Consider the following 57,279-nt stretch of genomic DNA (forward strand, 5'->3'; position numbering starts at 1 on the left):
TGTGCGCTCCCACCGACGGCGCCGTCATGTCGGCCAAAAAGGACTGTCTCGCCAACATCGGCGGCTGGATCGCCCTGCGCGATCCCGATCTCGCCGAACAGGCACGAGGTCTCGTCCTGCTTTTCGAAGGCCTCCACACCTACGGCGGAATGGCAGGCCGCGACATGGAAGCCATCGCCCAAGGCATCACCGAATCCGTCGACGAGAACCACATCCGCGCCCGCATCGCCCAGATCGAATACCTCGGCCACCGGCTCCACACCGCGGGAGTCCCGATCGTCCGGCCCATCGGCGGCCACTGCGTCTGCGTCGACGCCACCGCCGTCCTCGCCCACCTTCCCCGCACCGAACTCCCCGGCCAGACCCTCGCCGCCGCCGTCTACCTCGAAGGCGGTGTCCGCGGCGTCGAACGCGGCACCGTCTCAGCCGGACGGGACCCGGTCACCGGCGAAAACCGCTACCCACCCCTGGAATTCCTCCGGCTCGCCATCCCCCGCCGCGTCTACACCCAAAGCCACATCGACCACGTCGCCGACAGCATCATCCGCGTCCACAAGAACCGCCACGACATCACCCATGGCCTCACCTTCACCCACGAACCACCCCACCTCCGCTTCTTCCAAGCCCGCTTCACCCCCGCCACCGGCACCGGCATCTACGTCAGGTGAACCGGCGCCGTACGCGAGCCGCGTGGAAGGCTGGCGTGGTGAGGGAGCCGCTGTACCGTCGCGTGAACACCCGGGCCAGGTCCGTCCACCACGACCACGGCGGAGACCACCGGCACCAGCGCACCACGAAAACCGAACGGGTCTCCGACGTGACGCGCGGGTCCATGGGACGTCACCAGCCGCTGAGGCGGGCGCCACGGCCCCGGGTTTCGTAGCGGTCACCTGCGGCGTCCACCTCGGCGAAGACCGCGGCACGGAGGCGACCGGACGCCCCACGCCAGGAAGAACTGCTGAAAGCCAAGGACAGCACCGGTACACTCTGGCTCCCACCAGCGACACCGGTATGAGGTTCGCTTGCCGCTTTCACCCGCTTCCCCTGTCGCGCCCGCTGGCCGACGACCAGGACGCCTGGCTCGGGCTGATCGATCCAGCGCCGGCCACGCGGGTGGCATCCTCAGGAGGGCACCCGCGCCACAGAAGCTCGATGGTGCCTTCAGATCGGCGATCGTCACAGCGCCCCAGGAAAGGACAGCCCCATGAAGGTCCTGGTAGCAGGCGGAACCGGCTTCATCGGACATCACATCGTGCGTGAACTACTGGCACGCGGACACGACGTCACGGTGCTGGTCCGCACGCCACCCACGAACCTTCCCGCCGCCGCGACAGTCCTGCTCGGCGACCTCACCGATCTGCCCGAAGACCGGCTCGACAAGATCGTCGCAGGCCACCCGGGCATCATCGTCGCATCGGCCGCCGCCGTCGCCGCACCACGTGGCGTCGACATCGCCGCGTTCTTCCATGACACCAACGTCGCACCCGTGGTCAGGTTGCTCGCCGCCGGCTGCCGGGCGCAGTGCGACCGCGCTGTCATCCTCGGCAGTTTCTACGCCACCCTGCAGCGCGAACAGCCGTCACTCCGGCTGGCCGAACTCAGCCCCTACATCGCCAGCAGAATCGAACAAGCCGAACACGCACGCGCCGCGGTCGACACAGAGACCGCCGTGGCCGTTCTCGAACTCCCCTACGTCGCGGGCACGACCCCCGGCAGGCAATCCCCTCTCGAGCCCATGCTGCACAGCATGTCCGTCGGAAAAGCAGACATGCTCGTCTACCCCGGCACCACCGCCGTCGTTACCGTCTCCCAAGTCGCGCAAGCAGCCGTGGCGGCGCTGGACCGTCGCGCCAGGGGCAACTATCCGATCGTCACAGCGAACCTTCCTTGGGCCGACCTCTTCACCCGGCTCGCGACCGCATCCGGCCGCCCGCCGAAACGCATCTGGAAGCTTCACCCACGCGCCATCGAACTTCTGATCCGCAGGGAAGGCATCCGCCAACGCCGCCACGGATACACCATCGGTTTCCACCCGGCACAATGGAGCAACCTGCACGCCACCGCCATGATCCTCGACCCGGACATCGCCAGAGCCGAACTCGGCGTCGAGCCCGACGACCTCACCAAAGCCCTCCAAAACGCCGCCCCGACAGCACGGACGAGCACCGAAACCCGTTGATGCGCACCCGCGACGCTGAGACAGGGCATGAACACCCAGCTCTCGTCTGGCCGTTGTCGGTCGTCATCGTCATCCCCAAGCCGCGGTCGAACCTCGGCTGCGGACGGACGGCGGCCTGTCGGAACGCGAGCCCGTAGCTGCATTCACCTGCTCGCGGTTGCTCGACGGACCTGGCCATACGTTTCACGACATACCTGGGAAAGCCGTCGGACGGTGCCAGTTCACGAAGAACCTGCCCGCCGGCAGGCTGCCGAGACTGAATCCTCACCAGCCTTGCCCGCCGCAGGTCGACGACCAGCGACTCGCGGCTTCCATGCTCACCCCCTGGACCGGCTTCCCGAAGGTCATCCACGTGATTTCGCCGCAGCCGTGGAGACTACGGCGACACACACGAGTCGCGCGGCGGCGACCAGGCATCAGACAGGTAAGACGGTCATCTGTGCCGGATCGCGTCGATCAACAGGTGCACGAGTTGCTCCACGCTGACCTGCCACCTGTCCTTCGCCAGATGACCGCTGAGTTCCAATCCCGCGATGCCGTGGGCACTCGACATCAGCAGCGCGCGCCGTACCGAGGCGCGTCGGATTCGCCGACCAGATCCGCCACCAGGGCCAGGAACACGCCCTCGGGACGGCCCGCCGCCTCCCGACAGGGCCGATGATCGAGCGCTTCGGCTCGATCATCGGCCCCGTCGTGGTACAGGCGGTCACCGCACCGCCGCCGCGTCCTGCCCCTCCTCCACCGGCGTCTTGGCCGGCTGCCGGAGAGTGACCAGTGCCAGCAGGGCACCGACCACCGCGATCCCCGCGGCGCCGAGGAACGCTGCCGAGAACCCGCCGGTCAGGGCGATCGGGTCACCGATCGCGCCCGCGCCGAACGAGATGCCGACCGCGGTCATCGCGGCGAGACCGAGCGCCGAGCCGACCTGGTACGAGGTGTTGACGATGCCGGCCGCGAGACCGCCTTCCTCGGGTCGCGCGCTGGAGATCGCGGTACCGAGCGACGGGATGAAGGCGAGCGCCTGTCCGAGTGCGGCGACCAGCGACGCGGGCAGCACGTCGACGACGAAGTTGCCCGTCGGGCTGACGAACGACAGCCACACCAGTCCCGCTGCCAGCGCGACAAGACCGCCGAAGATCATCGTCTTGAACCCGAACCGCGCGATCAGCCGCGGTGCGACCGCCACCATCAGCACCACGATCAGCACGGTCATCGGCAGCAGCGCCGCACCGCTGGCGAAGGCACCGTAACCGAGGACCTGCTGCAGGTACAGGTTGAGGAAGTACCACATCGGGATCCACGCCGCGCCGAGCAGGAACTGGGCGAGATTCGCCCCGCCGAGGTTCGGCGTCCGGAAGATCCCCAGCCGCACCAGCGGCACCTTCCGGGCCCGCTGAATGCCCACGAACACGGCCAGCAGTGCCACCGCGCCGACGAGCGGGATCCACGTCGAGGCCGAGCCCCACCCGGTCTCGGGCGCCCGGACCACCGCGAACACGGCCAGCGCCAGGCCCGCCGTCACCGCCACCGCGCCGGCGACGTCCACCGAACCGCGCCGCGCCGGAGCCGACGGCATCAGCCGCGCGGTGGCGACGATCGCGAGCAGCGAGATCGGCACGTACAGCCAGAAGATCCACGGCCAGGACAGCCATTCGGTGATCACACCGCCCAGGAACACCCCGGCCGTGCCGCCGGCGGGAGCCGCGGCCCCGTAGAGCGCCAGCGCCTTGGGCAGCTCCTGCGGACGGTTACCGAACAGCATCATCAGCAGCGTCAAGGCCGACGGCGCGATCAAAGCCGCTCCCCCGCCCTGCAAAACGCGGCCGGCCAGCTCCACCCACGCCGTGCCCGCGACCGCGGCGACGACCGACCCGACCAGGGTGATCACCCAGCCGGCGGTGAACATCCGGCGCGCGCCGAACAGGTCGGACAGCCGGCCGCCGAGCAGCAGCAAGCCACCCAGCGCGACCACGTAGGCGTTGAAGACCCAAGACAGATTTCCCGAAGTGAAGCCGAGATCGCTCTGCATCTTCGGCAGCGCGACCCCGATGATCGACGTGTCCATGATGACCATGAACTGCGCCAGGGCGATCAGCCCCAGACCCCACCACCGGCGGGGGTCCGCACTTGTCTCCGTCATGACGACCTCTCACTTTCCCAGTTACCCCTAGGGGGTATTGCCTGCAGTGAACATAGACCGCCCGGAAGTCGGCGCACAACTACCCTAGGGGGGTATATAAGTGAAGGGGGTCACAGCAGTGCGGTACCCCCGAAAACGACAGGGCGGACGTGGTCGAAACCACGTCCGCCCTGTGCGGGGATTTCCGGCTATGCCTGGATACCGCTCCGGAACCGGCGGAGCCGCAGGCTGTTGCTGACGACGAACACCGACGAGAAGGCCATCGCCGCTCCCGCGATCATCGGGTTCAGCAGACCCAGTGCGGCCAGCGGCAGGGCTGCCACGTTGTAAGCGAACGCCCAGAACAGGTTTCCCTTGATGGTGCTCAAGGTCCGCCGCGACAGCCGGATCGCGTCGACCGCCGCCCGGAGGTCACCACGCACCAGCGTGAGGTCGCTCGCCTCGATCGCGACGTCGGTGCCAGTGCCCATCGCGAGGCCGAGATCCGCCCGCGCCAGGGCCGCCGCGTCGTTGACGCCGTCACCGATCATGGCGACCACCCGGCCTCCGGACTGCAGCTTGGTGATGACGTCCACCTTGTCCTTCGGCAGGACTTCGGCGATCACCTCGTCGATCCCCACCTCGGCGGCGACCGCGCGAGCCGCGTCCTCGTTGTCACCGGTCAGCAGGACCGGCCGCAGCCCGAGCGCCCGCAGCTCCCGGATTGCCTCGGCCGACGTCAGCTTCACCGTGTCGGCGACGACCAGGACCGCACGGGCTTTCCCGTCCCAGGCCACGGCGACCGCGGTCCGGCCCTGCTGCTCGGCCTCGCGTTTGGCCTCGGCCAGCTCGTCGTCGAGGTGGACACTCCACTGCTCCAGCAACGCGGTGCGGCCCACCAGCACGGCTTTGCCGTCCACGATCCCTTGCACACCAAGGCCTTCCTCGTTCCGGAAGTCCTCGACCTGCGGTAGCTCTCCCGCACGTTCTGCCGCGCCGGTCGCGATGGCCTTGGCGATCGGGTGTTCCGACGCGTGCTCCAGCGCTCCGGCGAGCAGCAAGGCTTCGATCTCGTCGGTGCCTTCGGCGACGTGGATGTCGATCAGGCTCATCCGGCCGGTGGTGACAGTGCCGGTCTTGTCCAGCACGACGGTGTCGACCTTGCGGGTGGACTCCAGCACTTCCGGGCCCTTGATCAGGATTCCGAGCTGGGCTCCGCGTCCGGTCCCGACCAGCAACGCGGTCGGCGTCGCCAGGCCGAGGGCGCACGGGCAGGCGATGATCAGGACCGCGACCGCGGCGGTGAACGCCGCCGCCGCACCGTTCCCGGCGCCCAGCCAGAATCCGAGCGTCGCCAGGGCGAGGGCGATGACGATCGGGACGAAGATCGCCGACACCCGATCGGCGAGGCGCTGCACCGCGGCCTTGCCGTTCTGCGCGTCCTCGACCAGCCTCGCCATCTGCGCGAGCTGCGTGTCCGACCCGACGCGGGTGGCACGGACGACCAGCCGCCCGCCGGCATTGACCGTGGCGCCGACGACCGTGTCACCGGGCCGGACCTCGACCGGCACGGACTCCCCGGTCAGCATGCTCGCGTCGACCGCGGAACTGCCCTCGGTGATGACGCCGTCGGTCGCGATCTTCTCCCCCGGCCGGACGACGAATTCGTCCCCCACCTGGAGATCGTCCACGCTGATCCGGACTTCACGGCCGTCCCGCAGGACGGCGACCTCCTTCGCGCCCAGTTCCAGCAGCGCACGGAGCGCCGCGCCGGAACGCCGCTTGGATCGGGCCTCGAAGTAGCGCCCGGCGAGGATGAACGTGGTGACGCCCGCCGCGACCTCGAGGTAGATGTTGCCGTCCCCGGCCATCCGCTGCACGGTGAACTCGAACCCGTGCCGCATCCCGGGAACCCCGGCGGTGCCGAAGAACAGGGCGTAAAGCGACCACAGGAACGCGGCGACGACGCCGAGGGAGATCAGCGTGTCCATCGTGGCCGCGCCGTGCCGGAGGTTGGTCCACGCCGCCTTGTGGAACGGCCACGCACCCCACACCATGACCGGGCCGGCCAGCGCCAGCGAAAGCCACTGCCAGTAGGTGAACTGCAACGCGGGCACCATGGCCAGCACGATCACGGGGACGGTGAGCACCACCGACGTGATCAGCCGCTGCCGCAAGGACTTCGTCGGGTCTTCCGGCTCCGGTGCCGCCTGGTCGCCGGACTCGGCCTTCTTGGGCGCCGGGACCGCCGCGGTGTACCCCGTCGCTTCGACGACCTTGACCAGCTCGTCCGGGGTGAGTCCCGCGGGGAAGCTGACCTTGGCTTTCTCGGTGGCGTAGTTGACCGTCGCGGAGACGCCGTCGACCTTGTTCAGCTTCCGCTCGATCCGAGCGGCGCAGGAGGCGCACGTCATGCCACCGATGGACAGCTCGACCTGCTGCAGAGCGTCAGGCTGGATGTCTTGGGTTGGAGAACTCATCCCGCGCCTCCTTCACTGTTGTGCGGGTGGGAAATGAATCGCTGGACTTCGCGGGTGTTCAGCCGTGTCCGCCGTGGCCGTCGTCCGTGACGGGCGTCGGGGTGGGAGCAGACGCGGCCGGCGCCGATGTGCCAACGGTGTCGAGGCTGAACTCGGCCGTGCGCACCTTGCCCTCGTGCTGGAAGTCCAGGAACAACCGGTACCGGCCGGCACTGGGAACCTCGACGGCGAACCCGATGCCGGGGCCCGCCTTGGTCTTCCCGTCGCCCGGCGTGCCGGTCGGATGGACGTGCAGGTAGCCGAGGTCCGCCGCGCGCAAGGCGACCAGGTGTCCGTAGGCGCCGAGGTAGGGCTGCAGGTCCGCGACCGGTCGACCGTTCCTGGTGACCGTCGCGGTCACCGCGGATTCGGCGCCCGGTTCGAGTACACCGTCCAGCCGGACCTCGTATCCGTCCACTGTGGCCGTACGGGAGATCGGGTACTCGACCGGCTCGTACTGACCGGAGACCTGGATGTCGGTGCCCAGCGTGGTGGCCACGCCACCCGTGGGCTTGACGTCGGCGAATACCCGATAGGTGCCGGCGGCCGTCAGGCGCAACGGCGTGCTCCACGTGCCGTCCGGGGCCATCTCGGGGTGCAGGTGCCGATAACCTGACCCGTCCCGCCGCACGACGATGAAATGCAGCCGCTTCTCGTGCTCCACCTCGAACGCCGTGATCGGCGCACCGTCACGGCCGACGATCCGGAACTGGAACGGCTGTGCGTCGTCGGCGATCACCTTGGTGCGCAAGGGCTCCAACCGGTAGCCGTTGTCCTCGGCGGCCAGGCCGGGCACCTTGGTGCTCGCCGCTTCGACGGAGCTTCCCTTGTCCGGCATGGCCATCTGCTCGTGGCCTGCCGCCGCGGCGGGCTCGCCGGACGGCCCGATCGCAGCACCGGCCGTCCAGGCCGCGCCGAAGACAAGGGCCAGTGTGAGCCCGTAGGCGGACATCTTCGTGGCTGTCCTCATGTCACTTCTCCCTGAAAAGCCGGTGCTGGATCGTTCGGAATTCGCTCAGCCGACGAGCTGGTAACCGGCCTCGGTGACCGCTTCGCGGACCTTGTCGGCGGGGACCGGCTCGTCACTGGTGACGGTGACCTTCCCGGTGGGCAGGTCGACGTCCACCTTCCGCACGCCCGCGATTCCGCCGACCTCTTCGGTCACGGAGCTCACGCAGTGGCCGCAGGTCATTCCCTCGACGGTGTACACGGTCTCAGCCATCGTTCTCTTCCTTCTCTCTGTGTCGTGGTGTTTTCAGGACCGGACCAGCCGGGCGATCGCGTCACTGGCTTCGCGGATCTTCTCGTCGGTCTCCGCGCCGCCGTCGGTGATCGCATTGCGCACGCAGTGCTGCAGGTGCTCGTCGAGCAACGACAGCGAGACAGCCTGCAAAGCCCGGGTCGCCGCCGAGATCTGCGTCAGCACGTCGATGCAGTACTTGTCCTCGTCGACCATGCGCTGCAGCCCGCGAATCTGTCCTTCGATCCGGCGTAGGCGACGCTGGTGCGCTTCCTTGTTGTCCGCGTACCCGTGCATCGTCTTCCTCCTGTGACTCCGGCCCACCGCGCGGCCGGCCACTTTCGGCCGGGGGAACGGTGTGCTCCCTGGCGTCATTTATACCCATAGGGGGTACCTGTGTCTACCCCATGGGGGTATCGGCGACGGTGGCGGCGGTCACACTGGGACAGTGCCCTGTCGGCGTTCGACTTGTTCGCCGGCACGGTGGTTTCAGAGGGACGCGGCGATCGCGGGCCCGAAGGCGGCCCCCAGTAGATAGGTGAGGTTGAACAAGCCCATCGCCGCCGCGCGGTGCGGTCCGGCGGCGGCTCCGGCGCGCACGGCGTAGACGCCCTGGCCCGCGGCCGCCGCGAGCGAAGCCAGTGCCTGCGCGATCAGCAGCACCGCCGGGGCGACGCTCACCCCGGCGAGCAGCACCGCGATGGCGGCGAGCGCCGGGAACAGCACCGCCACCGCGCGGAACGGGGTTTTCGCCGTCACCGCGACGACCACATAGGACATCAGCCCGCCGAACAACAGCGGCCACAAGATGGCGAGCCCGACCTCGCCACTGGTCCAGCCGGACTGCCCGGTCAACCGCGGCGGCAGCACGTACATCAACCCGAAGTTGACCACCGCCAGTGCGAACGCCAGCCCGGCCGCGGTCAGGAACATCGGCCTTCGCAGCAGCGCCGCGGGGACGAACCCGTCCGGCCGCGACCGCAGGTGCCCGGCCAGCAGGACCACCACGACGATGACCACGATGCCCGCCGGCAACCAGGAATGCGGCACGAAGACCAGCGCGGTGACCAGCACGGTCAGCAGGATCGCGCCGGCCGCGTCGAACCGTGCCGGTTCGGCCGGTGTCCCGGGCGCCGACCGCAGCGCCGCGGGCACCGCGAGCAGGCTGAGCGCGGGCAGCGCCAGCGCGAATTGCCAGCCGAGCGCGTGACCGATCAGGTCGCCGGCCAACGGCGAGGTCGAGCCGACCACCGCCAGCGACGACGTCACCAGGCCCATCGCCCGCGCCGAGCCGGCGAGACTCATGGCCATCGTGGTGAATCCGGCGGTGCCGAGCCCCTGCGACGCGCTGCCGGCGACCAGCACCGGCAGCCAGGGAACGGTCGCCACCGCGACCGCACCCGCCAGCACGAGTACGGCGCAGGTGAGCAACGCGGTCCGCACGCCGCGGTGACTCTGGAGCCCGGCGAGCAGCGGCGTGCCGACGGCGATACCCCAGCCGAACGCCGTCACGATCCAGGTCACCGCGGTGATTCCGGTGCCGAGCGCCGCCGCCGCGTCCGGCAGGACCAGTGACGGCCCGGCGATGCCGAACGACAGCGGACCGGCCAGCAAAGCCAGCCACGGCCCCGGAATCCGGGCGCGCACCGGTACGGTCACCGCGCGGCCACGGTGGGGTAGTCGGTGTATCCGCGGTGGTCGCCGCCGTAGAAGGTCGCGGGGTCGGCGGCGGTGAACGGGCCGCCGGCGGCGATCCGCTCGGGCAGGTCCGGATTCGCCAGCCACAGCTGGCCGAAGCTGATCGCGTCGGCGACACCTTCCCGTAGTGCCTCCGCGCCGTCCTCCGCGGTCGCCGGTTCCGGGCCCGACGGGTGCGGATTGAGGATGAGGGTGCCCGGCCAGTCGGCGCGGATGAGCTTGGTGACGTCGCGCGTGCCGAACTCGGAGATGTGCAGATAAGCCAGCCCTGCCGGGGCGAGTGCGCGGACGAGCGCGAGGTAGAGCTGTCCGGTGTCGCTCTCCCGCGTGCCGTTGAGGGTGGAGCCGGGAGACAGCCGGATGCCGGTGCGATCCGGGCCGATCGCGTCGCCGACCGCCCGCGCCACCTCCACCGCGAACCGGATCCGGTTCTCGATCGGGCCACCGTAGGCGTCGGTGCGCACGTTGGTGTTGTCGGCGAGGAACTGGTGGATCAGGTAACCACTGGCCCCGTGCAGTTCGACGCCGTCGAACCCGGCCTCCATCGCCAGCCGCGCGGCGGTGACGAAATCGTCCACTGCCCGCCCGATGTCCGCCAGGGTCATTTCGCGCGGCTCGGGGTGGTCGAGCAGGCCGTCCGGGGTGTACAGCTTCTCGCCCGACGGGATCGCCGACGGCGCCAGCGGCAGGCCGCCGTCCGGGTAGAGGCACGGGTGCCCGATCCGGCCGGAGTGCATCAGCTGGACGAAGATCCGGCCGCCACGCTCGTGCACCGCCTCGGTGACCGTGCGCCACGCGGCGGCGTGCTCCGGGGTGTGCAGCCCGGGGGTGTCGATGTAGCCCTGCCCGATGACGCAGGGTTGTGTTCCCTCGGTGATGATCAACCCGGCTCCGGCACGCTGTGCGTAGTACTCGGCGGTCAATCCGGTGACCAGGCCGCCACTCGCGCGGCTGCGCGTCATCGGCGCCATCACCAGGCGGTTCGGCAGGGGAAGGGTGCCCGCGGTGAGCGGGGTCAGCAACTCGTCCATACCGTGAAGCTAGGGCCGGGAGGGCTACCGCCGAATCGGTAAGGTTTCGGTACGGGGTACTGGTGTTCGGCCTAAGTACCTCACTCACGGTTACGGAGGACCGCTGTGTTGTACGGCAGGGCCGACGAGCAGACGGCGATCGAGACGCTGCTCGCGGCCGCGCGCGCCGGTCGCAGCGGCGCACTGGTGCTGCGCGGCGAGGCGGGTATCGGGAAGTCCGCGCTACTGGGGTGGGCGGCCGAAGCCGCCACCGGGACGCGTGTGCTGCGGGTGACCGGGATCGAAGCCGAAGCCGATCTCGCGTTCGGCGGGCTGGTCCAGTTGCTCTGGCCGATCCAGGACCGGCTCGCCGCGTTGCCCGGTCCGCAGGCCGAGGCGTTGCGCGCGGTCCTGGACGCGGGCGGCACCAGCGGGCAGGACCGGTTCGTCACCGGCCTGGCCGTGCTCACGCTGCTCGCGGACCTCGCCGAGGACGGCCCGGTGCTGTGCCTGATCGACGACGCGCAGTGGCTGGATCGCGCGACCGCCGACGCGGTGTTGTTCGCCGCCCGGCGGCTGGCCGCGGAACGCGTCGCGATCCTGTTCGCCGCACGGGACAACGGTTTCGCCGCACCGGATCTACCGGAACAACGCCTGGCCCGGCTCGGGGCGGTGGACGCCGGGCGGCTGCTCGCCGAGCGCGGGCTGGCACCGCCGTCTCCGGCGCAGGTGATCGAGGAGTCGGCGGGCAATCCGCTGGCACTGCTCGAATTCGCCGCCGCGCAACGCGAACACCACACCGCCGCCGGGCCGCTGCCGGTGGCCGACCGCGTGCTGGCGGGGTTCCGGGCGCAGATCAGCGCGCTACCGGAGCAGGCCAGGTTGATGATGCTGATCGCGGCGGCGGAGGGACGCGGGCACCTGCCGACGCTTCTCGGTGCCGCCGAGGCACTGGGCGTGGGGCTCGACGATCTGGAGCAGGCGGAGACCGCGCGGCTCGTCGACGTCACCGGATCGGCGGTCACCTTCCGGCATCCGCTGGTCGGCACGGCCGCCTACCAGGGGGCCGTGCTCGCCCGCCGGTTCGCGGTGCACCAGGCACTCGCCGAGGCCGCTTCGGACCCCGACTGCCGGGCACGGCACCTCGCCGCGGCCACCACCGCTCCCGACGAGCGGGTCGCCGCCGAGATCGTGCGCTCGGCCGAACGCGCGCGAGCGCGCACGGCGTTCCTCGCGGCCGCGGGTTTGTACCGGCAGGCCGCGCACCTCACTCCCGAATCCGTGGCCAGGGCGGGACGGCTGGCCGAAGCGGCGTCACTCGCGCTGGCCGCCGGGCACGGGGAGCAGGCCGCCGAACTGGTCCGGCAGGCGGAGCCGCTGACCGAGGACGTCAAGGCGCGCGCCATGCTGGCCCAGGTGCGGGCGGCCGCGGAGTTCGAACGGGGTGACGGGGCCGCGGCGGCGCGCCTGCTCGTCGAGCACGCCCGGTCCGCCGAACCGGCCAGAGCGGTGGCGATGGTGCGCGCCGGTGCCAGGTACGCCTGGTTCTCCGGCGACCGGGACACCGTGCACGACGCGAACGACGCGCTGAACGGCGGCGATCCGCTGGTACAGGGCATCGCCGGGCTGGTGGACGACGACTTCGCGACCGGCTTGCCCCTGCTGGCCGAGTTCGTCGCGCGAGCCCCCGCTTCCGATCCCGGCAGGACCTACTGCGCGATGATCCTCGGCGACGACACGACGACCAGGGAACTCGCGTCCGCCGAGGTGGCTCGCTGCCGTCGCGAAGGGCTGATCGGCGTGCTTCCCGACGTGTTGCAGGATCTCGCGGGTGCGCAGGTTTCGGCCGGGCTGCATCGGGACGCCGCCGCGTCGGTGGCCGAAGCGGCGCGGATCTCCCGCGACACCGGGTCGGCCCAGCGGTTGCCGCGACTGAACGCCGTGGTGGCGCGGGTGGCGGCGATCGAGGGCGACGAGCGGCGGTGCCGGGAACTGGCGGGGAAGTCACCGGACGCGGGCGGTGCGGCGAGCACCGTCGCACTCGCGCTGCTCGACCTCGGCCTCGGCCGCTACGAGTCCACTGTGGATCTGCTGGAGTCCGTGCGGCGTGGACCGCTCGGGTACACGACGGTGGCGATCGTGGCGGCCGCCGACCAGCTGGAGGCGGCCGTGCGCCTTGGCGACCCGAGCCGAGCCGAACCCGCCTTCCACCGGTTCGAGGCATGGGCGGAGGCAGGCGGGCAACCGTGGGCCAAAGCGGTTTTGGCGCGGTGCCGTGCCTTGCTCACCGGCGACGAGTCGCATTACCTGCACGCGCTGGACGCACACGCGGGCGGTGAACGGCCCTTCGAACGTGCGCGCACGGAACTGCTCTACGGCGAATGGCTGCGCCGAGCCAAACGCCGCACCGACGCCCGCGTTCCACTGCGGTCGGCGCTGGAGATCTTCTCGCGGTTGCACGCGAAGCCGTGGGCCGACCGCGCCAGTAGCGAACTCAAGGCCACCGGCGACACTGGCCCGACGGCCGAGCCCGCCGCGGAGAACGCACTCGATCGTCTTACACCGCAGGAACTCCAGGTGGTCCGGCTGGCCGCGGACGGCGAGACCAGCCGCGAGATCGCCGCGCAGTTGTTCCTCAGCCCCCGGACGGTCGAGCACCATCTGTACCGGGCGTACCCGAAACTCGGTGTGCGGTCGCGGCGCGAATTGTCCCGGCTGGACCTCGGCTAGCGTGGTTCGGCGTGCGCGAACGGACGACACGCGTGATTGGACGGACGACACCCGTGTCCAGACGGACGACACGCGGCGGAGCCCGGTCGCGAGCGTGTCGTCCGTCCAGACACGCGTGTCGTCCGTCGGATCACACGTGTCGTCCGTCCAGGCACGCGAAAACTCCTTCACGCGCAACGAACGGGTGTCAGGCGCCCAGGCTTCATCGTCCCTGATTTCTGTCGCGCTTTCCTTGTCAGGTAAGAGTTTCGACGAGATCGACGGCGGCGCCGACACCGTTCTCCGCCCGGATTTCCCGGCCGAGCCGATCGGCTCGTTCGCGCATTCCGGCGTCACCGGTGGCCTGTCGCAGCGCCCCGGCGAGCGAGCCGGCCGTCAGGTGCTGCTGGCGGATCGGCTCCGGCGCGACGCCGACGTCGTGCATAAGACTCGCCCAGAACGGCTGGTCGGCGACGAACGGACACACCACCTGCGGTACGCCCGCCGCCAGCGCGGCACCGGTCGTGCCGCCGCCACCGTGATGCACGACCGCGCTCGTCCGCGGGAACAGCCAGTCGTGCGGTGCGTGGTCGATCACGAACAGATCGCCCGTTCCGGTGTCCGCGGAGATACCGCCCCAGCCGGTGGCGAGCACCGCGCGGACACCGGCCTGGCGGACCGCTTCCTCGACCACCGCACGGGTGCGGCGCGCGTCCCGGCCTGCCATGCTGCCGAATCCGATGTAGACCGGAGCCGGACCGGCGTCGAGGAAAGCACGCAATTCCGCGGCGGGTTCCCACCCTGTCACGGCCGGGAGGTACCAGAAGCCCGTGGTGTGCACCGAATCCGGCCAGTCCGCGGCGGAGAGGGTGATCCGGGGGCTGAACGCCTGCAGGACCGGGCGGTCCCCGCCGTCCGGGCCGTGCAGGATGTCGTGGCTTCCCCGGCGACGCGGCAGCCCGAGTTCGGTCGTGCGCCACGTGGTGGTGATACCGGCGTACATCCGCAGCACGGCGCCCACCGCGAGATACGTGGCCCGGTTCAGCCTCTTCGGCAGGCGGGGCAAGGGCATCATCGGGCAGGGGAAGTCGCCGGTGGGGATCCAGCCGGGTTGCAGCGCGACGACGACCGCGGGCACGCCCAGCATCTCGGCCGCGTGATGGGCGGGTACCCCCGTCGTGTGCACGACGATGTCCGCGCGAGACGTTTTCGCGACCACACCGACGTTGTGCAGGACCTCCGCCATCAGCGGCTTGACTCGCCGAGCCGTCCGCACGGCGGTGATCTTGCCCCGCACACCGCGGTAGCCGCCCTCGATGGCCTCCTTCACCACCGGGTCGTTCATGAGCCGGTTCGGTCCCTCGCCCAGCGACGCGAACTCGACGTCGTACTCCCCCGCGGCTTCGGCGAACGAGTCCGGCGCGGCCAGCACCGCCTCATGTCCGCGAGCGCGCAGGGCGACCGCGAGCGCGAGCATCGGTTGCACGTCGCCTCGCGTGCCATGAGTGACCAGCAACGCCCTCACTTCGATCGCCCCTTCTCGTCGATGGCGGTGTAGGTGGACAGCCAACGGTCGTCGGCGAACAGGCCGTCGGTCAGCATCTCCAGCCCCGCCTTGGCTCCCCGGACCGCGGTCCTGGTCTCCGCCGGATCCCCGCCGAGCAGCCGCCCGACGTGATCACCCAGCACGAGGGGCGCCAGCAGCCAGGACACATACACGACAGCGCGCGCCCGAGAGTCGGTGGATGGCCGCACCCAGCCTTCCCGCTCACCGTCGGCCAGCCATGCCTCGGTGCGGTCCACGATCTCGGTGAACAGGGCGGACGCTCCGCTCGACCCGTCCAGGAACGCCCTGGCCAGATACCGCCGCACCGGCGTGGCGGCCCGCAGCACCTCGCCCAGCGCGTCGGCTTCCTCCTCGCCGCCGGCGCGGATCGAATCGAGTACATGGTCATCGCACGCCCGCCGCAACCCGTCCTTCGAACCGAAGTGGTGCAACACCAGCCCCGGAGACACCCCCGCATCCGCGGCCACCGCCCGCACGGACGTCCCGGCGATGCCGTCGGTGCCGAACCTGGCCAACGCGGCGTCACGGATCCGGGCACGCGCGGTCAGATCAGAAGCTGAACTCATGTTCAGAGTATTGAACAGTTGTTCAGTCTGGTCAAGCGGCTCCGGTTGCCGTTCAGGCCTGGTGAATCGCAATCGTCAGGCAGTCGTCAGGTTCGGAAGCCCCTCGAACCGGAAGAATATTCGCAGAACCGAAACATTCCAGGAGAGCGATGAGCGTAGAGACGCACAGGCCAGGGGACGCCGTCGAGGACGTGATCGTCTGGCTGTCGAACGAGTTCTCGGCGAAGTTGTCGCCCGTGGCCGTCGGCGCCATCGTTCGCGCCACCCATCGCGACCTCAAGGATCAGATCGTCCCCGAGGCGCTCGACGAGATGCTGCACCGTCTCGCGCGTGACCGCATCGCGCGCCTGGTGCGGGTTCTTTGATGCGCTACGCCCAGCACTGCCCGATCGCGCTGGCGGCCGAGGTGGTCGGAGAGCCGTGGACCCTGTTGATCATCCGTGAGCTGCTGCACGGAAGCACCTCGACCACCGACATCGCCGCCGGGGTGCCGGGCATCTCGACCGGGTTGCTGACCAAACGGCTCCGCAAACTCGAAACGGCCGGTCTGGTCTCCCTCCGGCAACGTGAAGCCGAGCTGACCGAAGCCGGTCGAGAGCTGGCGTCGGTCGTCGAACCGCTCGGCAAGTGGGGAGCACGGTGGCTGCCGCCGCCGCGGCACGGCGATCTCGACCCCGCACTGCTCCTGCGCGACATCGCCAGAGGCATCGACCGCACCACGCTGCCCGCGCGGCCCGTCGCGATCCATTTCCGGTTCGCCGAATCCCGGGGCCCGCGGTGGTGGTGGCTGGTGCTCTCCCAGGAGGTGGCCGCACCGACCTTCCATGATCCCAGGCTTCCCCAAGCGATGCGGATCGACTGCACGCTCGGCGCCCTCGCCGGGGTCTGGCTCGGGCACACGGACTGGCTGGACGCCTTGCGAGAGGGTTCCATCGTGATCAGCGGGCCACGCACAGCCGTGCGCCAGGCCATCGTCTGGATCGGCGCCAGTCCGTATTCCGCTACCGGTACCGGCGAACCGACACTGTCCTCATAGGACGGTTCACCCAAGAATCGAACAGCAGGACGAGCGCCGCCGCCGCCAGGAAGAAGCTCGCGAGCAGCCACAGGCCCAGCGCGGCCATGAGCACCGCCACCAGCGCGGCGGGAATTACCGCGAACAAACAGAACGGGTCGGGCCTGCCGAAGACCGGCCGGCGCTTCCCGCCGCTCACCGGATCATCCTGGCGACGCCGGAACGGTCCTCCAAGATCTCGAACGCACGCAGCTCGGCGACCCTGGACTTCTCCTCGGCCTCCTCCGCGAGCTGCCGGTGACGCAGCACTCCGAACGCGTCCTCCCCGCACCGGAGAGCCTCACCCCGCTCACGGTGGGCCTCGGCTCTACGGATGGCGGCGTAGGCCCGGTGGAGCTCGACCTCGTGTGCGGGTGTGCCCCGGGCGAATCCGCTTGCCAGTCCCCGATGTTCCGCCGCCGCGGCGAGCTCGTCGTAGGCCAGGTAATGGCAAGAGTCCATTTCGGCGAGTTCGCGTAGCCGGCCGGCCACAGCGGGATCGCCCTCGGCGAGTGCCTCGGCCGCGCGCTCCAGATGCACGCCCGCCGAACGCCGGACCCGCGCCGCCTCCTGACGGAGCCGTTCCGCTCGCTGAGCGTACGCCGGCTCGGCCGGTGCCCTGCTGCCCAGACCGACTCCGGAGCTCATTCTGGAACGCCGTCAGGCCGAAGGACGTCGTCCACGACGAAGCTCATCGCCCGGCTGTCGGCCTCCCGGGCGGCTGCCTCGTGCCTGCGCGCCGTCGCCTCGTCGCCCATGGTCCTGGCCGTGTACGCGGCCGCACGTTCGTGATGTGCTTCGGCACGCCGGATCGCCGCGAACGACCTGTCGATCAGCACCCTCCACTGTGGAGACTCGCGAAGGCGATCCTGTGCGGCGGCCCTGGCCTCCGCCGCGTTGGCGAGTTCGTGATAGGCGAAACCTTGGTGTGCGGCCACTTCGCCGAGCAGACGCTGCGATTTCGCCCGCTGGAACGAGCCAGGTTCGTCACTTGCCTCGATTTCGTCCGCCAGTGTCCGATGCCCTGCCGCGACGGACCACACACGATCCGCGTCTTCACGAAGCCGCCGCGTCCTGAACGCGCCCCGCGCATCGGCGACCGCCGGTGGAGCTACTTCTGTTGTCACGTCGTGTTCCTCCATCGGTTCGATGACCGTGTATCCGACACTGACACGACGAAGGGTTCGTGCACCTGACGACTGCCTTACGATCGAACCGCCGCCCGGCCACCGGGAACTGTTAAAGTCGGGCCCACCCCATCCGGAAATTCTTCGACGGAAGGAGACCGGCAGTGACCACCCGAGTCCTTCTCGTCGAAGACGACGCGATGATCAGCGAAGCGTTGAGCCTGGCGCTCGCCGACGAAGGCTTCGACATCGACTGCGCCGCGACCGGTGAAGACGGTCTCGAACTGCTCGAACGTGTCCAGGTCGACGTCGTCCTGCTCGATCTCATGCTGCCCGGCATCGACGGACTCACCGTCTGCCGGGCGATCCGTGACCGGGGCGCCCTGCCGATCATCGTGATCACCGCCCGCGCGGACACCCAAGACGTCATCGCCGGCCTCGAAGCCGGCGCGGACGACTACGTCACCAAACCCTTGGTGGCCGGTGAACTCGCGGCGAGGATCCGGGCGCTGCTCCGCCGCACCGCACCGCCTCCCCCGACCCGGTTCACCGTCGGCGGGCTCGAAATCCGGCCGGACGAGGAAATCGTCCATCGCGACGGCGAGCCGGTACATCTCACCCGCACCGAGTTCCGTCTCCTCACCGAGCTCACCGCGGCGGACGGACAGGTCGTCACCCGTGAGCAGTTGCTGAAGCGGGTGTGGGAGCACGATTACTTCGGCGACACCAGACTTCTCGATGTCCACATCAGACGGTTGCGCCGCAAGGTCGAGCCCGACCCCGACAATCCGACCCTGGTACTGACGGTACGAGGACGCGGCTACCGGATCTCCTCGGACCGATGATGCTCGCGACGGTCCGGCGGCTTTCGCTCCGCTGGCGAGTGGCCGCCGCGTTCGGCCTCGGTCTGGCACTGGTGATGACGGTGCTGGGCGTCGCGACCTGGAATCTGACCACCGGCTACATGCTCGACCAGCGCGAGCAGAGCACGGCCCGGCAGTCCGAGGTCAACGTCGACCTCGTCGACAAAGCACTGGCCGAAGAGTCGGACAACCTCGACGATCTGCTGACCGGCCTGGCCAGCGGCCCGGACTCCTCGATCCTGTTGTCGCGACCGGACGGCTGGCTCACCAGCGGACGCCAGATCGAGCCCACCGTGATCCCCGCCGCCCTCCTGGACAGCGCGCGGAACGGCATCGCGGCCCGGCAACGGTTCACCGCCGACGGCATCCCCGTCCTCGCCATCGCGACCCCGGTCGGCGGCGACAGCATCTACGTGGAGCTGTACCCGTTGCTCGAACTGGACCGGACCTTCCGGTACCTCAGCATCCTGCTGATCACCGGCACCGTCGTCGCGGCCTTGTTCGGGGCCGCCCTCGGCGCCTGGACCAGCAAACGAGCCCTCCGTCCGCTCGCCGTCTTGCGCGGAGCGGCTTCCCGGGTGGCGCGAGGGGATCTGACGACCCGGCTCCCCCACCAGAACGACCCCGACCTCGCGCCGCTCGCCACGAGCTTCAACACCACGACAGAACAACTCGAACAACGAGTCCGCCGCGACAAACGCTTCGCCGCCGACGTCAGCCACGAACTCCGGTCACCGCTCACCACGATGGTGAACGCCACCGAGGTGATGGTCCGCCGCCAGGACACCATGCATCCGACCGCCCGCAAAGCGCTGGGCCTGCTGGGTGCCGAGCTGCACCGCTTCCAGCGAATGGTCGTCGACCTGCTCGAAATCTCCCGCGCCGACCAAGAGGACGAGGGCCCGGTCGAACTGGTGGACCTCGGCGCGCTCGTGCGCAACGTCCTCGACAGCCGCGAAGATTCCGGTGCGCACGTCGAGATCGACCAGGAAACCCCGCTCGTCTCCGCCGACCGCCGCCGGATCGACCGCGTCGTCACCAACCTGCTCGACAACGCCGACCGTTACGGCGGCGGCGCCGTCGCCGTGACCGTCCGACGACACGGAGACCAGGCCAGGATCGAGGTGGACGACGCCGGCAGCGGTGTTCCGCCCGCCCTCCGGGAACGCATCTTCGAACGCTTCGCCCGTGGGCTGCACTCCGGCCGGCGCGACCGCGACACCGGAAGCGGGCTCGGGCTGGCCATCGTCGCCGACCACGTCCACCGCCACGGCGGCACCGTCTGGGTCGAAGACCGGCCCGGCGGCGGTGCCCGCTTCGTCGTCGAACTACCGGAGGCTGCCACATGAAGCGCAGCGTGATCACCCTCGCCGCGGCCGCTCTGTTCCTCGGCGGCTGCGGCGTGACCGACCAGGACGAACCCGAACCGATCACCACCCTCGCCCCGAGCACCACCCCGACGGTTTCCAGCCGCTCGGTTCCGCCGAGTCCTGCTCGATCGTCAGGCACTCGTCAGGTGCAGATCCCCGCGCCGCCGACACAATGAGGAAGTCGTCGAACAGGAGGAGCGGACATGACCGTCCACGATCACCACACTGACGACATCACCGACGAGGTCCGCCGGTGGCTTTCCCGGGAATTCGCGTCCTCCCTGTCCGAATCCGCCGTCAGCGAGATCGTTTGCGCCGCCCACGCCGAACTCGAGGGCCAGATCAGGCCTGACGCCATGGGAGAAATGCTGCACCGGCTCGCCAGGTTCCGTGTGCTCCGCACCCTCGGAACGCAATGACGCGGCCGGACGGCGATCAGCATCCCGCGGATCGACGGGGCCGAACCTGACAATCACCTTACGATTCGACCGGACGCGTACTCGGCGAGCCCTGTGGCCGCTCTCGTCATCGACCGCTGAACTTGCCTTTCCGAGGATCGGAGGCCCATCCCGCGTACGGAATACGTTCCCTGCCAACGGATCCGCGTGCCCCCGCCGGGGATTTCATGAAGGTCGATCGTCGCCTGGTGGTCCGGCAGCTGCGGGCTCTCCAGAGTCTCGTAGGCGAACCGCCTCCTCGGCGTGAGGCCGACGATCCGCTCCCGGACGACAGTCCGGCCCGCACGAAAGGCCCGGGTGGCGCCGACTTCGTCGCGCCCATCCGGCGAAAGACCGGTCGAGCGGCTGACGTCCAGTTCACCGGCTCCCGACCAGGCGGGCCACGTCCTCGGGTCCAGCAACACCGTCCACACGACCGACGGCGGCGCCACCGATTCGGCCAAAACGTCGTACGACCGCACTGCAGGCCCCTCCAGGAAAGACGACTGTGACGATCCCGGATCGTGCCACACGTCAGGCCCGGTGGTAAGCCGATCGGATCACATCGGCCGTCGAAGTCCAATGTAGACGGACGAGTGATTGGGCATGCCCAAAGGAAAGCGGCCGTATTCGGCTTCGCCGCACCAGCGCCGGGGCGGTAGCTCGGACCCGCCTCTGCCTGCACGCCGGAATTGCCGGATGGACCAGGATTTCCTTTGATCCGAGCAAAAGGCACCCCTGCCACCGACTCGGCGTCAGGGCCCGGTGACGTCCGCCTCGGGTTCCGCGCCCTACACGGCGAAGAAGTCGGCCAGAGCGCGAGCGATCCGGTGCGGGGCGTTCTCGGTGGGGATGTGCTTCGCATCCGGAATGCGGACGAGCGTCGTTCGCGGGATCTCCAGGGAGAACTTCTCGGCGTACTCCACCTTCTCGAAATCGTCGTCCTCGCCCCAGATCAGCAGCTTGGGCGTCGTGGACCGGCGCAGCGCGGGAACGAGGTCGAGGGTGTAGCGGCTCGCGGCGGCGCCCGCCATGGCCAGCCAGGAGCGGCGGACGCGCGGATCGGTCCACGGATCCAAATAGTCGGCGACCCTCTCCTCCGTGGCGGCGCCGGCCAGGTCCGTCGCCACGGCTTGCCGTCGGGCGGCGAGAAATTCCTCGGCGGTGATCGTCCCGGCGACCGCCGGGTCCAGGAGCCGGGCCACGTGCGGCGCCGGCCAGGAGTCGTAGGTGACCGAGTTGACGAGCGCCAGCCGGGCCACCTCCAGCAGATCGTGAGCGAGGAGGTGCTGCGCGACGGCACCGCCGATGTCATGACCTGCCACGGCGACCGGCCCGGGAATCTCCATCGCGGACACGAATCGCGTCACCCAGTCCGCAAGGGCCGGGACCGTCGCCGTTTCCAGGGTGAGCTCGCCTTCCGAGCGCCCCAGTCCGGGGAAGTCGACCGCGACGGGCCGCAACCCCGCCTCCGCGAGGCCACCCAGCACCGGAAGCCACACCCGGTTCCAATACGTTCCGTGCAGCAGCAGCACGACCGGGCCGTCCTGCCCCGCGGTCAGGTAGCTGATCGCGTCGCCGTCGACCTGGACCGCGGTCCTCCGCACGCCTGCTCCCGTGGATTCACTCATAGGGCCACTGTGACCCGAGGCCCACCTCCCTGCCGAGGCCCGGGAAAGACATCCATGGGCGAATTCCTGCCAGGGACCGGGTGCCGGACGCTCAGCGTGGCCCGTCGGTCCTGAGGAGCTGTTTGACCACTTTGCCCATCTGGTTGCGCGGCAGCTCGTCGAGGAACACGACCTCACGTGGCCGTTTGTGGCGGGACAGGCGGTGGGCGACGTGATCGATGAGGACTTGACCGTCACGGTCGGGGCTGATCACGAAGGCCACGATCTTCTGGCCGAGGTCCGGGTCCGGGACTCCGACCACCGCGACATCGACGACCGACGGGTGGTCCCTCAGCGCCGCCTCGATCTCCCCGGCCCCGATCCGGTACCCGCCGGATTTGATCAGGTCGGTGGACGCGCGGCCGACGATCCGGTGGAAGCCGCCGGAATCGGCGACGGCCAGGTCGCCGGTCCGGAACCAGCCGTCGTCCGTCCAGGCTTCGGCGTCGGCGTCCGGACGGCCGAGGTAACCGCTGAACAGCATCGGGCCGCGGACCTGGAGCGCGCCGACGGTCCGGCCGTCGTCCGGGATCGGGTCCGCGTCGTCCTCCGAAACCGGCATCAACCGGGTTTCCGCACCGGGGACCGGTAGCCCGACCCAGCCGGCCCGCCGTTCGCCGGAAGCCCGGGCGCTCACCGTGATCATGGTTTCGGTCATGCCGTAACGCTCGACGGGCGACTGCCCGGTCAGCTCCGCGATGGCTTCGAACAAGGGCGACGGCAGCGGCGCGCTCCCGGACACCAGCAGCCGCGCCTTGCGCAGGGCATGTGCCGACCGGGGGTCCCGCACGATCCGGTTCCACACGGTCGGGACGCCGAAGTACATGGTGCCGCCGGCCGAGGCGTACCGCTCGGGCCGCGGCGCCACCGTGTGCACGACACGGGACCCCCGGCGCAGCGAGCCGAGCACGCCCAGAACCAGGCCATGGACGTGGAACAACGGCAGCCCGTGTACGACGGTGTCGTCGGGAGTCCAGTCCCATGCGGCGAAAAGGCCGTCCAGTCCGGCGGCGATCGCGGCGCCGGACAGTTGGACGCCTTTCGGCGCCCCTGTCGTCCCGGAGGTGTAGACGAGCATCGCCGTGCGCTCCGGATCGACGGCACGCGGCGCGAGCGGGGTCGCGCCGGGGGTGATCGTCGGCAGATCCACGCACGGCGGGAGGTCGCCCGACCAGGCCGTCGCGCCCGAGTCACGGATCATGTGGGTCAGCTCGGCCGGGCCGGAGTCCGGCGGAACCGGCACCACCGGCACACCGGCGAGCAGGCAGCCGGTCACGGCGACGACGGTGTCCATCGTCGGCGTCGCCAGGACCGCGATCGGCCCGGTGCCGGGAATCGCGGCCGCGAACCGGCCTGCCCGATCGGCCAGTTCGGCCCTCGACAGCACTTCGTCACCGACGACGACGGCGCGCTCGAGGTCTTGTCCTGAAACAAGCGAGGTAAGCAACAACGGGATCTCCGGCTTCTTCTTGAGGTGGTCAGAGCGCCATCGCGGGCAGCACGAGCACCCCGACCAGGACGAGTGGCCCGAGCACGACCATGGTCAGGCCGTACCGGGTCAGCGACGCGGTCATACGGGGGCGCGCTTCGGGATCGACAGTGGTCGCGACCAGCGTCGCGCCCACCGTCGAGAAGGGTGATATGTCCACAATGGAGGAACAAAGGGCCAGCGCGCAGATCAGCGCCCAGCCGGGCAGATCCCCGTGCTGCACCAGCGGGATGGCGAGCGGGACCAGGGCGGCGAGGATGCCGGTGGTGGAGGCGAACGCCGACACGAGGCCGCAGACGGCGCAGATCACGAGTGCGGCGAAGATCGGCGCGCTCGGACCGGAGGCGAGTTCGCCGAGGAGGTCGACGGCGCCGATCTTCTGCAGGACACCGACGTAGGTGATGATCCCGCCCACCAGCAGCACGGTCGACCAGTCGATCTCCTTGAGAGCCGTCCTGCCGCTCTCCGGGTCGATCAGCGCTAGGACGGCGCCGAATCCGAAGGCGAGCACGCCGACATCGGGCTGATCACCCCGCACCGCGAGCACGACGACCACGGCGAGGAGACCCAGCACGGCGAACGCGGTGATGAAGTGGATCGCCCGGAGCGGCGCGAGCCCGGCCGGATCACCGGCCTCCTCGATGGCCTCGTCACCCTCCGGGGACGGGGTTCGCGGCTTGCCGCGGCCTCCGAACATCAGGTACGACGCCCCGAGCAGGAGCAGGTTCACACCGATCGCGACGGCGAACAGGACGAGCGGGTCGAGTTCGATACCCGCCGAGTCGGCGGTGCCCCAGGTGACGATGCCGAACAGGGAAGTCGGCGCGAAGCCACCGGCCGACAAGCCGGTGCCGATCGCGAGCGCCATCAACATCGGGTCGATCCCCCGCCGGTGGGCCACCGACATGCCGATCGGGGCCATCACCAACCCCCCGAGCGGGGAACCCATCGCCGAGACCAGGCCGGTGAGGACGAAGAAGGCCACGGGCAGCGCCCCGGTCCGGCCTTGGACGAAGACCAGCGCCCGGTCGACGAGTCGTTCGATCGTGCCGTTGGATTTGGCGATCCCGAAGAAGAACGTCACCCCGACCAGCAGGATCAGGATGTCGATGGGATAGCCGCCGACGATGTCGTCGAGTGGCACGCCCGCGAGCAGCCCCATCGCGGCGGCGGCGGCGAACATCGCGATGCCGATATGCGTACGGCGGATCTCGGCGACCACGAACACGGCCGCGAATATCGCCAGCGCCACGATCCGCACGGTCATGCGCGCACCTCCGTTGGTGTACCACTACCGGATCGGTCCACTGTGTGGCACACTGGTGCGCTAGGTGGACCGCAGGCGGCTACCGTAGGCCGGGCACACGAGAAGGGTCAAGAGGATGACGACGAACAGCGTGATCTCGGCGATCAAGGTGCTGGAAGCCGTGGGCGAGTCGCAGCCCGTCGGCCTGTCCGAACTCGCTCGCATCGTCGGATTCCCGAAGAGCACGGTGCTGCGGACCCTGCGGACGCTCGAAGAGGTCGGGTGGTGCCGCACCGACGACGACGCCCGCTGGCGGCTGACCTATCGGGCGTTCGCGGTCGGCAACCAGGCGCGTGACGCCGGCGGGCTGCGGGAACGTGCGTTGCCGATCCTGCACGAGCTACAGCTCGAGACGGGCGAGACGATCCACTTGGCCGCTTCCGACGGCCGGGAGCTGGTGCTCCTCGAACGCCTCGACACCGCGCATTCCCTGCGCGCGTTCCTGCCGCTGGGCTACCGCATCCCGCTCAACGCCTCCGCCACCGGGCAGGCGTATCTGGCGGCGTGCACCGACCTCGCGGTCGACGCCTACCTCGACGGTGGAGTGCTGGAACAGCGCACCCGGCGCACCATCGTCGATCCGGACGCGCTACGGGCGCGGCTCGCGGAGATCCGGGCCCGCGGCTGGTCGCTCAACCAGGAAGGCCTCAGCGACGGCATCGTCGCGGTCGGCGCGGCGATCCTGGACACGGACGGCCGACCGCTCGGGGCCGTGTCCGTGTCCGGTCCGACCGTGCGGATGACCGAGGCGGTCTTCGACGACCACGGCCGCGCCGTCGCGGAGGCGGCGCACCGGATCTCCCGCGGGCTCGGCACGGGCCTCTGATCCGCGGCAGCGGGCGTCAGCGAAGGGACGCAGCACGGGGCGCTCAGCGATCAGAGTCCTCGACCAGACCGACATCGTCATCGGCGGGCGGACTGTGCGGGGCCCGCCGGGTCCGCCCCAACGGCGTTTCGCGCGTTTGACTCATGAGCGGCCGAATGTGTGAAGCGAGCCGAAAGGGAGGGACGTCCTCCGCCGTCACCACCGGCAAAGAGCGCCGGCGGAGGACACCCTCGGTTCACCCGACGATCTGAGTGGTGCCGAGTCGCGTGTCCTGGGTGGGCGGCGCGAGTACGAGGCCGAGGTCGAACTCGCCGAGATCGCTGTCGGTCACGATGTGCGAAGTGGCCTTCGGTTCGACGTTGACCTTCGTTTCCCCGGTGGGGACGCCGCGGGGAACGGTGAACTTGAGTCCGCCCTTGGCCTGGAAGGTCAGCGGGCCTTGGGCCGGCACCGGGGTGTCGGGGATCGGGAGCCGGACGGCGAGCGGAACACTCAGGCCGTTGCTCACCGTGATCCGCGCGGCCGCTCTGATCTCACCGGAGATCTTCGTGGCGCCGACCAGGCGCAACCCGTCCGCCGCGACGTCTCCACCGTTCACATCCAGTGTGAACGGGACATCGAGCGGCCCGCCGAGCGTGACGTTCGGCGGGATGTCGACGTGGACGACCACCTTCACCGTCTGGATGCCGATGATCGGGAACTCCCCTTCGAAGGTCAGTTCCTTGTCCGCGGCTGCTGCCGTCCCCGCGCTGAGGACGCTTGCCGCCACGATGGCGGTCGCCGTCACGGCAGCGGCTTTCACCGCACCTCGGGCGCTGTCCTTCAAGGTTTTCACAGACATTCCGTACCCCTTCTTCGCGGATGATTCCTTTGTGGGACACCGGTTCAGCGCGCACCGAGGATCGGCTCGGACTCGACAAGGCCGACGTCGTCGGGCGCGCGGTCTTCCTTGAACACGCGTTCACGCTGTCTGGCCCTCAGCTCGAGGTGCGCTTGCGCGGGCACCGGGTAGCCGTACCGTTCGCGAGCTTGGGCGGGAGTGAGGGTTTCTTCCGTGGCGGGCGCGATACCGAGCAGCACCGGCGCCACGACGGGCAAGGTCGAGGGAGACAGCAGGTGCAGTGCGGCCAGCTGGAGCCAGCGGCTTGTGCGGATGAATCGGAAGGACAACCGCATGACCGGTACGACCAGTGCGTCCAGCAGCCGGCTCTGCCGGATCCCGGCCAGTTCCCGCATCCAATGCGGCATGGACGCGACGGTGGCGATGCGCAGAGTACGGGTGATGACCAGGATGGCGGGCCAGTACGCCGGAGGCATCGGGGGCAACATCACTTCGGCGTGCAGGAGGTGGTCCATGGTCGAGCGCGCGACAGGCGAGCCGATCAGCTGGGGCCGCAACCGTTCGAAGTAGGCACGGACGCCCTCGCGGTCGCGGGGGATGTCGGCGGGGCCGCAGGTCTGGAGTTCGGCCGCGGCGGCGCAGTCCGACCAGTAGGAAGCCTCTTCCTCAGGACTGAGCCTGCCGGGGCCGTATTTCTCGTAGGCGTAGAGGATCGAGTGCCAGGCCGTCAGGTGGATCCACAACTGTGAGGCGGGATCGTTGGCGTCGTAACGCTTTCCGGTTTCCGGGTCGACACCGATCCCCGTCGAATGGACCTTCACCAGGATGTCCGAGGCCTTCATGGTGGCACGAGTGCCGGCGAAGGCGACCATCGCGAAATAGCGCAGCGTGCGGTCATAGCGCGTGTGCGAGCGCGTCCTCAAGGCCTTCGTCGCGTCGACGGCCGCGACCAGTGCCGGATCGAGTTCTTCGACGACGACGGCGCGCTGGAAACCCACGGTGAGTGAAGTCGGATAGGCCCACACCTTCCAGGTCACCGATCCCGGGCCGAAGAAGCCCTGGTCGGCGTGAGGCGTGATCTTCGAGCGGATGCCGCGCGCAAGCTCCCATGCCGACGCTTCCGGCTGCGGTTCACCGGGCTTACCGGTGGTCACCGCGGTCAGCACCGGAAGCACGACACGTGCCAAGCCCAGCAGAACCAGTCCGAAAAAGCCGGTACCGAGCAGCAAAACCATGGCCGAGACGACGACCCATGCCGCCCGCGATTCCCACCGCAGGTCACCGGTGTAACGCAGGACGCCGATCAGGGCCAGCACACCGAACACGACCAGCGCCGCGAGCCCTACCGCCGCCTGCCGGAGATCACCGACCGCCGTCGCATACACGATCAGCAAGCCCAAGGTGATCGACCAGACGGACAGTTCGCGCAGGTCGACTACGCTCACCGGCCACGGCCACCACGAGACGTAGGCGTCAGGGCGGACAACGGCCCCGATCCCGGCGACAAGCAGCCCGGTGCCCTCGATCCCCGCGAAGACACGCGCCCACACAGGGATCGGCGTCACGGTCGCCACGCCGTCGACGTCGACGCGGCGAAGAAGCTGGGCAGGCACGGTCGATACCGTGAGCAGAATCGTGATTCCCAGGGCGATCAACCAGATATCGGGGACAGGAACGTCGAAGGCCGTCCCTGCGATGGTCAACTCGCGGGGCGGGTTCAACTCGGTCTGAGATCGCTTGGTCGCGATCAGGCTTCCGGTGGCCATCACAAGAGGCGCAAAGCTCGCGATGCGGGCGTTCGTCCAGCCCGGTTCCAGCGCGGCGAGGAACAACAGAACGACCGCGGCGCCGAAGCCGGCGCCGACGGTAGTGGCGGTGAGCGGGCTCTCCATGGTCCACGCGAACCACACGTCGGTCGCGCCGCTACCCAGGTACAGCACGAGAAACACCACCGCGCACGCCAAAACCAGCGGCGCGAACAGGCCGTCACGCACCGCGGGATGCAGGTTCTTGCCCGGAGCTCGCGGCGCCTTCAGCCGGCTGTCGACGTGTTCCGCCGTGTCCATGACGCCTCCTGAAGGTGACGTGGTTCGGGTTCAGCACAATGCCGCAGCCGACCGAAGTGGTCTCCGCGCAAGTGAAAGCCGCCTTCGGCCACGGAACGGGAATCGGTTCGGTGGCCCGACCTCGAAGGGTTTCAAGTACTTGTCCGTACTCCGCGTACGCTAGCGTTCTCCAAAACCCCCGACAAGGGCCGCCGATATGCTTGCCACGATCTCGGGTCGAGGGCACAGTTTCGTGGGCTCGCGGTGTCAAAGACGACACAAAACAACGACGAGCGTCCTGGTCCTGCCGGGATTCACCATTGCTCGACGTGCGTGGAAGGTGGTGCCATGAGCGAGCGCCCGGCCTTGACCGGTGTGGAGGCTCTCGCCACGGTGGGACAACGGCTGCCGAGCCGGCATGGACTCACCGCGGAGGAGGTCGCGGCGTCACAACGGGCCCGGATCCTGGTCGGCTTCATGGAGGTCACCGCGGAGAAAGGGTACGGGGCGGTCACGATCGCCGACATCGTGGAGCGGGCCGGGGTGTCCCGGCAGACGTTCTACAGCCTGTTCCCCACCAAGCAAGCGTGTTTCGTCGCCGCTTTCCGGGCAGGAGCGTCGACAGCTTTGGGAGAGATCACGAAACCACTGAGCGAACTCTCCTACCTGGACTGGCGTGCTGCCGTCACAGTGACAATGGAGAGGTATCTCGCGAAAATGGCCTCTCAGCCGAAGGCGACCTGGACGCTGCAGATCGAATGCCTGGCCGCCGGCCCGGAAATCGCCGCGATGTACCACCGGCGTATCGCCCGCATCGCCGAGTTGTACCGCATCACCTACGAACACGTGGTGCGGAAGGAAGACCCCACCAGACCGGAGCTGCCGGACGAGGCGTTCGACCTGCTGGTCGGCGGCATGTCCGACCTGATCCGGAACTGCCTCTACACGAAGGGAGCCGAGGCGATCCCCGATCTGACGCCCGTCTTTCTCCGCACCCTCATGACTCTCTTCGGCGAACGAGACACCCCCGCGGCCCCGGCACCGGGCTCCTGACCGAGCAGTCCCCCGGTCTTGAGCGAAATGGCGAACTTCGACGACCTCCAGTGCTCAAGGCCGGGGACGCTCTGCGGGCTCCGGTTCGGCCGGTCACTCTGGCCAGCCCGGGGAGGCTGCTCGCTTGTTCGGCGTTCACACGACGGACCTGTCGTACACCACTCGGCCTCCGACGATGGTCAGCTCGGGCCGCAGTCCGGTGAGCGCGGCGTCCGGCACGGTCCGCGGGTCCTGGTCGAGCACGACCAGATCCGCCAGCCTGCCCGGCGTGAGCGAGCCCTTGCGGTGTTCGGCGTGCTCGAAACAGGCGGCGTTCGCCGTCCAGAGGCGGATCGCCTGTTCGCGGGTGAGGCGGAGGTCGGCGGGCACTTCGGCGAGCGGGTGTGCGGCTACGCCGGTGAAGGTGGCGAGGCCCTGGCGCCAGTCCGGGAAGCAGACCGGCGCGTCCGAGCTGTCGGCGACCGGCGCCCCGGCTTCCAGGAGGGCACGGGCGGGGAAGGCCCGGCTCCAGCGTTCCGTTCCCACCGCCGCGCTGATCGTCGCCCCGCTGTGGGTCCTCATCAGGGAGCTCGTCACGACACCGATCCGGTGACGGCCGAGGCGGCTGATCGTTTCCGGCGCGAGCAGCGTGCCGTGGATGAGGGCGTGGCGGGCTTCGGGCCACGGATCCTTTTGCTGGGCACGGATTATCCCGTCCGCCGCGGCGTCCGCCGCGCGATCCCCGGTGACATGGATCTGCGCCTGGAGGCGGTGGCGGTGCACCACTTCGATCAGGTCCAGCAGGTGGTCGTAGCGGGCGTCGTCGTCCGCGCCGGGCGTCACGAGGTGGCCGGACGTGCCGTCCGGATAGGGGTCGTGCAGCCACGCCGTGCCGTGGCTGGGGACGCCGTCGGCGAAGAGCTTGACGCCGCCGATCCTGAGCCAGTCGTCGCCGAGGCCGGTGGCGGATCCGCTTTGGGCGAGCTTGGCGGTCAGGCCGTCCGACGACGTTGTCGGCGAGGGCCAGTCCCAGTGCAGCAGGGCGTTGACGCGTACGGTCAGCCGTCCTTGTCGGTGCAGCACGGTGTAGTCGCGCAGGAGTTCCGGCCAGACGATCGGGTCGGTCACGCTGGTCACGCCGAGTGTGTTCAGGACACGCATACCGTCGACGATGGCGTCGTGGCGTTCCTCTGTGGACAGCGCGGGAATGTGCCGGGTGACCAGTTCTCCCGCGGATTCCAGGAGCATTCCCGTCGGTTCGCCGTCCCTGTCCCGGACGATGATCCCACCGACCGGATCCGGTGTGCCGCGGTCGATGCCCGCCACGCGCAACGCGGCGGTGTTGACCAGGACCGAGTGGCGGGACGCGTGGTTCAGCACCGTCGGGATCTCGCCGGTGACGGCGTCGATCACCGTGCGGTGTGGCTCGAAGTCCGGGATGTTGGCTTCGCGCCAGCCTTCTCCGATCAGCCAGTCGCCGTGGGGCGAGTGTTCGCGCAGAGCCGCGCGCAGCGCCGGTACCGAGTCCACTGTGGTCAGGTCGGCGTTGCGGCGGGACTGGCCGAACATGGCCAGGTGGAGGTGCGCGTCGTTGATGCCCGGCAGGACCGCGCGGCCGTCGAGGTCGATGACTCGCGTGCCGGGGCCGATCAACGCCGTGGCATCGTCACCGACGGCCGTGATCCGGTCGCCGGTGATGGCCAGTGCGGTGGTGGCGGTGAAGTTCTCGTCGACGGTCAGTACCTTGCCGCCGCGCAGCACGATGTCCGGCATGAGTTCGGGGGTCACCATCCTGTTTCCAGTACTCGGTCCAGCGCCGCGGTCATCTCGTCCGCGTGGGCTCTGGTGAAGGTGAGCGGTGGTTTGATCTTGAGAATGTTCCAGGCCGGTCCGGTCGGGTACACCAGCACGCCTTCCTCCTTCATCCGCTCGCAGACGGTCAAGGTCTCGGCGGAGGCCGGTTCCTTCGTGCCGCGGTCGAGGACGAATTCCACGCCGCTGTAGAAACCCTGACCCCTGACATCGCCGATGAGGGAATGCCGCGTGGCGAGTTCGCCGAGCCGGTCGCGCAGGTACCGGCCGACGGTGAGCGCGTTGTCCTGGAGCTTTTCCTCTTCCATGACGCGCAGCAGTTCCAGGCCGACCGCGCAGGCGACCGGGTTCCCGCCGTAGGTGGAGAAGAATCGTCCCGTGCTGTCGAAGGCTTCCGAGATCTCCCGCGTGGTGACCAGTGCCGCCATCGGGAATCCGTTGCCCATGGCCTTGCCCATGGTGACGAAGTCGGGGACCACGCCCTGCGTCCGGAATCCCCAGAACGCCTCGCCGAGGCGGCCGAAGCCCACTTGCACCTCGTCGGCGATGGTGAACACGCCACGCCGGCGCGCCGCGTCGTGGATCGGCGCGAGATAGCCGGGCGGCAGCACGATCTGGCCACCACCGGCCAGCAGCGCCTCGTAGAGGAACGCCGCCGGCTCGACCTCGTCGATCGTGTCGATGACCTTCCGGGCGTACTTCGCACCGGCGCCCGGATCGTCGTAGCCGTAGGCGCCGCGATAGCGATCCGGTACCGGCGTGGGGTGCGTGGTGTCCGGCTTGCCGTAGTGCTTGTACCGCGACGGGCTCACGTCCGCCACGGTGGTGGTGTAGCCGTGGTAGGCGTCGTCGATGATGACGACGTTCTCCCTGCCGGAAACGTATCGGGCCATGCGCAGGGCCAAATCGTTGGCTTCGCTGCCGGAATTGAGGAAGTACACCACGTCCAGCCCGTCCGGCAGTGTCGCCGTCAAGGCTTCGGCGTACTCGCTCAGGACGTCGTAGACGAACCGGCTGTTGGTGTTGAGCCGTCGCAGTTGCCTCGTCGCGGCCTCGACCAGCCTGGGATGGCCGTGGCCGAGCAGGGTGACGTTGTTCAGAGCGTCGAGATAGCCGCGTCCGGTCTCGTCGTAGAAGCGGCAGTCTCTGGCACGCACCATGTTCACCGGTGCGCTGAAGTACGTCGGGTGGGTGCGCGGCAGGTGGCGACGACGGCTTTCGAGCGCACGTCCGGTCGCCGGAGTCCACGGCGTCGCGCCGATCAGCGGGCTGGGATCGAGCAGCAACTCCCGCCACACCGGCGCGTCCTCGTGAGCGACCATGTCCGGAAGCCGGTGACGTTCATCGTGCGGGACGACGGACAACCGAACGAACAGCCGCCCGTCCGGACCGACCTCACCGATGTGCTGCCCGGCGGGCACCTCGCCGCCCGCCACCGAAGACAGTCCACTGTAGATGGTCCAGAAGCGGACACCGGGGGCCGGTTCGTGGCGGACCACCAGATCCGCGGCCGGCTCGCCGGTCTCCACGGTGCCCGCGAGCGGTGCTGTCACGGGTGTTCCCGCGGCGGCGAACAGGTCGAGCCCGGTGCGGACGGCCCCGCCGTCGGCGAACCGGGGCTCGCCATAGCGGCCGATCGCGGGCCGTCCGTGGACGGCGGCCGCTTCCGCGGCGCGCACCGCCGCCGGGTCGCGAGGATCGACGTCGTCGAACACGGCACTGCCTGCCGACAGGTCGACGGATTTCAGGCCGAGGTCCACGAGTGCGCCGCCGGGATTGGCCGTGAGCCAGCCGGTGACCGCGTCGCGAGCGGGATGTGCCGGCAGTCCGCACGCATGGCGCAGGGTGGCGGTGCCGACGTCGGCGGGCACCTCGGCCAGCACGCGCGCCAGGCCGGCGGCGGCGGGAGACCGGTGGCGTGGGTCGCCATGGTCCCTGGCCGCGTCGAGCCGCGCGGTGGTGGCCGCGACCGTCGCCGCGCGGACCGCGACCAGGGGATACAGCAGATCCAGTTCGGCTTCGGTCAGCGGGCACGCTCGGTGGTACGCGGCGGTGAGTGCGGCGGCCACCCGGAGTGGCTGGGGCTGACCGCGCAGCGCACTGGCCAGAAGCACGGCCAAGTCGGCGATGCGGGCCGTGTGCTGGGCGTCACCGAAGTCGATCACGCCGATCACCCGCCGCGCCCGGCCCGCGCCGACCAGGATGTTGAACGCGTTGAGGTCGTGGTGGACCACGCCCTGCGGCAGTGCGGACAGCTGGTCCAGTCGCGGCACGAATTCGGCCTCCACCAGGCTGATCGCGGCTCGCAGCCCCGGATCGGCGATGGCGGGCAGCGACTCGGCCAGTGCCGTGGGCGCGTGCGGGAACTCCCAATAGTGCGGCGGTGGCGGCTCGGGTCCCTGCCAGGCGGTGGTCGCCGCGGCGAGCTTGCCTGCCATGGTTCCGACGTCGGCGATCAGTTCGGCGCTGCGCCTGCCGACCTCGGCCAGCGGCGCGCCGGGCAGCCACGTGAGCAACCGGGCGACCAGGTCACCGGCCACCGGCACCACCTCACCGGCCACCCTGGGCACCGGCAGCTCCGGCGCGTGCCGGGCCAGGTGCCGCAGCAGGGCGTTCTGGAACCGCACGGCGGGGAGGTCGTCGGCGGAGCACACCTTGAGCACGTACTCGGTGCCGGATTCGCCGGCGATCCACAGGTTGCGGTCGGTCTCGCCCGCCAGCGGGCGAGTGCGCACGGCGGTCACGCCGAAACCGTCGCCCAGCACGGCACGCACCGTGGCGTCGTCGAGGCCGGGTGCGCCCGCGGTGATCCGCAGGTACCGGGAGTCGACAGCGGACATCAGAACACCACCACCGATCGCAGAGCCGAGCCGTCACGCAACGCGTCCAACGCCGACGGCACGCCGTCCAGCCCGATCCGGCCGCTGATGAGCGGTTCGAGCCGCAACGTGCCGTCCTGCCATGACCGGATCACGCGGGGATAGTCCCGGTGGATGTCGCTGGAACCGAACACCGAACCCATCAGGCGGCGGCCGCCGGCGTACAGCTCTCGTGCGGTGAACGGCACCACCGCGTCCGGCGCCCCGACGCCGACCACGACGGTGGTGCCACCCCGCCGGGTGGCGTCGTACGCCGCACGGATGGTGCCGGGCATCCCCACCGCCTCGAAGGCCACGTCGAATCCGTCCCCACCTGTCAGCGAGCCGATCGCCCCGGTCAGCTCGTCCGGCGAGGCCACGGCGGTCGCGCCCAGGCTCGACGCGAGCTCGCGTTTGGCGGCGACCGGATCGACCGCGAGTACCTCGGACGCACCGGCGGCGCGGGCGGCCTGGACCACGGCCATCCCGACGCCGCCGCACCCGATCACCACGGCGCTGTCTCCCCTTCGGAGCGCCGCGGTGTTGCGGACCGCACCCACGCCTGTCGTGATTCCGCAACTGACCAGCGCACCGATCTCGAACGGCACGTCGCCGGGCAGCGCCACCAGGTTGTGCTGTGTCACCACGATCTCCTCGGCGAACGCGCCACAGCCCGCCTGCGCGGTCGTCGGCACGCCGTCCACCAGGAACCGTGGGCGCCGGTAACCGGATGTCGTGGCGAACGTGCACAGTTCGGGTTGTGCCCGGCGGCACCACGGGCACGACCCGCACTGCGGCACCCAAGACACCATCACCCGGTCCCCCACCGCCACGCCGGTCACTTCCGGCCCGGTCTCGACGACCTCACCGGCCGCCTCGTGGCCGAGCACGACCGGCGGGACGATGCCGAGCCGTCCGGTGGCCGCGGAGAGGTCCGAATGACACACGCCTGCCGCGCGCACTCGGACTCGCACAAGTATGTCGACGACGTCGATGGTGGAAACGTCGCTCCGGATCTCGATCCCGTCCACTCCGCTGCGCTGTAACACCGCGGCCCGCATCCGTTCCTCCTTCGCTCAGCCGGTTTGCCATGTCGTCCAGGCCTGGACGACGCGGGTGTAGTTGCCGGTCCACCAGTCCGCGTCGATGAACACCGTGTCGGCCGCGCGTTCGGGGCTGAGCACGTCGATCTGCCGCTGGAGGTCGTTCAGGCCGGCTTCGGCTCCGGTGTTGGCGGCACCCGCGCCGGACAGTTCGGCGAACTTCGCGCCCTGTTCCGGGCCGGAGGCGTACTTGATCAGGTCCTGCGCCTTTTCCTTGTGCTCGCTGCCTTTCGGCACCACGAAGACGTCCCAGGTCACCGGGACCTTGGTGGGAACGCGTTTCCATTGCGTGCCACCGGCTTTCAGCGTGGAGTAGGCACGCGCGCTGACGATCAGCGCCATGTCGGCCTGGTCGTCCACCATGACCTGCTGTTGCTGGCCGTAGGTCTGGGCCAGGGTCAGGTCGCCGCGGATCCTGCCGTACGTCCGCAGCGCGCGGTCCATGTCCAGCGGGTACAGCCGGTCGGCGGGCACGCCGTCGGCGAGCAGCGCGGCCTCCAGCTGACCGGTGGACGGATCCTTGGCGTACACGACGCGTTTGCCGGGGAACTTCCCCGGGTCGAAGAAGTCCGCGAGGCCGGTCGGCGGGGCGGCGCCGTAGGTCTTCTCGTTGTACATCAGCACCAGGCCGAAAAAGGCCGCGGGCACACCGCAGTCGGACAAGGTCCCTGGCGGGAAGCTGTCCTTCAGCGGGCCGACGTCGATCTTCTCCAGCAGTGTTCCGCAGTGCTCGCGTGCCATGAACGCGTCCGTGTCGACGACGTCCCAGGTGACCCGGCCCGCTTCCACCATGGCGCGGAGTTTGGCGTTGTCCGATGGGCCGTCCAGTACCACCTTGACGCCCTTTTCCTTCTGGTACGGCTCCAGGAACGCCTTCTGCTGCCCGTCCTGGTACGCGCCTTTGCCGTACGACACGAACGTCAGCGAATCACCGTCTCCGCCGGTGCCACACGACGCCACCAACACGGCGGCAACGGCCACCACTCCCAGTCGTCGCACGATTCATCCTCCTTGAACGCTGGTCTGGTGATTCGGACTCCAGCTGGTGATCACCGGCTCGCCGGGCGCGGCGGGCAGCGAGGCCCCGGCCAGGCGCATGGCGGATCCTTCGGTGCCGTCGTCGAAGCGCAGCCCGATCCGGTGGTGATTGCCGACGTAGACCACCTCGGTGATCACGGCTTTGCGGCGCTGGTGCCCGGCGGGCACACTGTCCGGCCCGGCGTGCAGGTCCAGCCGCTCCGGCCGGACCACGATCGCCCGCTCGTGATCGTCACCGTCTCCGGTGAACACATTGGACTCGCCGAGGAACCGGGCCACGAACAACGTCGACGGCCGCTCGTACAGGTCGGTGGGCGTGCCGATCTGTTCGACCTTGCCGTTGTTGAACACGGCGATCCGATCGGACAGCGTCAGCGCCTCTTCCTGGTCGTGGGTGACGAACAGGAAGGTCATGCCCAGTTCCCGGTGCATCCGGGCGATCTCCCTGCGCAGCTGGTCGCGCAGCTTCTTGTCCAGCGCGCCGAGAGGTTCGTCCATCAGCAGCGCGCGGGGCTGGTACACCACGGCACGGGCCAGTGCGACGCGTTGCTGCTGGCCGCCGGACAGCTGACGGGGCAGCCGGTCGGCGCAGTCGGACAGCCCGACCAGCGCCAGCGCCTGCTCGACACGCGTGCGGATCTCCGGTTTGGCCACCGCGCGTTGCTGCAACGGGAACGCCACGTTCTTCGCCACGGTCAGGTGCGGGAACAGCGCGTACTGCTGGAACACCACACCGAGGTCGCGCTTGTGCGGTTTGAGGCCGCTGATGTCCTTGCCGTCGACGCAGATCGAGCCGCTGGTCAGCGGGACGAACCCGGCGATCATGGACAGGGTGGTGGTCTTGCCGGAACCCGACGGTCCGAGGAAGGTCATGAACTCGCCCGGCGCGATGTCCAGCGAGACGTCGTCGACCGCGGGACGGGGCAGCCCGGGGAACACTTTGGACACTCCGGAGATCCGGATGCCGTGGCTTGCGGAAGGATTCATGCGTCGCTCCGGCGTCGGCGGATGAGTTGGGGCAGCAGCAGCGCCGCGGTGGTGACCACGACGATCAGGCTGGACGCCGCGGCGATGGTCGGGTCGATCTCCAGCGTGATCGAGTCGTACATCTGGACCGGCAAGGTGCGGATGTCCGGTGTCTGCAGGAACAGCGCGATCACCACCTCGTCGAAGGAGGTGACGAACGCGAACACGAATCCGGACGCGATACCCGGTGCCAGCAGCGGCAGGGTGATCCGGCGCACGATGGTCAAGCCGGACGCGCCGAGGCTGGCGGCGGCCGTCTCGACCGCGCGGTCGTATCCGGCGAGGCTGGCCGAAACGGACGTGATCACGAACGGCACCGCCAGCACGGTGTGCGCCAGGACGAAGCCGAGGAGTGTGCCGTTGAGATGCCAGCGCAGGAACGTGGCGTAGATGGCGATCGCGACCACGATCCCGGGCACGATCATCGGCGCCATCATGGCCGAGCGCAGCATCTCCCGGCCGGGGAAACGGCCCCGGTCCAGCCCGATCGCGGCGGCCACGCCGAGCACCGTGGCGAGCACGGCCGTCAGCACCGCGGCCTGGATCGACGTGAGCACGGAGTCCATCCATTGCGGGGAGGAGAAGAACTCCTCGTACCAGCGCAGTGACCATTCCTTCGGCGGGAACTCGAACGTCTGGCCGGCACCGAAGCTCATCGGGATGACGACGAGCGTGGGAGCGAGCAGCAGCACGGAGACCGCGACGACCCACAACCGCAGGCCCCAGCCGATGGTCCGTTTCGCGGTACGCGATTTCGTCTCAGGCACGGTCCACCGCCTGGTTCAACGCGGTCGCGGGGCGGGCGATCCGGCTGACCGCGAACAGCACGACGAGGGTCACGACCAGCAGCACCGTGCCCAGCGCGCCCGCGCCGGGGAAGTCGAGCAGATCGCCGACCCTGGTCTCGATCACCTGGGACACCAGTGACTGCTGCGGGCTGCCCAGCAGCGCGGGCGTGACGAAGAACCCGAGCGTCACGATGAACACCAGGCTGAAGCCGGACACCACACCCGGCAGCGACAGCGGGACGTAGATCCGGGCGAAGGATTTCGGCCTCGACGCTCCCAGGCTGGTGGCCGCGTCCATCAGCTTCAGGTCGATCGTGCTCATGGTGCTGTACAGCGGCAGCACCATGAACGGCAGCATCACCTGGACCATCGCCACGGTCACCCCGGTGACGCTGCCCAGCAGCACCACGCCGTCGATGCCGATCGCGGAGAAGAACCGGTCGATCAGCCCGCCGCGCTGCTCGAGCAGGTACCAGGCGAAGTTCCGGGCCATCACCGACGTCCAGAACGGCAGCAGCACCAGCACGGTGAGCACCGCCCGCATGCGGTGGGAGGCCCGGGTCATCGCGTAGGCGTACGGGTAGGCGATGACCAGTGTCGCCAAGCCGACGATCAACGCGGTCCGCAGCGTGCGCAGGAGCACGGTGATCGAGACGCCGTCGGTGAACAGGGCGGAGTAGTTGTCCAGCCCGGCCGTCGGTTCGGTGAAACTGCGCCACACGATGATGGCCAGCGGGTAGAAGAAGAACACCAGCAGCACCGCGGTGGCGGGCAGGAGGATCCATCCCGCCACCGGACGGCGGTCGCGCCGTCGGGCGTCCGCCGTCCCGGTGCCGGGCACGGTGTCCGGCATGGTCTGACTCATCGGTGTCATCCCGCCAGCCATTTGGTGAACCGCGCGGTCACCGCGTCGAAGTTCTGTGACCACCACTTCGCGTTCCCGAGCACCACGGTGTGTTCGTGCTCCGGTGAGAACGCGTCGATGCGACGCTGGACGTCGTCGAACTTCGGTGCGGCGTTCCGGTGGGCCGACTGGACCGAGGCCAGTTCGGAGAACTTCACCGCCTGCTCCGGTTTGCTGGCGAACGCGATGAACTTCATGGCCTCGTCCCGGTTCGGCGAACCCTTGGGCACCACCAGGTCGTTCCAGTTCACCATGGTCTTGTCCCACACCGTCTCGAACGGCGCCCCCGCCTTGAGCGTCTGGTAGGCCCGTGCCGTCGAAACGAGCGCCAAATCGACCTGACCGTCCACCATGGACTGCTGCATCTGCCCGTAGGTCTTGGCGAAGGTGGTGATCGGCTTGATCACGTCGAGCTTGCGCAAGGCCCGTTCGACGTCCAACGGGTACAGCTGCGCGGCGGGTACGCCGTCGGCCAGGAGCGCATACTCCAGCAGGCCGGTCGCGACGTCCGGCGGCACGATCCTGCGGCCGGGAAAGCGCACCGGGTCGAAGAAGTCCGCGATCGTCGCCGGCTTCGCGCCGGTGAACTTCCTGGTGTCGTACATGAAGAGGATGCCGTAGTAGAACGCGGGGACGCCGCATTCGCTGACCGTCTCCGGCGGGAACGCGGAGCGGTCGATCACGGAGAAGTCCAGCTTCTCCACGTACTTCCCGCAGTACTGCTCGGCGGCGGCCGCGCTGGTGTCGACGACGTCCCAGGTGACGTTGCCCGCCTCGACCATGGTGCGCAATTTGGCCTCGTCCACCGGGCCGTCGTTGCGGAACCCGGTCCCGGTCCGGTCGGTGTACGGCTGCTGCCACGCGATCTTCTGGTTGTCCTGGAAGGAACTCCCGGTGGACACGAACGTGAGCGACGGTTCGCCCGGCCCGCTCCCGCCACACGCGGTCACGAGGAGCGGGACCAGTGCCAGGCAACCGGATGTTCTGCTACGGCGCACGGCGACCTCCGAAGTCGGCGTTGACTCTTCTGATCAGTTCCCGGCTGCCCGCACGTGGGTGGACACGACATCGACCAGGGTGTCGGCTTGCTCGTCGGTGATGACCAACGGCGGCGAGATGACGATGTTGCTGCCGGCGGCGCGGATGATCACCCCGTCGGCTCGTGCTCCGGCCTGCACGCTCGCGGCGTCACGGTCGAGCTCGATGCCGAGCATCAGGCCGACGCCCCGCACCTCGCGGACGTGGTCGAGCCCGGCCAGCGGCGCGAGCCCGTCCATGACGCGGGCGCCGACCGTCTTGGCGCGTTCCAGCAGGCCCTCGCGTTCGAGGATGTCCAAGTTGGCCAGTGCGACGGCGGCGCCGACCGGGTGGCCGTTGTAGGTGAAACCGTGCGAGAACAGGGCGCCGTCGGCCAGGTCCAGCACGCGCCTGCCGATCAGGACCGCGCCCATCGGGATGTATCCGCTCGACAGGCCCTTGGCGGTGACGATCATGTCCGGTTCGATCCCGTAGTACTGGGCGGCGAACCAATGTCCGACGCGGCCGAATCCGGTCACGATCTCGTCGAGGATCAGCAGGATGTCGTGGCGGCGCAAGACCTCCTGGACGCGGGGCCAGTAGTCCTCTGGCGGCGGGACCATACCGCCGACGCCGAGCACCGGCTCGCCGATGAACGCGGCGATACGCTCCGCGCCCAGCTCGGCGATCTTGTTCTCCAGTTCGGCGACCAGCGTGTCCGTGTCGTGGTCGAGGCTGTGCGGCTTGCCGAGGAACTCCACGTCCGGCAGCAACGGCCCGAAGCCGGTGCGCAACCGGTCGATGCCGGTGGCGGAGAGCGATCCGCCGCCCATGCCGTGGTATCCGGCGGTCCTGGCCAGGATCACCGTCCGCTGTGGACGCCCGGCGTTGTACTGCGCCAGGCGCGCCAGCTTGATCGCGGTCTCGTTGCCCTCGGAGCCGCCGTTGGTGAAGAACACGCGCTCGATCCCGGCGGGCGCGAGCTTCAGCAGCCGGTCGGCCAGCCGGATGGCGGGTTCGTTGGAGTAGTCGTTGAACGAGGAGTAGAACTCCAGCCGTTCGATCTGGGCGGCCGCCACGGCGGCCAGTTCCTTGCGGCCATGGCCGACGGGGCACTGCCACAGGCCGCACGTTCCGTCCAGATAGGCCTTGCCCTGTACGTCCCAGAGCACCGCGCCCTCACCCCGGTCGAAGATCACCGGGCGGTCCGGGGCGCCGATCGTCGTATGCGGGTGGATGATGCCGCCCATGTCCATCGCTTCGAGTGTGGTCATGCCCGCCGTTCCTCACCACTTGATCGTGAACGCTTCGGCCGCCGCTCTCACCGCGGCTCTGGCGGCTTAGTCTCACCCTCGCTGTTGTCATTGTCAACAGCTGAACCGTGACACCTGCCGCGTTTTGATGCCGCCAGGGGCGATCAAGTGTCCTTTAAGGCCTTGAATCGAGCCCGAATGACCTCCTTGCCGACCCTGAGCACCGGGGTTGGGAAAGTCGCTTAACCGCTGTTCAGCGCCGTCCTTGATGCGTCGGCGCAGCTCTTCCACCGCCTGGCGTCCCCAATGTCACATTGGGGACGCCGAGTGACTCCAATGCGGCATTGGGGACACCAGGCCGGCTCGCGATGTACCCAACAGTGACCAAGAGCCATCCGGGTCCTATGAGGGAAGATCACCGACTCCCCGCCACTTTCCAACAGCATCACCAGGCGAGCAAGCCCAAAACGCCAGCTCCCGGACACTTGACCCGATCCTGGGAGTCCCCCGTGAAGCCCCATAGACGAAACCGTGCCCAAGCCAGCTGTTGACACTATCAACAGACGTCTGCCACGCTCGGCTCCATCGCCGTCCACCGGAACCACGGCCCTGCCCTCCACGGTGGACAGACCTCCCCTGACCTGCGAGGAGTTTCCATGGAACGGTTGAGCAGACGCCGGGTGCTGGTGGCGGCCGCGACCACGACGGCGGCGGCCGCGCTGCCCGCGGCCGCGCCCGCGGTCGCCGTCGCCGCACCCTGCGGGTCGCCGCAGCCCGAGCCGATCCCGGCCCCGGTACCCGCCAGGGAAGGTTTCCTGGAGGTCCCCGGCGCGCGGTTGTGGTTCTGGGACACCGGCGGCCCCGGCCCCGCCGTCGTACTGGTGCATCCGGGCAGCGGCAGCGCGTTGTCCTGGCCGTACCAGCAGCCCGTGTTCGCCAAGGCCGGGTACCGGGTGATCGCCTACTCGCGGCGTGGGCACTACAACTCCTCGATGCCCGAACCCGGCGATCCGGGTGTCGGCGCCGACGACCTGCACGCGTTGGCCGGCCACCTGGGCCTGCGGCGGTTTCACCTGATCGGCGCGGCACTGGGCGGCTACTACGCCACGGATTACGCGTTGTCGCACCCGGAGAGGTTGCTCAGCCTGGTGATCGTGAGCAGCTTCATGGGCATCTCGGATCCCGAATACCTGCGGGTGACCGAATGGCTGCGGCCGCCGGGTTTCTCGGACATGCGGCACGACTTCCTGGAGCTCGGCCCGGACTACCGGGCCGCCAACGAGGCGGGCGCCCGCAAATGGCTGGAGATCTCGGACAGATCGCTGGGCGGGCACGACGTCGAGAGCCAGCTGCTGTCGGAACCGATCGGCTGGGCGCGGCTGGAGACCTTGAAGGTGCGCACGCTGCTGATCGGCGGGGACGCGGACCTCTACCTGCCGCCGCCGATCCTGCGGATGATCACGGCGCATCTGCCGGACAGCAGCTCGATCATCTACCGCAAGGTCGGGCACTCGGCAGGCTGGGAGCGCCCCGGCGAGTTCAACCGTGACGTGCTGAAGTTCCTCCCCGGCAGGCGTTTCCCGCGTGAGACCTGCCGCTGATCCGGGTTCCCCGACAGGCATCCATAGAGGGAAAGTCACTCGTGACCGGTCGGCGTTCATGTCGCGAAAGCCACTTTCGGTACATCACACGATGCTCTTGGCGAAGGTTGGCGACAGGCTCGGTGATCTTTCCTCGTCAAGTCCGTGAGGGCCTCCTTCCTTACTCTCCAGGTCAGGGTCACGGCAAAGTCGCGTATCCGCTGGTCACGTGGGTGATTGAGGGCTCGTCACAGCGGCCTGCGGTCTTCTCGGCTGTCCACAAGGGACACCTCGAGGGTGAGCGTGCCCGGTTCGGGTGCGGCCGGCGTTGTGAAAGCCACTTTCGCAACCTTCAACGTTGCGAAAGTGGCTTTCACAACGTCGGCCAAGCCCAGTAGAAGGACACTGAACAGCAGTGATGCGACGTTGCCGGGGCCCTGACTCTCAAGGTAGGGAAGGAGGCCCTCACGGACCTCTAGAACAAGACATTCACGGGTAAATCGGTCATTCGGTCACGTTTAGGTCCTTAAAGGACACTTGGTCGCCCCGGCAGCCACTCCAGCGCCACCACCAAACCGACTTACCCCTCAAACAACCTGCCGCAGGCCGGCGGGACAGCCTTGATCACCAAAGGTTGTCCCGCCGGTGTCGCAAACCTCCAGGGTGAACAACAAGCTCAGAGCTTGATCGCGACCGACTTGGTCTCCAGGAACGCCTCGATGCCTTCGGCGCCACCTTCCCGTTCCTGGCCGCTGTTGTGCATGCCGCCGAAGGGCAGTTCCGGACGGACCGGGGCCGGGTCGTTCAGGCCGATGACGCCGAAGTGCAACCGGTCCATCGCGGTCCACAGCCGGGTCAGGTCCTTGCCGAACAGGTACGCGGCGAGCCCGTAGTCGGTCGCGTTCGCGCGGCGCACGGCTTCCTCGTCGGTGTCGAACGTGTACACCGGAAGCACCGGCCCGAAGGTCTCCTCGCGGCTGACGAGCATGTCGTCGCGGACTCCCGTGAGGACTGTCGGCTCGTAGAACGCGCCTTTCAGTTCCGCGGGGCCGGACCACCGTTTGCCCCCGGCGCGGACCTCCGCGCCTCCGCTGACGGCGTCTTCCACATGGCGCTCGACCTTGTCCAGTGCGGCGTGATCGATCAACGGGCCGATCGTGGTGCCCTCGGCGGCTCCGCGGCCGACGCGCAGGCTCGCGACCTTCTCGTCGATCAGGGCGAGCAGTTCGTCGTGGACGGAACGGTGCACGAACAACCGGTTGATCGCGATGCAGCTCTGTCCGGCGTTGGCGAACTTCGCCGCCACCACACCCGCCGCCGCGGCGGGCAGATCGGCGTCGGCGAAGACGATCGCGGGCGAGTGCCCACCCAGTTCGAGGGAGGTGCGCCGCAGATGGGTGGTGGTGCCGCGGAGCAGGCCGAGACCGACCTCGGTGGAGCCGGTGAAACTCACTTTCCGCAATCGCGGGTCGGTCAGCAGCGCGCCGGCGACCTCGGCGGGCCGGGAGGTCGTGATCGACTGGAGCACACCGGTGGGAAGGCCGGCGTCCTGCAGGAGGCGTACCAGCTCGGTGGCGATCAGCGGCGTCTGCTCGGCGGGTTTGACCACGAGCGGCGAACCCGCCGCCAGCGCCAGGCCGACCTTGCGGACGAGCATGCTCGCCGGGAAGTTCCACGGCGTGATGGCCAGCGCCGGTCCGACCGGGGCCGTCACCACCAGGCCGGGCCCGTTCAGAGCGGACGGCAGCACGCGCCCACCCGCCCGGCGCGCCTCCTCCGCGCTCCATTCCAGCATGCGCGCGCAGCCGAGAAGTTCCCCACGCGCCTCCGCGAGCGGCTTGCCGTTCTCGCTGGTCAGCAGTGGCGCCAGAGTTTCGAGCCGGGTACGGATCCCGGCCGCGGCCCGGCGCAGATAGCCGCCGCGTTCCTCCACGGTGACGGCACGCCAGGTGTCGAACGCCGCGCAGGCCGCGTCCAGCGCGGCTCGCGCGTCCTCCGCGGTGCCGTCGGCCACCCGGCCGACCGGTTCCAGCGTCGCCGGGTCGAGGACCTCGAACGTCGCACCACCCTGCCGCCATTGCCCGTCGATCAGCAAGGTCGCCCCGGAGTCCGCCGACATCGTGCCCAACCCTTCGTCGATCACGCCGTTTCCGGCCTTGGCCGCATCATGCCGCCGCCCTGTTGTTATTGTCAACAGATGAACCCAGCACGGGATCCCCTCGGAAACCGCCGCCTGTCGGCGAACACGGACCGGCGCCGAACGCCTACAGTGCAAGACATGAAGCCCACGTCAAACGCCTCGCCGGACCCCGACCCGCCGGAGCGAACCGACACGGAGCAGGCCCTCCCCGGACAGGCACGGTCGCACCCGTCGGACCGGCTGCCGATCCACGGCCTGCTGTCCTACCGGCTCAGCCGGGTGGCCAACGCGATGTCCCGCAGCGCGGCGCTGCGCTACCGGCGCGAATTCGACGTCAGCCTCGGCGAATGGCGGACCATCGCGTTACTGGGCGCGGACGCGCCGCTGACGCTCAACAAGCTGGCCAGGCTGGCCGCGCTGGACAAGGCGCAGATGAGCCGGGTGGTCGCCAAACTCAGCGACCGCGGCCTGGTCCTGCGCGAACTGGGCGCCGGGCGGACCACGCAGCTCACCCTGACCCGCAAGGGCGCCGCGCTCTATCGCGGCCTGATCAGCGCGGCCAACGAACGCGACGAGGCGTTCCTCGTCTGCCTCACCGAGCAGGAGCGCGAGGTCCTGGACTCGGCACTGACCAAGCTGGGCACGCTCGCCAGGGCACTCGAACGCGCCGAGGAACGATGACCGGCTAGGTGTTGACACTATCAACACCCTTCTGACACGCTCGCTTCATCGTTGTCGTCAGGAGGTGCGGCCGATGGCCGACCGTGTCACGATCTGCGAGTGCTTCGCCCGCGACGGGCTGCAGCACGAGCCGGACTTCGTCCCCACGGACACCAAGCTGTCCACCATCGGCGCGTTCGTCGCGGCGGGCTTCCGCCGCGTCGAGGCGACCAGCTACAGCCACCCGGAGCGCGTGCCCGCGTTCCGGGACGCCAGTGACCTGCTGGCCCGGTTGCCGCGCGGGCCGGGGGTCTCCTTCAAGGCCACCTGTCCCAATCCGCGCGCCGTCCACCGGGCGCTGGCGGATCTGGACGCGGGGAACGGCGCCGACGAGCTGAGCCTGCTCGTCTCGGCGACCGAGAGCCACACCGGGCGCAATCTGCGGACCACCCGCGCCCGGCAGTGGGAGAACGTCGAGGAGATGGTGCGCCTGGCCGGCGGCCGGTTCACCTTGGTCGGCGTCATCTCGGTGGCGCTGGGCTGCCCGTTCGAAGGCCACGTCGATCCCGGACGGGTCGTGGACGACTTCGGCCGGTTCGCCGAACTCGGCGTTTCGCTGGTGACCGTCGGCGACACCACGGGCCTGGGCGTACCGACCACGGTCGGACCGCTCTTCGCCCGGCTGGTCAAGGAATTCCCGGACGTGCCCGCCGTGGCGCATTTCCACAACACCCGCGGAACGGCACTCGCCAACTGCGTCGCGGCGTTGGACGCCGGCTGCCGGTACTTCGACAGCGCGTTCGGTGGCGTGGGCGGGCATCCGGCCAGGATCGGGTACGGCAGCGGCCTGACCGGCAACACCTGCACCGAAGATCTCGTCGCCATGTTCGAGGCCATGGGCGTCGGCACCGGTGTGGACCTCGATCTGCTGATGGCCGCGTCCGCCCGGTGCGAGGAGACGCTCGGCCGTCCGCTGCACAGCATGGTCGCGCGGGCCGGGCTCGGCCAGGGAGCCACCCATGACATCTGAGGAGACCATCGTGCGTAAGGAAGTGGTGTTGCGTGAGGACCACGGCCCGGTCCGGGTGATCCGGCTCAACCGGCCGGAGAAGCACAACGCACTCGACACCGAGTTGACCACCGCGCTGCTGGACGAGTTGCTCGCCGCGGACGCGTCCGACTCGGTTCGCGCGGTGGTGCTCGCCGGTGAGGGTCGCAGTTTCTGCGCCGGCGCGGACCTCACGGAGTTCGCCGGGCTGACCCCCGACCACCAGGATGCCGTGGTGCGCCGCGCGGACCTGACCGCCCGCACCCAGCTTCTGCCGCAGCGGCTGAGCAAACCGATCGTCTCGGTGGTCTGGGGCGCCGCGCTCGGTGGCGGCGCGGGACTCGCGATCGGCTGCGACATGATGGTGGTGACCGAAGACGTGAAATTCGGCTATCCCGAACTGAAGCATTCCCTGGTGCCCGCGATCGTGATGACCGGGCTGCAACGCCAGATCGGCCGCAAACTCGCGTTCGAGATGATCAGCCACGGCAAGCTGCTCGGCGCGGCGGACCTCGTCCGGCTCGGCCTGGCCAACCGATGCGTCGCGCGGGACGACGCGCTCGGCGCCGGCCTCGAGATCGCGGCCAAGTGGAGCGAGCCGTCCCCGGTGGCGATGACCGCCACGAAGGACCTGTTCTACCGCGTCGCGGACCTGCCGGTGGACCAGGCCATGCGGGCCGGGCGGGACGTCAACGCGATCATGCGTGGTTTCCGGGGCTGATGACGGTGCTTCCCTTGTCCGGTGTCACTGTTCTCGACTTCTCCCGGGTGCTCGCCGGCCCGATGGCCACGCAGGTCCTCGCCGAACTGGGCGCGGACGTGATCAAGGTGGAGCGGCCCGGCTCCGGCGACGAGTCACGGCTCATGCAACCGGTGCTGCCCAGCGGCGAAAGCGCGTACTACTTCGCGTTCAACCGCGGCAAACGGTCGGTGGTCCTCGACCTGAAGACCGACAGCGGACGGCGCCTTGCCGCCGGCCTGGCCGCGACCGCGGACGTCGTGGTGGAGAATTTCCTGCCCGGCGCGATGGACCGTCTCGGCCTGGGTTACGCGCAGCTGTCGGCGGCCAATCCGGGTCTGGTGTACGTGTCCTGCACCGGTTTCGGGCAGCACGGCCCATATTCCGACCGCAGGGGGTACGACACCGTGTTCCAGGCGTTGTCCGGGCTGATGGAGCTGACCGGGCATCCGGACTCGCCGCCTGCCAAGGCCGGTGTTCCCGTCGCCGACCTGACCTCCGGGCTGTGGATCGCGATCGCCGTGCTCACCGGCCTGGTCGGCCGTGGCGGCACCGGCGCGGGCAGGCATCTGGACCTGTCCATGATGGACGTCCAGGTCAGCCTGCTCGCCCTGGCCGCGGCCCGGCTGTTCGCCCTGGACGAGGACCCGCGCCGTACCGGTACCGAGCACCCCGGCCGGGTACCGTCGGCCGCGTTCGGTTGTGCCGACGGCAAATGGCTGCACATCAGCTGCAGCGACCAGCATTGGCTGCCGCTGTGCGCGACGGTGGCGGTGCCCGAGCTGGCCGAGGACGAGGCTTTGCGGCACAACGCCGGCCGGTTGGCGCAGCGGGAGCGGGTGATGTCCGCGCTGACCGCCGCGTTCGCCCGGCGACCTCGTGCCGAGCTGGCGACCGCCCTGCGGACGGCCGGTGTGCCGGTCGGTGAGGTGAACACGGTCAGGGAGGTTCTCTCCGACGAGAACACGGTGGCGCGCGGGATGGTCGGCGGCTTCGAGCATCCGGTGGCCGGCGCGTTCCCGGCGTTGCGGACTCCACTTCGGATGTCCGATGTGGAGGGATATGGGGCGTTGCCGGTCGGGACTCCGCCGGAACTGGGCGCGGACACCGGCGACGTGCTACGAAACCGGCTGGGGATGAGCGACGGCGAGATCGACGCGTTGCGGCAGGAAGGGGCGATCGGGTGACCCGGTTCGACATCGGCACCGAGGTGCTGCTGAACGTCGTCGACGGAGTGGCGACCGTCGTGCTCAACCGGCCGGAGGCCCGCAACGGCCTCAACCTGGCGATGTGCCTGGCCTTGCGGGACACGTTCGAGCATCTCGACTCCGCCGAGGACGTGCGCGTGGTGGTGCTGCGGGCCAGCGGTCCGGCGTTCTGCGCGGGTGCGGACCTCAAGGAGCGCACCGGACGGGACGCGGCCTGGGTGCGACGCAGGCGGCAGGCGTCCTTCGCCGCCTACGAGGCGATCGAGCGATGCTCCAAACCGGTGGTGGCGCTGGTGCACGGCGCCGTGGTCGGTTCCGGCGGGGAGATCGCGATGAGCTGCGACTTCGTCGTCGCCTCCACCGACACGACGTTCCGCTTCCCGGAGCCGCATTGGGGCACGGTCGGTGCCACGCAACGGCTGCAGCGCGTGATCGGCCGTCACCGCGCCAAGGAACTGCTGTTCACGAACCGGACGATGGCCGCCGCCGAAGCACACCAGGTCGGTTTGGTGGCGCGGTTGGTCGAACCGGCGGATCTGGACGCGGCGGGGACGACGGTGGCGGCGGAGATCGCCAAGGCTCCCCCGCTGTCGATGGCGCTGACCAAACAAGCGGTCGATCTCGGCGCGGAGACGGATTTGGACCGCGGCATCCGGATCGAGATGGCGGCGATCGAACGGAACCTCGCGGAAGGCGGCTGGCGGCGAGGCGTGGCGGACTTCACCACTTCGGCCAAGGCGGCCGAAAACGATCGGGAGGTCTGATGGAGCTGACCGGGGTCTGTCCACTCACGACGGACGAGGCTTTGCGGCGCGCCGTGACCATCGCGCCGGACGTGGAAGCCGTGGTGACCGCGCACAGCCGGATCACGTACGCGGAACTGGCGTCCGAGGTGGCTCGTCTCAGGTCGGCCCTCGCGGCCGCGGGTGTGCGGCACGGTGACCACGTCGGGGTCTGCGTGGGCAACGGGCCGCGGTGGGTGGCCTTGTTCTTGGCGATCGGCTCGCTCGGCGCGGTGACCGTGCCGGTCAACACCCGGCTCAAGGCCGCGGAACTCGGCTATGTCCTGCGTCAGTCCAAGGTCAGCGTGTTGTTCCTTGCCGACTCGGTGCTGACCGCCGACCTGGCCGGAATCCTGCGTGAAGCCTGCCCTTCGGTGGACACCGGCCTGCCCGATCCCGGTCTGCCCGACCTGCGCCGAGTCGTCGTGATCGGCGACCGGGTACCCGCCGCGGCCGGTACGTGGGACGAGTTCCTCGCCGCGGCCACCGAACCGGTTCCGGCGGCCTGCTCACCCGACGACGTGCTGCTGGTCCAGTACACGTCTGGCACCACGTCGTATCCGAAGGGCGTGTTGCTGACACACCGGAGCATGTGCGCGAACGGCTTCTTCTCCGGAGGCCGGGTCGGTCTGCGGGCCGGCGACCGGTTCCACACCGCGCGGCCGTTCTTCCACGTCGCCGGCACCACGCTGTCCATCCTCGCGTGCCTGCAGCACGTCGCGACCGTGGTGGCGATGGAGAGATTCGAGGCAGGCGAGGCGCTGCGGCTGTTCGAGGCCGAGCGATGCACGCACTTCTCCGGAAACGACACGATCGCCCTGATGCTGCTCAACCATCCGGACCGGCCGCACCGGCGACTGGTGCTGCGCGGTGCCTGGCTGGCCGCGTCGCCGTCGGTCGTACGGCGGGTGATCGACGAACTCGGCGCACGGGAATGCGTTGTCGGATATGGGCTTTCCGAAGCATCCCCGAACGTGGCCCAGTCGGCGTGGTGGGAGCCCGACGAGATCCGGTCGGCGGCACTCATGCTGCCCCAGCCCGGCGTCGAGGTCCGCGTCCGGGACGTCTCGTCCGGTGTGGACAGTCCGGCGGGCGTGGCAGGCGAGATCGTGGTGCGCGGCTGGAACGTCATGCGCGGATACCTCGGCCTGCCCGAGGACACGGCGGCGGCGGTGGATCCCGACGGCTGGCTGCACACCGGCGACCTCGGCAGGCTGGGCGAGAACGGCAGGCTGGAATTCGCGGGCAGGCTCAAGGACATCATCCGCGTCGGCGGCGAGAACGTGGCACCGGCCGAGGTGGAGAACGTGCTGCACCAGCACCCGAAGATCCGGCAGGCGGTGGTGGTCGGCGTGCCCGACGGCCGGCTGGTCGAGGTGCCGTTCGCGTTCGTGGTGCTCAACGACGGCTGCACCGCCACGCCGATCGAGCTGGTCGACTGGATCAAGCCACGGCTGGCCGGGTTCAAAGTCCCGAGGTGGGTTCACCTCGTCGACGGCTTCGAGCGGTTCGGCATGACCGAGAGTTCGAAGGTACGCAAACAACCCTTGGCCGAGCACGCGGTGAAGTTGCTGGAGGCCGGGGAATGAAGATCCGCACACCGGCCACCGAGCTGCTCGGCATCGACCTGCCCATCGTGCAGGCCGGGATGTCGTGGGCATCGTCCGCTTCGGCCTTGCCGTTGGCGGTGTCCTCGGCGGGCGGGCTCGGCGTGGTGGCGGCCGGTCCGATGCGGCTGCCCGATCTCGACCGCGTCCTCGACGAAATGGAACACGGTACGGACCGGCCGTTCGCGGTGAACCTGCCGCTGTACCGGCGCGGCGCCGACGAGGTCATGGACCTGCTGGTGGCCCGGCGTCCGCGCGTGTTGATCGCGTCCCAAGGCGGACCGCGACGCTACCTGTCGCGTTTCCGGGACGTGGGCACGATCTGCTTGCACGTGGTGGCCGGTGTCGAGCACGCGCTGAAGGCGGCCGAGGCCGGTGTCGACGGGCTGGTGGTCGTCGGCGCGGAGGCAGGCGGACATCCCGCGCCGGACCAGGTGTCCACTTTGGTCGTCGTCCGGGCGGTCGCCGCGGCGGTACCCCAGATGCCGGTGATCGCCTCCGGCGGCTTCGCCGACGGCGCGGGCTTGGCCGCCGCCCTGGCCATCGGGGCAGGCGCTGTGCAGTTCGGCACGCGCTTCCTCCTCAGCACGGAGGCGAACGTGCACCCGGCATATCAGGAGGCGGTGCTGCGGGCCGGTATCGACGGCACCCGCCTGGTCGGACGTGAGCTCGGTCCGGTCCGCGCGCTGGCCAACGAATTCGTCGAGCGGATGACCGAACTCGAGGAGAACGGCGCCGACCTGGAAACACGGCGCGCCGAGTTCACCAGGTCGACGCTGCGCATGGCCGCGTACGAGGGCGATGTGGTGCACGGCAAGGTCGAGGCGGGCCAGTCCGCCGGACTGATCGATTCGGTCGTTCCCGCCGGTGAGATCGTCCGCCTGCTCGCCGAGGAGTACGCCGCGACCGTCGGCCGCCTGCCCCGGCCGGAGTAGCGCTCCGCAATGGCCGGCATCCGATAAGAATTCGTACGGAATTTCGTATCGGCGCGCCCGATAAATGCCGACTGGCCTTTTCCCCTTGTTCCCGGCCGAGGTTTTCGCCGCCCCGCACGGCACCCCTCGGCCGGTAAACACCGACGGACGCGAGAAAGTGATTTGCACCACACTTCCATAGAGGTGCTGGACACCGCCCGCGTTCATTCTTCTCAGGGAAGGGAAGCCCGGACATCTGGCCGTCGCGACCAGGAGACCGCAATTTCACTTTCACCCGTTCGGCCCAGTCGCCAGTACGGCGAATCGCCGCCCGGCGCTCATACCTCAGGAAACGGGGCAAGCGCCTTGACGCGATCGGTCATCGCTGTCCATCCGGCGGTCGGCGGCGGTATTGAGGGGGCGGCCACGGCCGTGCGGTTCATGATAGAAAACGGTTCCTGATCGGTTCCGCGGCGACATGGAGAGCGAGGCGAAGACCGGTGACGGCGTCCGCCGCCTGTCCTCGTCATGCCTGTTTCCCCGGCCGGCTCCTCACTTTCGCCCACTGTCATTCAGGAGTTCGTGAACCCCCGTGCAGAACAAAGACGGCAACGACGAGTCGGACAGCCCGTACGACAAGTCGATCCGCAAGCGACTGACCAGGACCGTCCTGATTCCCAGCGTGACACTGCTGGTGCTGTGGACCGCGGTGTCGTCGTACTTCTTCGTCAACGGCCTGTATGTCCGCTTGGTCGCGGCCTCTGTGCGCGAGGTGTCGATCCCCGCCGCCACGGCACTGGCCGCGCTCCAGCAGGAACGCCAGATCGCGTTGCGGTACTTGGACGATCCCGCACTGGGACAGTCGCCGCTGGAGGAGCAGCAGAAGACGACGGACGAGAAACTCGCGGCGCTGCGGACCGCTTTCGATGCCACGATCTCCACCGCGCCGGACGAGATCGCGACCAAGGTCAACGCGCTGAAGGACCGCTTCGACAAGCTGCCGGTACTGCGCTCGCAGATCAGCTTCCGCAGTATCGACCGTGGTCAGGTCAACGACTACTACAACGGAGTGCTGGACACCGCCACCAACCTGTTCGACACCCAAGCCCGGGTCACCCCGGACGCCACGGCCGCGCATGGCGGTATCACCGCGACTTCGGCCTTCCGTGCCGGCGACCTGATGTCGCGCGAGGCGTCGATCGTGTCGACGGCGCTCGCGTCCGGGACCTTCGATCCCGACGACTTCGTCCAGTTCACCAGGCTGTCCGGCTTCTACCACGCACAGCTGGACCAGATCGCACCGTTCCTCGACACCGAGGTCCGCGGCACCTACCAAGCGCTGACCACCGGGGCTGCCTGGAAGCAGCTCAAGAGCGCGGAGGACGCGCTCGTCAAGCACGGCCCGTGGTCCGGCGGTGACCGGCGCGCTTTGCCGGTGACCGGGGCCGACTGGCAGAACGTCACCGGCCAAGTCGCCCAGCAGCTCAACGACATCGCCATCGCGCAAGCGGACAAGGTCTCCGCGGCCGCGATCGACTCCGGTGACGCCCAGCTGCGCAATGCGATCATCGGCAGCATCCTCGCGCTGCTCGCCTCGCTCGCGGCGATCATCGTCGCGGTGCGGGTTTCCCGATCGCTCGTCGACCGCGCGCTGCTGACTCGTCTCGCGCGGTTGCGCGACGACTCGCTCGACCTCGCCCGCAACCGGCTGCCGAAGATCGTGAACCGGCTGAAGAGCGGCGAACCCGTCGACCTGAAGGAAGAGCTCCCTCGGCTCGACCACGGCCGGGACGAGATCGGCCAGGTGGCCGAGGCCTTCAACGCCGCCCAGCTCACCGCCGTCAACGCCGCGGCGAGCGAGGCCAAGGCCCGCAGCGGCCTGCACAACGTGTTCCTCGGCATCGCGCACCGCAACCAGGTCCTGGTTCACCAGCAACTGCAGATCCTCGACGAGATGGAGAGCCGGGAGGAGAACTCGACCCAGCTCGCCTCGCTGTTCCAGCTCGACCACCTCGCCGCCCGCGCCCGCCGCACGACGGAGAACCTGATCATCCTCGGCGGCAAACAGCCCGGCCGCCGCTGGCGCAAACCGGTCCCGCTGATGGATGTACTGCGCGCGGCCGTCTCGGAGACCGAGCAGTACTCACGGGTCCAGGTCGAGCAGGTGGCCGATGTCGCCATCGCCGGGGCCGCGGTCGCCGACACGATCCACCTGCTCGCCGAACTGGTCGACAACGCGACGACGTTCTCACCGCCCGGTTCACCGGTCGAGGTGACCAGCCGGATGGTCGCCCGCGGTCTCGTGGTCGACGTGTCGGACCAAGGGCTCGGCATGAAGGACGCGGTCCGGGACTGGGCCAACGCGATGATGGCCGAAGCTCCCGAGTTCGACGCGATGGCTCTGCGGGCCGACTCGAGCCTGGGCTTGTTCGTGGTCGCGCGCCTCGCGGCCAAGCTCGGCGTCACGGTCACCTTCGACCCGTCCCGGTACGGCGGTCTCCGGGCCACCGTGCTCGTTCCCACCCAGCATCTTGCCGCCGAACAGCCCGCGGATCAGCGCCCCGGGGCGGAACCCGCACGGCCCGAGGTCACCGCGATCCCCGCCACCGCAGGCGCCCCCGCACCGCGGACGGCGAACGTCTCCCCTCGTTCCGTAGAGGCGCCCAGCTCCTTTCCAGATCAGGTCCCGATGAATCGAGATGCCAGGCCAGGGTCGTACCCGGCACAGACCCTCGTCCCGCCGGCCGCCCCGGCCGTCTCGGTGGCGGACGCCTCCGGGCCGGCCACGCCGCCTCCCGGGCAAACCGACGACCGGCCGCGGCTGCCCCGGCGCGAGCCTCAGCAGAACCTCGTCCGCCAACTCGAGGACGAGCCAGACGACGGCTACGACGACGTGCCACCAGGAGAAGGGACCGCACGCACGCTCGCGGCCTTCCACAAGGGAACTCGCCGGGGGCGCGTCCCGGCCGACGATTCGTGACCACGGCAACACCCACCGAATGTCCACAAAGGAAAGTCAAGGTCTCTCGAGCATGAACGAGCACGGGAACTCCAAACCCGACCTCAACTGGCTTCTCGACGATGTGGTGAGCCGCGTCGTCGGCGCCCAGAACGCCATCGTGCTGTCCGCCGACGGGCTCCTCATCGGCAAGTCGGCAGGGATGAGCAAGGACGACTCGGACCAGCTGTCGGCCATCGCCTCCAGCCTGCAGAGCCTCGCCAAGGGGGTCAGCAAGCAGTTCTCCCGCGGCCGTGTGCTGCAGAACATGATCGAGATGGAGCACGGATATCTCTTCGTCTCGGCAGCGGGTCAGGGAGCGTGCCTCGCCGTGCTGGCGGGGGACAGCGTGGACGTCGAGATGATCGCGTACGAGATGAACCGACTGGTCAAGCGCGTCGGTGACTACCTCGCGTCCGCCCCTCGTGAAGCGGTGCGACCGCTGCGGGAAGCGACATGAGCGGCGAAGACGGCTGGTACGACGAGGCCGCCGGGCCGTTGGTCCGGCCGTACACCATAACCAGTGGCCGGACACCGGAGGACAGCGCCCGGCTCGATCTGTCCACCCAGGTGATGACGTTGCGGTCGGAACAGGAGCCCGCCGGGCTGGGCCCGGAGCATCGGGCGATCGTACGGCTGTGCCGGCAGCCGGTGTCCATCGCCGAGATCGCGGTCTACGTGAAGATCCCGCTCGGGGTCGTGCGGGTGCTGTGCGGCGACCTGATCGATCGCGGCCTCGTCATCACCCGGTCCCCCACCCATGACCCGGTAAAGGCACCGGACCTCGAAACACTCCAGGCGGTTCTCGATGGCCTCATCAAGCTCTGACGGCGCGGCGGACGACATGGTCCCCACGCCCGTCAAGATCATCATCGCCGGCGGCTTCGGCGCCGGGAAGACCACCATGGTCGGCTCGGTGAGCGAGATCCCGCCACTGACCACCGAGGAGGTGCTCACCGAAGCCGGCGTCGGCGTGGACGATCTGTCCGGAGTCGAACGGAAGCAGACGACGACGGTCGCCCTCGACTTCGGCCGGATCACGATCTCGACGCGCCACGTGCTGTACCTGTTCGGTACGCCGGGGCAGGCGCGTTTCTGGTTCATGTGGGACGACTTGGCGCGCGGCGCGATCGGGACCGTCGTGCTCGTCGACACCCGGCGCCTGGAGACCAGCTTCGCCGCGATCGACTTCTTCGAGCGCCGGAAAATCCCGTTCGTCGTCGCGGTGAACTGCTTCGACAACGCGCCGCGCTACACCACCGAGGAGGTTCGCGAAGCGCTGGTCATCCCCGATCGGGTCCCGATCGTCCTGTGTGACGCACGCGACCGCAACTCCAGCAAGCTCGCCCTGATCCGCCTGGTCAAACATGCGATGACGATCATGCCGGCGCCGGTCTGACCGTGCCCCTGCGTGTCCAACCCGGACTCCCGTTGATCCACATAGGGCAACGGGTTGGACCACTCGGGTAAAGCTTGATAGTTGAATGTGCACCTACCTGATAGCCTCCCCTGGTGACCAGTCGATTACCATCGTTTCCGGTCTATACAACGGAAAACTATCCGGCGCAAGGTCGACTGTTCGGCGACTTCCTTTGTGGACTATGGACAACGGCATGTGACGCGCTCGAGTTACCGCAAGACCAGTCGGCGTGGGCCACCCGGATGCTGCGAGCCGTGCTTCCCACGTGGACGAACGAACGGATCGGATACACCCCCGCCCGGCCGTCCTATGTGGCGGGCGACGGGTTTCCGGCCGAGATGTCGGTGAACTGGTCCGGGCGGCACCCGGAGCTGCGAATACTGTTCGACAGCCTGGGTGACGACCGGGCCCCGTTCCCGGCGGCGGTGACCGGCATCACCGGCACCGCGGATCGTCTGGAGGGGATTCACGAGATCTTCGGTCCACGAGCGGGCAGGCCGTCCCCGGCCCCGCTGTGGCATTCGTTCGCATGGCGTCCGCCCTCCCACGTGGTTCACAAGACCTACTTCGGGTTGTACGCCTGGCCGCACTCACTGCGTTACTCCGCCGTGGACGAAGCGATGGCGCGGCTGGGGATGACCGACGCCTGGAACGATGCCCGTGACCGGGTGGAGAACGCCGACGGCGCCCGCGAAATCGAGTTCTTCGCCGTGGACC

52 protein-coding genes (2 of these 52 cut by a window edge) are annotated in these 57,279 nt (G+C 69.2%); 24 read left to right on the forward strand and 28 right to left on the reverse strand.

Going from position 1 to position 57,279, the window contains the following annotated elements; genetic code table 11:
• Both ACZ3HL_RS22725 and ACZ3HL_RS22730 read left to right on the forward strand, forming a co-directional pair.
• A protein-coding gene (locus ACZ3HL_RS22725) for a tryptophanase (RefSeq protein ID WP_465533427.1) crosses the window boundary here: on the forward strand, positions 1-668 show its 3' portion. The gene continues 730 nt to the left of window position 1, outside the view; 668 of the gene's 1,398 nt are visible here — the last part of the coding sequence; the start codon falls outside the window, past its left edge; the stop codon is at positions 666-668.
• 536 nt (positions 669-1,204) lie between these two features.
• Positions 1,205-2,179, forward strand: coding sequence for an NAD-dependent epimerase/dehydratase family protein (locus ACZ3HL_RS22730; RefSeq protein ID WP_465533429.1), 975 nt, complete (start codon positions 1,205-1,207; stop codon positions 2,177-2,179).
• Positions 2,180-2,885: 706 nt separating this feature from the next.
• Here ACZ3HL_RS22730 and ACZ3HL_RS22735 read toward each other — a convergent pair.
• The 7 genes from ACZ3HL_RS22735 to ACZ3HL_RS22765 form a co-directional block, all read right to left on the reverse strand.
• Positions 2,886-4,319 carry an MFS transporter gene (locus ACZ3HL_RS22735; protein WP_465533431.1) on the reverse strand — a complete coding sequence of 478 codons (1,434 nt, stop codon included), beginning with the start codon at positions 4,317-4,319 and terminating at the stop codon, positions 2,886-2,888.
• Between the two features lie 188 nt (positions 4,320-4,507).
• Positions 4,508-6,778, reverse strand: a complete 2,271-nt coding sequence (locus ACZ3HL_RS22740) for a heavy metal translocating P-type ATPase (protein ID WP_465533433.1) — start codon at positions 6,776-6,778, stop codon at positions 4,508-4,510.
• Positions 6,779-6,836: 58 nt separating this feature from the next.
• On the reverse strand, positions 6,837-7,787 hold the full coding sequence (locus tag ACZ3HL_RS22745) for a hypothetical protein (protein ID WP_465412652.1): 951 nt from the start codon (positions 7,785-7,787) through the stop codon (positions 6,837-6,839).
• A 45-nt stretch (positions 7,788-7,832) separates the two neighbouring features.
• A complete protein-coding gene (locus ACZ3HL_RS22750) occupies positions 7,833-8,039 on the reverse strand; it encodes a heavy-metal-associated domain-containing protein (RefSeq protein WP_465412651.1) in 207 nt (68 codons plus the stop codon).
• A gap of 33 nt (positions 8,040-8,072) precedes the next feature.
• Positions 8,073-8,354 carry a metal-sensitive transcriptional regulator gene (locus ACZ3HL_RS22755; protein WP_465412650.1) on the reverse strand — a complete coding sequence of 94 codons (282 nt, stop codon included), beginning with the start codon at positions 8,352-8,354 and terminating at the stop codon, positions 8,073-8,075.
• Between the two features lie 192 nt (positions 8,355-8,546).
• On the reverse strand, positions 8,547-9,716 hold the full coding sequence (locus ACZ3HL_RS22760) for an MFS transporter (RefSeq protein WP_465533435.1): 1,170 nt from the start codon (positions 9,714-9,716) through the stop codon (positions 8,547-8,549).
• The gene (locus tag ACZ3HL_RS22765) at positions 9,713-10,786 is read right to left on the reverse strand and encodes an alkene reductase (RefSeq protein WP_465533437.1); all 1,074 of its coding nucleotides are present in this window, start codon (positions 10,784-10,786) and stop codon (positions 9,713-9,715) included. Before ACZ3HL_RS22765 ends, ACZ3HL_RS22760 begins: the two co-directional genes overlap by 4 nt.
• A gap of 105 nt (positions 10,787-10,891) precedes the next feature.
• On the opposite strand from ACZ3HL_RS22765, the gene ACZ3HL_RS22770 reads away from it, so the two are divergent.
• Positions 10,892-13,495: an ATP-binding protein gene (locus tag ACZ3HL_RS22770; protein WP_465533439.1), complete on the forward strand. Its 2,604-nt coding sequence runs from the start codon at positions 10,892-10,894 to the stop codon at positions 13,493-13,495.
• A 235-nt stretch (positions 13,496-13,730) separates the two neighbouring features.
• Here the strand turns inward: ACZ3HL_RS22770 and ACZ3HL_RS22775 are convergent, their stop codons facing one another.
• Both ACZ3HL_RS22775 and ACZ3HL_RS22780 read right to left on the reverse strand, forming a co-directional pair.
• The gene (locus ACZ3HL_RS22775) at positions 13,731-14,999 is read right to left on the reverse strand and encodes a glycosyltransferase (protein WP_465533441.1); all 1,269 of its coding nucleotides are present in this window, start codon (positions 14,997-14,999) and stop codon (positions 13,731-13,733) included.
• The gene (locus tag ACZ3HL_RS22780; RefSeq protein ID WP_465533443.1) at positions 14,996-15,607 is read right to left on the reverse strand and encodes a TetR/AcrR family transcriptional regulator; all 612 of its coding nucleotides are present in this window, start codon (positions 15,605-15,607) and stop codon (positions 14,996-14,998) included. The genes ACZ3HL_RS22775 and ACZ3HL_RS22780 overlap by 4 nt, the downstream gene beginning before the upstream one ends.
• Positions 15,608-15,756: 149 nt before the next feature.
• Here ACZ3HL_RS22780 and ACZ3HL_RS22785 point away from each other — a divergent pair, with 149 nt between their 5' ends.
• Both ACZ3HL_RS22785 and ACZ3HL_RS22790 read left to right on the forward strand, forming a co-directional pair.
• Positions 15,757-15,972, forward strand: a complete 216-nt coding sequence (locus ACZ3HL_RS22785; RefSeq protein WP_465412644.1) for a hypothetical protein — start codon at positions 15,757-15,759, stop codon at positions 15,970-15,972.
• On the forward strand, positions 15,972-16,643 hold the full coding sequence (locus ACZ3HL_RS22790) for a winged helix-turn-helix transcriptional regulator (RefSeq protein ID WP_465412643.1): 672 nt from the start codon (positions 15,972-15,974) through the stop codon (positions 16,641-16,643). The genes ACZ3HL_RS22785 and ACZ3HL_RS22790 overlap by 1 nt, the downstream gene beginning before the upstream one ends.
• Here ACZ3HL_RS22790 and ACZ3HL_RS22795 read toward each other — a convergent pair.
• Genes ACZ3HL_RS22795 through ACZ3HL_RS22805 form a run of 3 tightly spaced genes read right to left on the reverse strand, consistent with a single transcriptional unit; the run spans position 16,609 to position 17,788 of the window.
• A complete protein-coding gene (locus tag ACZ3HL_RS22795; RefSeq protein WP_465412642.1) occupies positions 16,609-16,821 on the reverse strand; it encodes a hypothetical protein in 213 nt (70 codons plus the stop codon). The genes ACZ3HL_RS22790 and ACZ3HL_RS22795 overlap by 35 nt on opposite strands.
• On the reverse strand, positions 16,818-17,309 hold the full coding sequence (locus ACZ3HL_RS22800; protein ID WP_465412641.1) for a hypothetical protein: 492 nt from the start codon (positions 17,307-17,309) through the stop codon (positions 16,818-16,820). Before ACZ3HL_RS22800 ends, ACZ3HL_RS22795 begins: the two co-directional genes overlap by 4 nt.
• Entirely contained in the window at positions 17,306-17,788 is a 483-nt protein-coding gene (locus ACZ3HL_RS22805) for a hypothetical protein (RefSeq protein ID WP_465533445.1), read from the reverse strand. The genes ACZ3HL_RS22800 and ACZ3HL_RS22805 overlap by 4 nt, the downstream gene beginning before the upstream one ends.
• A 164-nt stretch (positions 17,789-17,952) precedes the next feature.
• Here ACZ3HL_RS22805 and ACZ3HL_RS22810 point away from each other — a divergent pair, with 164 nt between their 5' ends.
• Genes ACZ3HL_RS22810 through ACZ3HL_RS22825 form a run of 4 tightly spaced genes read left to right on the forward strand, consistent with a single transcriptional unit; the run spans position 17,953 to position 20,440 of the window.
• Positions 17,953-18,633, forward strand: coding sequence for a response regulator (locus ACZ3HL_RS22810; RefSeq protein WP_465412639.1), 681 nt, complete (start codon positions 17,953-17,955; stop codon positions 18,631-18,633).
• Entirely contained in the window at positions 18,630-20,000 is a 1,371-nt protein-coding gene (locus ACZ3HL_RS22815; protein WP_465533447.1) for a sensor histidine kinase, read from the forward strand. The genes ACZ3HL_RS22810 and ACZ3HL_RS22815 overlap by 4 nt, the downstream gene beginning before the upstream one ends.
• Positions 19,997-20,197, forward strand: coding sequence for a hypothetical protein (locus ACZ3HL_RS22820; RefSeq protein ID WP_465533449.1), 201 nt, complete (start codon positions 19,997-19,999; stop codon positions 20,195-20,197). The genes ACZ3HL_RS22815 and ACZ3HL_RS22820 overlap by 4 nt, the downstream gene beginning before the upstream one ends.
• A 27-nt stretch (positions 20,198-20,224) precedes the next feature.
• Positions 20,225-20,440, forward strand: a complete 216-nt coding sequence (locus ACZ3HL_RS22825) for a hypothetical protein (RefSeq protein WP_465533451.1) — start codon at positions 20,225-20,227, stop codon at positions 20,438-20,440.
• 53 nt (positions 20,441-20,493) lie between these two features.
• On the opposite strand, the gene ACZ3HL_RS22830 is transcribed toward ACZ3HL_RS22825, so the two are convergent.
• From ACZ3HL_RS22830 to ACZ3HL_RS22845, 4 genes are all read right to left on the reverse strand, one after another.
• Positions 20,494-20,991, reverse strand: coding sequence for an SRPBCC family protein (locus tag ACZ3HL_RS22830; protein ID WP_465533453.1), 498 nt, complete (start codon positions 20,989-20,991; stop codon positions 20,494-20,496).
• Positions 20,992-21,249: 258 nt separating this feature from the next.
• Positions 21,250-22,089, reverse strand: a complete 840-nt coding sequence (locus tag ACZ3HL_RS22835) for an alpha/beta fold hydrolase (RefSeq protein WP_465533455.1) — start codon at positions 22,087-22,089, stop codon at positions 21,250-21,252.
• A gap of 91 nt (positions 22,090-22,180) precedes the next feature.
• Positions 22,181-23,584, reverse strand: a complete 1,404-nt coding sequence (locus tag ACZ3HL_RS22840; protein ID WP_465533670.1) for an acyl-CoA synthetase — start codon at positions 23,582-23,584, stop codon at positions 22,181-22,183.
• Positions 23,585-23,606: 22 nt separating this feature from the next.
• Complete coding sequence (locus tag ACZ3HL_RS22845; protein WP_465533457.1) at positions 23,607-24,884, reverse strand: SLC13 family permease; 1,278 nt, start codon at positions 24,882-24,884, stop codon at positions 23,607-23,609.
• Between the two features lie 115 nt (positions 24,885-24,999).
• Between ACZ3HL_RS22845 and ACZ3HL_RS22850 the strand changes: the two genes are divergently transcribed.
• Positions 25,000-25,749 (forward strand): IclR family transcriptional regulator, encoded by a 750-nt coding sequence (locus ACZ3HL_RS22850; RefSeq protein ID WP_465533459.1) that lies wholly within the window; start codon positions 25,000-25,002, stop codon positions 25,747-25,749.
• Between the two features lie 235 nt (positions 25,750-25,984).
• Here the strand turns inward: ACZ3HL_RS22850 and ACZ3HL_RS22855 are convergent, their stop codons facing one another.
• Positions 25,985-26,590, reverse strand: coding sequence for a DUF6801 domain-containing protein (locus ACZ3HL_RS22855; protein ID WP_465533461.1), 606 nt, complete (start codon positions 26,588-26,590; stop codon positions 25,985-25,987).
• Between the two features lie 44 nt (positions 26,591-26,634).
• Positions 26,635-28,656 (reverse strand): oxygenase MpaB family protein, encoded by a 2,022-nt coding sequence (locus tag ACZ3HL_RS22860; protein ID WP_465533463.1) that lies wholly within the window; start codon positions 28,654-28,656, stop codon positions 26,635-26,637.
• Between the two features lie 327 nt (positions 28,657-28,983).
• Between ACZ3HL_RS22860 and ACZ3HL_RS22865 the strand changes: the two genes are divergently transcribed.
• Entirely contained in the window at positions 28,984-29,688 is a 705-nt protein-coding gene (locus ACZ3HL_RS22865) for a TetR/AcrR family transcriptional regulator (RefSeq protein ID WP_465412629.1), read from the forward strand.
• A gap of 135 nt (positions 29,689-29,823) precedes the next feature.
• On the opposite strand, the gene ACZ3HL_RS22870 is transcribed toward ACZ3HL_RS22865, so the two are convergent.
• The 9 genes from ACZ3HL_RS22870 to ACZ3HL_RS22910 all read right to left on the reverse strand — a co-directional run bounded on the left by ACZ3HL_RS22870 (position 29,824) and on the right by ACZ3HL_RS22910 (position 41,487).
• Entirely contained in the window at positions 29,824-31,458 is a 1,635-nt protein-coding gene (locus ACZ3HL_RS22870) for an amidohydrolase (protein WP_465533465.1), read from the reverse strand.
• On the reverse strand, positions 31,452-34,319 hold the full coding sequence (locus ACZ3HL_RS22875; RefSeq protein WP_465533467.1) for an aminotransferase class III-fold pyridoxal phosphate-dependent enzyme: 2,868 nt from the start codon (positions 34,317-34,319) through the stop codon (positions 31,452-31,454). Before ACZ3HL_RS22875 ends, ACZ3HL_RS22870 begins: the two co-directional genes overlap by 7 nt.
• Entirely contained in the window at positions 34,319-35,398 is a 1,080-nt protein-coding gene (locus tag ACZ3HL_RS22880; RefSeq protein WP_465533469.1) for a zinc-binding dehydrogenase, read from the reverse strand. Before ACZ3HL_RS22880 ends, ACZ3HL_RS22875 begins: the two co-directional genes overlap by 1 nt.
• A gap of 15 nt (positions 35,399-35,413) precedes the next feature.
• Positions 35,414-36,439: an extracellular solute-binding protein gene (locus ACZ3HL_RS22885; protein ID WP_465533471.1), complete on the reverse strand. Its 1,026-nt coding sequence runs from the start codon at positions 36,437-36,439 to the stop codon at positions 35,414-35,416.
• 3 nt (positions 36,440-36,442) lie between these two features.
• Positions 36,443-37,465 carry an ABC transporter ATP-binding protein gene (locus tag ACZ3HL_RS22890; protein WP_465533473.1) on the reverse strand — a complete coding sequence of 341 codons (1,023 nt, stop codon included), beginning with the start codon at positions 37,463-37,465 and terminating at the stop codon, positions 36,443-36,445.
• A complete protein-coding gene (locus tag ACZ3HL_RS22895) occupies positions 37,462-38,271 on the reverse strand; it encodes an ABC transporter permease (protein ID WP_465533475.1) in 810 nt (269 codons plus the stop codon). The genes ACZ3HL_RS22890 and ACZ3HL_RS22895 overlap by 4 nt, the downstream gene beginning before the upstream one ends.
• Entirely contained in the window at positions 38,264-39,157 is an 894-nt protein-coding gene (locus ACZ3HL_RS22900; RefSeq protein WP_465533477.1) for an ABC transporter permease, read from the reverse strand. The genes ACZ3HL_RS22895 and ACZ3HL_RS22900 overlap by 8 nt, the downstream gene beginning before the upstream one ends.
• A 5-nt stretch (positions 39,158-39,162) precedes the next feature.
• Positions 39,163-40,098 (reverse strand): extracellular solute-binding protein, encoded by a 936-nt coding sequence (locus ACZ3HL_RS22905; RefSeq protein WP_465533479.1) that lies wholly within the window; start codon positions 40,096-40,098, stop codon positions 39,163-39,165.
• A 129-nt stretch (positions 40,099-40,227) separates the two neighbouring features.
• Positions 40,228-41,487, reverse strand: coding sequence for an aminotransferase family protein (locus ACZ3HL_RS22910; RefSeq protein ID WP_465533481.1), 1,260 nt, complete (start codon positions 41,485-41,487; stop codon positions 40,228-40,230).
• A 635-nt stretch (positions 41,488-42,122) separates the two neighbouring features.
• On the opposite strand from ACZ3HL_RS22910, the gene ACZ3HL_RS22915 reads away from it, so the two are divergent.
• On the forward strand, positions 42,123-43,067 hold the full coding sequence (locus ACZ3HL_RS22915) for an alpha/beta fold hydrolase (protein WP_465533483.1): 945 nt from the start codon (positions 42,123-42,125) through the stop codon (positions 43,065-43,067).
• A 655-nt stretch (positions 43,068-43,722) separates the two neighbouring features.
• Here the strand turns inward: ACZ3HL_RS22915 and ACZ3HL_RS22920 are convergent.
• On the reverse strand, positions 43,723-45,165 hold the full coding sequence (locus ACZ3HL_RS22920; RefSeq protein WP_465533672.1) for an NAD-dependent succinate-semialdehyde dehydrogenase: 1,443 nt from the start codon (positions 45,163-45,165) through the stop codon (positions 43,723-43,725).
• A 159-nt stretch (positions 45,166-45,324) separates the two neighbouring features.
• Between ACZ3HL_RS22920 and ACZ3HL_RS22925 the strand changes: the two genes are divergently transcribed.
• The 12 genes from ACZ3HL_RS22925 to ACZ3HL_RS22980 form a co-directional block, all read left to right on the forward strand.
• On the forward strand, positions 45,325-45,867 hold the full coding sequence (locus ACZ3HL_RS22925; RefSeq protein ID WP_465533485.1) for a MarR family winged helix-turn-helix transcriptional regulator: 543 nt from the start codon (positions 45,325-45,327) through the stop codon (positions 45,865-45,867).
• 73 nt (positions 45,868-45,940) lie between these two features.
• Positions 45,941-46,876: a hydroxymethylglutaryl-CoA lyase gene (locus ACZ3HL_RS22930; RefSeq protein ID WP_465533487.1), complete on the forward strand. Its 936-nt coding sequence runs from the start codon at positions 45,941-45,943 to the stop codon at positions 46,874-46,876.
• The gene (locus ACZ3HL_RS22935; RefSeq protein ID WP_465533489.1) at positions 46,866-47,615 is read left to right on the forward strand and encodes an enoyl-CoA hydratase/isomerase family protein; all 750 of its coding nucleotides are present in this window, start codon (positions 46,866-46,868) and stop codon (positions 47,613-47,615) included. Before ACZ3HL_RS22930 ends, ACZ3HL_RS22935 begins: the two co-directional genes overlap by 11 nt.
• Positions 47,615-48,820, forward strand: a complete 1,206-nt coding sequence (locus ACZ3HL_RS22940) for a CaiB/BaiF CoA transferase family protein (RefSeq protein WP_465412615.1) — start codon at positions 47,615-47,617, stop codon at positions 48,818-48,820. Before ACZ3HL_RS22935 ends, ACZ3HL_RS22940 begins: the two co-directional genes overlap by 1 nt.
• The gene (locus ACZ3HL_RS22945) at positions 48,817-49,605 is read left to right on the forward strand and encodes an enoyl-CoA hydratase/isomerase family protein (protein ID WP_465412614.1); all 789 of its coding nucleotides are present in this window, start codon (positions 48,817-48,819) and stop codon (positions 49,603-49,605) included. Before ACZ3HL_RS22940 ends, ACZ3HL_RS22945 begins: the two co-directional genes overlap by 4 nt.
• A complete protein-coding gene (locus ACZ3HL_RS22950; RefSeq protein WP_465533491.1) occupies positions 49,605-51,212 on the forward strand; it encodes an AMP-binding protein in 1,608 nt (535 codons plus the stop codon). The genes ACZ3HL_RS22945 and ACZ3HL_RS22950 overlap by 1 nt, the downstream gene beginning before the upstream one ends.
• Positions 51,209-52,165 (forward strand): NAD(P)H-dependent flavin oxidoreductase, encoded by a 957-nt coding sequence (locus ACZ3HL_RS22955; RefSeq protein WP_465533493.1) that lies wholly within the window; start codon positions 51,209-51,211, stop codon positions 52,163-52,165. Before ACZ3HL_RS22950 ends, ACZ3HL_RS22955 begins: the two co-directional genes overlap by 4 nt.
• 571 nt (positions 52,166-52,736) lie before the next feature.
• Positions 52,737-55,124, forward strand: a complete 2,388-nt coding sequence (locus ACZ3HL_RS22960) for a sensor histidine kinase (protein WP_465533495.1) — start codon at positions 52,737-52,739, stop codon at positions 55,122-55,124.
• A 52-nt stretch (positions 55,125-55,176) separates the two neighbouring features.
• Complete coding sequence (locus ACZ3HL_RS22965) at positions 55,177-55,602, forward strand: roadblock/LC7 domain-containing protein (protein ID WP_465533497.1); 426 nt, start codon at positions 55,177-55,179, stop codon at positions 55,600-55,602.
• Positions 55,599-55,970 (forward strand): DUF742 domain-containing protein, encoded by a 372-nt coding sequence (locus ACZ3HL_RS22970; protein WP_465412609.1) that lies wholly within the window; start codon positions 55,599-55,601, stop codon positions 55,968-55,970. The genes ACZ3HL_RS22965 and ACZ3HL_RS22970 overlap by 4 nt, the downstream gene beginning before the upstream one ends.
• 16 nt (positions 55,971-55,986) lie before the next feature.
• Complete coding sequence (locus ACZ3HL_RS22975; RefSeq protein WP_465533499.1) at positions 55,987-56,541, forward strand: GTP-binding protein; 555 nt, start codon at positions 55,987-55,989, stop codon at positions 56,539-56,541.
• A 275-nt stretch (positions 56,542-56,816) separates the two neighbouring features.
• Positions 56,817-57,279: the beginning of a hypothetical protein gene (locus tag ACZ3HL_RS22980; protein WP_465533501.1), read on the forward strand. It continues 1,172 nt past the right edge of the window; the window shows 463 of its 1,635 coding nt (coding positions 1-463); the start codon lies at positions 56,817-56,819; the stop codon falls past the right edge of the window.

Source organism: Amycolatopsis sp. NPDC000009 (assembly GCF_055563465.1).

Coding starts and splice junctions, on each gene's coding strand:
- ACZ3HL_RS22730 (WP_465533429.1), top strand. CDS start 1,205: ATGAAGGTCCTGGTAGCAGGCGGAACCGGCTTCATCGGACATCACATC.
- ACZ3HL_RS22735 (WP_465533431.1), bottom strand. CDS start 4,319: ATGACGGAGACAAGTGCGGACCCCCGCCGGTGGTGGGGTCTGGGGCTG.
- ACZ3HL_RS22740 (WP_465533433.1), bottom strand. CDS start 6,778: ATGAGTTCTCCAACCCAAGACATCCAGCCTGACGCTCTGCAGCAGGTC.
- ACZ3HL_RS22745 (WP_465412652.1), bottom strand. CDS start 7,787: ATGAGGACAGCCACGAAGATGTCCGCCTACGGGCTCACACTGGCCCTT.
- ACZ3HL_RS22750 (WP_465412651.1), bottom strand. CDS start 8,039: ATGGCTGAGACCGTGTACACCGTCGAGGGAATGACCTGCGGCCACTGC.
- ACZ3HL_RS22755 (WP_465412650.1), bottom strand. CDS start 8,354: ATGCACGGGTACGCGGACAACAAGGAAGCGCACCAGCGTCGCCTACGC.
- ACZ3HL_RS22765 (WP_465533437.1), bottom strand. CDS start 10,786: ATGGACGAGTTGCTGACCCCGCTCACCGCGGGCACCCTTCCCCTGCCG.
- ACZ3HL_RS22780 (WP_465533443.1), bottom strand. CDS start 15,607: ATGAGTTCAGCTTCTGATCTGACCGCGCGTGCCCGGATCCGTGACGCC.
- ACZ3HL_RS22785 (WP_465412644.1), top strand. CDS start 15,757: ATGAGCGTAGAGACGCACAGGCCAGGGGACGCCGTCGAGGACGTGATC.
- ACZ3HL_RS22790 (WP_465412643.1), top strand. CDS start 15,972: ATGCGCTACGCCCAGCACTGCCCGATCGCGCTGGCGGCCGAGGTGGTC.
- ACZ3HL_RS22800 (WP_465412641.1), bottom strand. CDS start 17,309: ATGAGCTCCGGAGTCGGTCTGGGCAGCAGGGCACCGGCCGAGCCGGCG.
- ACZ3HL_RS22815 (WP_465533447.1), top strand. CDS start 18,630: ATGATGCTCGCGACGGTCCGGCGGCTTTCGCTCCGCTGGCGAGTGGCC.
- ACZ3HL_RS22820 (WP_465533449.1), top strand. CDS start 19,997: ATGAAGCGCAGCGTGATCACCCTCGCCGCGGCCGCTCTGTTCCTCGGC.
- ACZ3HL_RS22825 (WP_465533451.1), top strand. CDS start 20,225: ATGACCGTCCACGATCACCACACTGACGACATCACCGACGAGGTCCGC.
- ACZ3HL_RS22835 (WP_465533455.1), bottom strand. CDS start 22,089: ATGAGTGAATCCACGGGAGCAGGCGTGCGGAGGACCGCGGTCCAGGTC.
- ACZ3HL_RS22845 (WP_465533457.1), bottom strand. CDS start 24,884: ATGACCGTGCGGATCGTGGCGCTGGCGATATTCGCGGCCGTGTTCGTG.
- ACZ3HL_RS22850 (WP_465533459.1), top strand. CDS start 25,000: ATGACGACGAACAGCGTGATCTCGGCGATCAAGGTGCTGGAAGCCGTG.
- ACZ3HL_RS22855 (WP_465533461.1), bottom strand. CDS start 26,590: ATGTCTGTGAAAACCTTGAAGGACAGCGCCCGAGGTGCGGTGAAAGCC.
- ACZ3HL_RS22860 (WP_465533463.1), bottom strand. CDS start 28,656: ATGGACACGGCGGAACACGTCGACAGCCGGCTGAAGGCGCCGCGAGCT.
- ACZ3HL_RS22865 (WP_465412629.1), top strand. CDS start 28,984: ATGAGCGAGCGCCCGGCCTTGACCGGTGTGGAGGCTCTCGCCACGGTG.
- ACZ3HL_RS22870 (WP_465533465.1), bottom strand. CDS start 31,458: ATGGTGACCCCCGAACTCATGCCGGACATCGTGCTGCGCGGCGGCAAG.
- ACZ3HL_RS22875 (WP_465533467.1), bottom strand. CDS start 34,319: ATGTCCGCTGTCGACTCCCGGTACCTGCGGATCACCGCGGGCGCACCC.
- ACZ3HL_RS22880 (WP_465533469.1), bottom strand. CDS start 35,398: ATGCGGGCCGCGGTGTTACAGCGCAGCGGAGTGGACGGGATCGAGATC.
- ACZ3HL_RS22890 (WP_465533473.1), bottom strand. CDS start 37,465: ATGAATCCTTCCGCAAGCCACGGCATCCGGATCTCCGGAGTGTCCAAA.
- ACZ3HL_RS22900 (WP_465533477.1), bottom strand. CDS start 39,157: ATGAGTCAGACCATGCCGGACACCGTGCCCGGCACCGGGACGGCGGAC.
- ACZ3HL_RS22910 (WP_465533481.1), bottom strand. CDS start 41,487: ATGACCACACTCGAAGCGATGGACATGGGCGGCATCATCCACCCGCAT.
- ACZ3HL_RS22915 (WP_465533483.1), top strand. CDS start 42,123: ATGGAACGGTTGAGCAGACGCCGGGTGCTGGTGGCGGCCGCGACCACG.
- ACZ3HL_RS22920 (WP_465533672.1), bottom strand. CDS start 45,165: ATGTCGGCGGACTCCGGGGCGACCTTGCTGATCGACGGGCAATGGCGG.
- ACZ3HL_RS22925 (WP_465533485.1), top strand. CDS start 45,325: ATGAAGCCCACGTCAAACGCCTCGCCGGACCCCGACCCGCCGGAGCGA.
- ACZ3HL_RS22930 (WP_465533487.1), top strand. CDS start 45,941: ATGGCCGACCGTGTCACGATCTGCGAGTGCTTCGCCCGCGACGGGCTG.
- ACZ3HL_RS22935 (WP_465533489.1), top strand. CDS start 46,866: ATGACATCTGAGGAGACCATCGTGCGTAAGGAAGTGGTGTTGCGTGAG.
- ACZ3HL_RS22940 (WP_465412615.1), top strand. CDS start 47,615: ATGACGGTGCTTCCCTTGTCCGGTGTCACTGTTCTCGACTTCTCCCGG.
- ACZ3HL_RS22950 (WP_465533491.1), top strand. CDS start 49,605: ATGGAGCTGACCGGGGTCTGTCCACTCACGACGGACGAGGCTTTGCGG.
- ACZ3HL_RS22955 (WP_465533493.1), top strand. CDS start 51,209: ATGAAGATCCGCACACCGGCCACCGAGCTGCTCGGCATCGACCTGCCC.
- ACZ3HL_RS22965 (WP_465533497.1), top strand. CDS start 55,177: ATGAACGAGCACGGGAACTCCAAACCCGACCTCAACTGGCTTCTCGAC.
- ACZ3HL_RS22970 (WP_465412609.1), top strand. CDS start 55,599: ATGAGCGGCGAAGACGGCTGGTACGACGAGGCCGCCGGGCCGTTGGTC.
- ACZ3HL_RS22975 (WP_465533499.1), top strand. CDS start 55,987: ATGGTCCCCACGCCCGTCAAGATCATCATCGCCGGCGGCTTCGGCGCC.